Raw genomic sequence first — 55,696 nt, forward strand, 5'->3', positions numbered from 1 at the left:
AACCGCCTGTACAGATCCCCCTCGGCCCGATCTTCGACTGAATTGCCTCAAGATCCTGCCTGGCCCGCCCGGGTCCCGCACAACAGAGCATGACTGCCGCCGCCATCTGCCCGGATGTGCGGCGGTTTTTTCATTGGTGCGGGGCATAGAAAGCCAAAGCCCTGCAAGAATGCAGGGCAGTCTGGTGCTCCTTGCTGTGAGCGTTTTGTGCCGCGGACCTAGTGCCTCAGGCGCATTGCTCCTTGGCAGCGGTCTGCATCGCTTCCAGAGTTGCCTCCAGCGCCAGCATGATCGAGGCGTGGCGGTTCTTGAATTCCTTTGCAGGCTGCAGAACTTCCAGCCCGTCAAACGGCGCATCAGGGACCGGTCCGTCCTGGGTCAGCATGGCCTTGAGCTGATTGCGGGCGGTTTCAACCTCTTCCTGCGAGCGGCCAATGACATTGGCGCCTACCACCGCGGCAGAGGCCTGACCCAGGGCACAGGCCTTCACGTCCTGACCGAAATCCGTGATCCGGCCATCCTCAACCTTGACGTCGACGGTCACGGCAGAGCCGCACAAGGGCGATCGTTTCTTGACCGTGGCGTCCGGCGCCTGCAACCGGTCGAGGTGCGGAATGTCGGCTGCCAGCGCCAGAATGCGCGAGGAATACAGCTTGATCAGATCACTATCGCCAGACATTGCTTTCCCGGTCTTTCCCATTTTGCAGGTTCCCCATACATAGGGAGCCGAACAGCAGATGCAAAAGGTTTTTAGACATGTCCTTTGATCCCGCCAGCCTGACCTACAACGATGCTGGGCTGATCCCTTGCATTGCGCAGGACGACGCCTCCGGCGAGGTGCTGATGATGGCTTGGATGAATGCCGATGCGGTGGCGAAGACGCTTGAGACCGGCAAAGTCACCTATTGGTCGCGCTCGCGGCAAGCGTTCTGGATCAAGGGTGAGACTTCCGGCCACGTGCAGGAACTGGTGGACCTGAGGATTGACTGCGACCGCGACTGCCTGCTGGCGCTGGTGCGCCAGACCGGGGCAGCCTGCCACACCAACCGGCGGACCTGTTTCTATACCGCGGTGCGGGACGGGGAAGAGGTTGAGCTGATGAAGCCGATGGAATAACGGCCCTGGCGGGCCGTGCCTCCGGCGGGGATATTTTCAGCCAGAAAGAAGCGGCAGGCCCACCATTTCGCGGATGTCTTGCGGGGTGGCCCCTTCGGCGCGGTATTTGGCGATGGCGCGGGCGTCGTCGCGTTTGGCGAGGCGTTTGCCGTTCTCATCGCGGATCAGATGGTGGTGGTGGTAAATGGGTGTGGGCAGGTCCAGCAGGCATTGAAGCAGGACGTGGATTTGGGTTGCCTCGAAAAGGTCTGCACCGCGCACCGCCTGTGTGATGCCCTGGTCCGCGTCATCCATCACCACCGACAGGTGGTAGGAACTGCCCATGTTGCGGCGCACCAGAATGATGTCGCCAACACCTGAGATCAGCGCGTCAGGGTCCAAAGCATGCGCGCCCTGGAACTCCGGCCCGGTCTCCGCGAAGCTTCGCAAACCGGCGGCGCGGACCGCTTTCTCCATATTCAGGCGGATCACGTCCCGGTCCGCGGTCTCCGATGGCAGGCGGCTGCGGCAGGTGCCAGGGTAGATGCGTCCGTCCGGGCCGAACTGAGGCACCCCTTCCTGCGGCGCGCCGGCAGCCGCCTCGATATCAGCACGGTTGCAGCGGCAGGGATAGGTGAGGCCCATCGCAGTCAGCTGTTTGAGTGCTGCCCGGTAACGGGGTAACCGCTCCGACTGGCGCATCACCGGTTTCGGCCACCTGAGGCCAAGCCAGTGAAGGTCCTCATAGATTTGCGCCTCCCACTCGGCACGCGCGCGCGACTGGTCGATGTCTTCGATGCGCAGCAGGAAGGTGCCGCCATTGGCCACGGCCATATCATGCGCCAGAAGCGCCGAATAGGCATGGCCCAGGTGCAGCGGCCCGGTTGGCGACGGCGCGAAACGTGTGGTGAATGTCACGCTTTCTCAATTACATAAACGGTGGACTTCAGGTTGATGCCGGGGAGGTGATCCCCGTGTTCCCGGAATAGCAGCCGTGCTGCTGAACAGTCCAGCCATTCATTGAGCTTGCCGGTGTAGGCATGGTCCGCCAGCGCGTGATCGTTGTAGGAAAAGGCGAACAATCCGCCGCGCGGCAGGGCGTGCATGATCGTGTCGAACACCGCGGGCGGCGCTGCGCCTGTGCCCAGAACGCCGCAGCCGGTGATCAGGCGGTAGGCGCCGTGCGGGATCGGCTGTTTCGCCGCGGGATCGATCCGCGTCAGCGTGCGGTAGGCGTCCTTGCTGCGGGCCTGTTCCAGCATTTCTTCCGACGGCTCCATGCCGTCCACGGTTTCAAACCCCTGCAGCCGCAAGGCCAGACCAGCCAAACCGGTTCCGCAGCCGAAATCCAGCACGGGCTCGCTCATGTCGGTTTGGTATTTTGCCAAAGCCTGGGCAATCCGCCCCGGTGTTGCGTAACCGTTTTCGGCAATCTCTGCGTCGTAGGAAGCGGCCCATTGGTCATAGTGCTCCAGGGTCGCTTCCGGTGTTTCAAGGCCGTACGCCTTGTCCAGAAACTTTTCGCTCATGGGAAAAGTTTAGGCGCGGGCAGGGCTTTTCGTCTAGGAAAAGTTTTTCAGCCACTCCTGCCAGACATCCTTGGCGCGGTCGGTATAGGCCTTGTAACGGTCCTTGCGGCCGCGGCGGCCGCCCTTGAGGCCGTCCACCGGGCGGAACAGGCCGAAGTTCACGTTCATTGGCTGGAAGGTTTTGGCCTCGGCACCGCCGGTGATGTGGTGGATCAGCGCGCCCATGGCGCTGTCCTGCGGCACTTCCGGCAGCTCCTGGCCCAGAACCTCAGCCGCTGCCAGGCGGCCTGCCAGCAGGCCCATGGCAGCACTTTCTACATAGCCCTCAACACCGGTGATCTGGCCGGCAAAGCGGATGTTGGGCTTTGACTTCAGCCGCATTTGCGCATCCAACAGGGTGGGCGAGTTGATGAAAGTATTACGGTGGATGCCGCCGAGCCGGGCAAAACTTGCGTTCTCCAGCCCGGGGATCATCTTGAAGACTTCCGTCTGGGCGCCGTATTTCATCTTGGTCTGGAAGCCGACGATATTGAACAGCGTCCCCAGCGCGTTATCGCGGCGCAGCTGCACCACCGCATGCGCCTTGACCTCCGGCTGGTGCGGGTTGGTCAGGCCAACCGGCTTCATCGGCCCGTGGCGCAGGGTTTCACGGCCGCGTTCGGCCATCACCTCGATCGGCAGGCAGCCGTCGAAATAGCCTGCTGTCTCACCCTCGTGGAACTCGGTCTTGTCGGCGGCCAGCAGCGCGTCGATGAAGGCCTCGTACTGGTCCTTGTCCATCGGACAGTTGAGGTAGGCGGTGCGCTCTTCCTCGGTCTCGCCCTTGTCATAGCGCGACTGCATCCAGGCCTGGGACATGTCGATGCTTTCTGCATAGACAATCGGCGCGATGGCATCAAAGAAGGCCAGTGCCTCAGCACCGGTTTCGGCCTGGATCGCCTTGCCCAGTTCCGGCGAGGTCAGCGGGCCGGTGGCAAAGATCCAGTGGCCATCGGTGGGCAGTTCGGTGATTTCTTCATAAGAAACAGTGACATTCGGGTGCGCCTTCAGCTTGGCGGTCACCGTTTCGGCAAAGGGGTCGCGGTCGACCGCCAGGGCGCCGCCGGCAGGCAGGCGGTGCTCATCCGCGGTGGTCATGATCAGCCCGTTTGCGGCGCGCATTTCCCAATGCAGCAGGCCCACGGCGTTCTGCTCGTCGTCATCGGAGCGGAAGGAGTTGGAACACACCATTTCGCCCAGGTTGCCGGTCTGGTGGGCAAAGGTTTCCACCTTGGGGCGCATCTCGTGGATAACCACCTGAACGCCCATGTTTGCCGCCTGCCAGGCCGCTTCCGAGCCGGCCATGCCGCCGCCCACGATATGCAGTGTTTTTGCCGAATGATCTGTCATGCCCGCCACATAGGGCAGGGGGCGGGATCGTGCAACAGGCTTGGCAGTTGCGCAGGCGGATGGCCGGGCGCGGATTGTCTGGGCTGGTTGGGGAAATTTGGGGCCGCCGCTGCGGGGATGGATCGCCGGGTGAGAGACCGGTTGGAGGGACCCTTCCGCAGCAGCAGCCCAAATTGTGCGGGCCGGTGACTGCTCAGCGGCCGTGCCCAATCTTTGCCATCTTTCCGCCCGAATTGAAAGGCGGTCATTTGGCCTATTACGGAAACATTACGTTCCTATTGGTAAACAAAGACTAAAGCTTTCCGTAAATTTTCGGAAAAACTCATTCCTGCCAGTCAGGGGCACGTTTTTCGATGAACGCGGCCATACCTTCGATGGTGTCACGGTGCATCAGGTTTTCAACAATCACGCCGCTGGTATAGGCATAGGCCTGGTCCAGCGGCATCTGCAGCTGCTCGTAAAACGCCTGTTTGCCGATTTTCACCGCAGCACCAAGCTTGGAGGCGATGGTCTCGGCCAGCCGGTTGGTTTCAGCTTCCAACTGCTCCAGCGGCACGGCGCGGTTGGCGAGGCCTAGGTCGACAGCGCGGGCGGCATCGACGAATTCGCCAGTTGTCAGCAGCTCAAACGCCTGTTTGCGCGGGATGTTCCGCGACAGCGCCACCATTGGGGTGGAGCAGAACAAGCCGATGTTCACGCCGTTGACGCCGAATCTGGTGCCCTCAGCCGCCACCGCCAGATCGCAGGAGGCAACCAGCTGGCAGCCCGCCGCGGTGGCGATGCCGTGAACCTGGGCAATCACCGGCTGGGGCAGGGACTGCAGCCCCGTCATTACGCTGGTGCAGCGGGCAAACAGATCCTGGAAATAAGCCTTGCCGCCGTCCTCAGACGCGCGGCCCGCGGTCATCTGCTTGATGTCATGGCCTGCGCAGAACGCCTTGCCCGCTCCTGACAGAATCACAACCTTGATGCGGCTGTCCTCGCGCAAGGCATCGATCTGTTCCTGCAGTGCAGCCAGCATCTCGTCCGACAGCGCGTTCAGCTTTTCCGGTGTGTTCATGGTGAGCCGGGCAATTGCGCCCGTGTCGTGACGTTCCAGAATTGCCATCTTGCCCTCCTCGCAAATCCGGGGGCAACTCTAGGCGGGGCGAACAGAAAGGGAAAGCATGGCGCTGGCATTTGATGTCGCAGGTCTGACGGAATACCTGCATGAGATTTTTCCGCAGGTGCGGGATGACTTTGCCATCGACGCGATGGAGGAAAACCGTCTGAGGATGCGGCTGTTGACGGCGGAGCGGCACCTGCGCCCCGGCGGCACGGTGTCCGGCCCGTCGATGTTTGCGCTGGCCGATTGCGCGGTCTACGCGCTGATCCTGGCGCATCTGGGGCAGGAGGCGCTGGCAGTGACCACCAACTGCTCGCTCGACTTCATGCGCAAACCTGCGGCTGGGGCAGACCTGATCGGGGAGGCGCGGCTGCTGAAGCTGGGCCGGGTGCTGGCGGTAGCGGATGTGCTGATCTATTCCGAGGGCATGGCAGAGCCGGTGGCGCGTGCCTCGATGACCTATTCAATCCCGCCCAAGCGTTAGGGGGCAGCTTTCACAGGGCGGTGGCGAAAGGCTGGCCCACCTTGACCAGTGTTTCGCGGCCCTTGGCACTGTTTGCCACCAGATCATCGGCGAACCGCACTTTGCCCGGCTCGAACACCACCACCACGGTGGAGCCGCCGAACTTGAAATAGCCTTTCTCGTCCATCTTCTGCACCGCGCCCGAGGTGCGGGTGTTGACGATGGAGCCGACACCGAAGGCGCCGACCTCGACGAAGCAATAGCTGCCCAGCGTCTCGGTTTCGATCAGGGTCCAGGTCCGCTTGTTTTCGCCGAACACATCCGGCCCCGCGCCAAGTGCAATCGGGTTCACCGAATGCAGCGCGCCGGGAATGTCCTGTGCTGCGGTGATGCGGCCCGCGGCGGGGAAGTGGTAGCGGTGGTAGTCCGCCGGGCACAGCCGCACAATTGCCAGCGCGCCGCCAATGAACCGCTCCGCAATGCCGGGCAGCATGGTGCGCACCGACATCGGATAGCCCTTGACCGGCACAAACACGTCCTCTGCCAATTCGGGGAACGCAAGCACCCGGCCATCGGCGGGCGATACAATGTCCTTCGGGTCCGCGCTGAAGGGGCGGGCCTCCGGTTTCAGGTGCCGTACAAAGAAGTCGTTGAAGCAGCCATAGCTATCTGCCGGGGCGGTGGCCTCGCTCATGTCGATGGACAGTTCGTCAACCACTGCCGCGATCTTACCTTTGGAGAACCGCGAGTCGAACCAGGCGCCCATCAGCCGGCTGATCAGGGAGGAGCGGAACAGCAGCTTTTCCACCGGCCTGGCGCTGGCGTTCTGATAAGCCCAGCGGATCCATTTCTCGCCCAGCACTGCCTCTTCAAAGGTCTCGCCGGTCTCGCGGTCAACTACAAGAATGGGGTCGCGCTGCATCAAATCTGCCAAATCAGGTTTCGTCCCGCTGCGCCTAGCAAAGCGCGGGGGCGGGGCCAAGAGCGGATGTTCGATGCGGCGGCAGCAAGGCTCACCTTTGCGGACGCCAAGGCGCAAACAAAAAAGGCCGGGGCGAACCCCGGCCGTCAGGTTGTTCCTTTGCCCAGGGGATCACGGGCGCCAGAACGGAAGAGTGGCTTCATAATGGGCGTCCTCACGGCTCAGCCCGATGTCCTTCAGCTGCGTCTCGCTCAGGTGTTTCAAATGGGTTCGGGTGCGATGGCGCAGGCTCCACTTGGTCACCAGCACGGCAAAGGAGACGGCCAACTGCGCCAGCACCGGCAGGGCCGGGCGGCTGTTCAGAAAGGACATGTTCGATTGTGCCATTTGCGTGTGCTGTGCCATGGGAGGCTTCCTTCGTATTGTGTTGATACAATCCTGTTGATTTGTCGTAGTGTTTTGATACAAAGGGGGTGAGATGTTGTCCAAGGATGGATTGTAATGGGTACAATTTGGCCGCAAGCCCTGGGTGAGACAAAAGGTCCCAAGTACAAAAAGGTCGCAGATACAATCCGCTCTGCTGTTGAAGCGGGGAGCCTGAAAATTGGTACAAAGCTGCCGCCGGTCCGCGATCTCGCGTATCAGTTGAGCATAACACCCGGCACTGTCGCCCGCGCCTACAGCATCCTGACCGATGAGGGCGTGCTGGAGGCCGAAGTCGGGCGTGGCACTTTTGTAGCCGAGAAGAAGAAGCCGGTGCCCGATGACGTATGGTCGCGGGAATTGCATCTGCTGGAGGCGCGCGATCCCGGCCATGTCAGCCTGTTCAGCCCGCGGATTGCCGACATGGGGCAGGTGGCTGCCGTCCGCGAGGCGCTGCACAAAGTTGCGGAAGGCGAGGCGCGGAATTTCCTGAACTACCCGACCCGCGATGCATATAAACCGGTACGCCAGGCCGCTGCAGAATGGATTGCCAAGGCGCCGGTCGGCCCAGTCAGCGAAAAGGACGTGGTGCTGACCCATGGCGGCCAAAACGGGCTGATGGTGGTGCTGCAGGCGATTCTGGAAGGCCCCCAGCCAGTGATACTTGTCGAGGACCTGACCTATGCAGGATTCCGCCGTGCGGCTGAGCTTCTGCGGGCGCAGGTGGTCGAGGTGGCGATGGATGAACACGGCATCCGCCCGGATGCGATGGAACTGGCCATCCGCAAATCCGGCGCCTCTGTGATCTGCACCAGCCCCGAAGTGCACAATCCCACCGGACTGTTCACCCCGCTGGAGCGCCGCAAGGAGATTGTCCGCATCGCCCGCCGCCACGGGGTGCAGATTGTCGAGGATGACTGCTACCGCCTGGGCGAGGCGCGTGCCCCCAGCTACCGGGCGCTGGCGCCGGAACTGGCCTGGCACGTGTCCTCGATCTCCAAGATTCTGACGCCGGCCCTGCGCGTCGGTTTTGCCCTTGCGCCGGAGGGGCGGGCGGCGGACCTGCGCCGGGTGGCGGAGTATGGTTATTTCGGCCTCGCCCAGCCGCTTGCGGAACTGGTGCGGATCCTGCTCAGTGACCCGCGCCTGCCCGGGCTGGTGCAATCCGTGCGCAGTGAGATGGCCCGCTATGTGCGGGTGGCTGTCAACGCGCTTGGCGGCTTTGACCTGACCTGGAACCCGGAGGTTCCGTTCCTCTGGCTGAAACTGCCGTCCGGCTGGCGCGCCGCCGCCTTTACCCGCGCGGCAGAGGCCAACGGGGTGCAGATCCGCTCGGCGGATGAGTTCGCCCTGCGCGACGGCCGCGCGCCCCATGCGGTGCGCATTGCTATCAACGCGCATGTGCCGCTGAAACAGTTTGAGGAGGCAATGCTGCGCCTGCGCGCCCTGCTGGACAACCCGCCGGAGCAGATCAGCGTGTGAATTCGTTCAAAAGTGTTCGTTCAAAAAAGAAGGGGTCCAGCGATTGCGGACCCCTTCTTAGATTGGTTTGGTCTGGCGTTACTCAATCGGGATTGAAACACCGGAGGCATGATTGGCATTGAACGACCAGACATCGCGGCCTGCCGCAATACCGGCGGTTACCGCCGCGGCCAAAAGGCCTGCGGCGGATGCGCCGCCGACGACGGTGCCGTTTAGGATCGGTGCCAAAGTCTTTTCACCCGACTGGCTGCCTGCAGCGCACTTTACATAGGCATCCGTCGGCCGCCGTTTCAGCGTCGGTACGTTGACCTTGGCGGGTGTTATGAAGGTCGCTTTGAATTCGGCGCTTTCGATAGTGCACTTGGCACCGGTGACTTCTTGCATGTTGTCGCTGCTCGGATAGCCGCCTGTGGCTTCCAGCTTTTCCTTGTCGAGGATCACATGCGTCCGGAAGGTAAGTTCTTTGTAGCCTTGCACGCGGGGAGCCGTGATCCCTTCGTTCTTGAGTGCAGCGGTAACCGCGGGGGTCGTGACTTCGGCGCTTTGCATGCAGGCGCCGAGCATTACGGGAAGCGTGCAAGTAAATGCAATTTTGCGAAACATGAGTGGCTGTTCTCTTTTTGGTTGATCTTCTCTGCCGGGACTTAATGTTCAACTTCTGTCGAGAGCAACCGCGGTATTCTGGATGGGGGAACCGGCGGCAGTGGTGTGTATTATCGACAACATTGCCGCCCGGGAGAGGGGCGATGTTTGGGGTATTATTATACCAATTTTTTAACACGTTGTTTTCAAATGATTTATTCTTGTTTGGTGGTGTTGACTGGGGCTTGGGATGCCCGTAAACCCCGTCCATCGAATTCAGGCCGATGACCCATGGGATTCTGCCTTTCACGACAAACAGGATTGACCTGCCATGAAAACCTTCTCTGCTACTCCGGCAGATATCGAGAAGAAGTGGATCATCATCGACGCCGAGGGCGTGGTGCTGGGCCGTCTTGCCTCGATCGTTGCCATGCGCCTGCGCGGCAAGCACAAAGCGTCCTTCACTCCGCATATGGACATGGGCGACAACGTCATCATCATCAACGCCGAAAAGGTGCAGATGACCGGCAAGAAGCGCGATGAGCACTTCTACTGGCACACTGGCCACCCGGGCGGCATCAAGTCGCGCACCAAGCAGGAAATCCTGGAAGGTGCACACCCGGAGCGCGTTGTGACCCAAGCGGTCAAGCGTATGCTGCCGGGCAACCGCCTGTCGCGTCAGCAAATGACCAACCTGCGCGTTTACGCTGGTGCCGAGCACCCGCATGAAGCCCAGGCACCTGAAGTTCTGGACGTCAAATCCATGAACAAGAAAAACACCCGGAGCTGATATTGATGTCTGATCAGATCAACACTCTCGAAGAGCTCGCAGCTGCAACCGGTGTGGAAGCAGTGGCTGAAGAAACCATCGCGCGTGAGCCGGTTCGTGACGAACTGGGCCGCTCCTATGCCACCGGCAAGCGTAAAGACGCTGTTGCCCGCGTCTGGATCAAGCCGGGCTCCGGCAAGGTCGAGGTGAACGGCAAGGAAATCAACAAGTACTTCGCCCGTCCGGTGCTGCAGATGATCCTGCGCCAGCCGTTCCAGGTTGCCGGCGTCGAAGGCGAGTTTGACGTTTACGCCACCGTCAAGGGCGGCGGCCTGTCCGGTCAGGCCGGTGCGGTCAAGCACGGCATCTCCAAAGCGCTGCAGCTGTACGATCCGTCGCTGCGCGGCGCTCTGAAAGCGGCCGGCTTCCTGACCCGCGACAGCCGCGTTGTGGAACGTAAGAAATACGGTAAGGCCAAAGCCCGCCGTTCGTTCCAGTTCTCCAAGCGTTAAGCTGGAAACATATGCTTTTGGAAGGGCTCGCCGCTGGCGGGCCCTTTTTCGTTCCAGTGCCCGCCTGCTTCCGGATGCTTTCAGGGTTCCTTTAGAAAGATTTCCTAGGGTGGCACGGAAATCCTAGGACGGGAAACGGAAGGCAGAACAGCATGACATCACCAGACCAATTCAAGACTGCCCCGATCGGCGACGGCAAACTGGAAATCGGCCGCTTCACTCATGGCTATGAAGATATGGAAATCGAAGGGCAGGGCGGCGGTGCCAATGTGGCAGTCGGCTCCTTCTGCTCGATCGGCCGCCGTGTCCGGATCATGCTGGATCAGTCTCCGGCGCTGGACCGGATCTCCGCCTTTCCGTTTGGCGAAGCCTTCACGGAACATCTGGGCGGAGCGGAGACTCATGCGCCGCACTCCGGCAGCCGCGATGTGGTGATCGGAAATGACGTTTGGATTGGCGCCAATGCCACCCTGTTGGGGGGTGTCAAAATCGGCGACGGCGCTGTCATCAGCCCCAATGCCACCGTAACCGGCAATGTGGGCGCTTATGAGGTTTGGGCCGGTAACCCGGCGCAGCTTGTGCGCAAACGCTTTGATGACGCGGTGTGCCAGAAACTGCTGGAACTGCGCTGGTGGGACCTGCCGCTGCCGCTGATCCAGGAAATGGCACCGCTGCTGTCGACGCAGCCGACCGTGGATCTTATCGAAGGTTTGCAGTGTATCGTCAGCGATCTGGTGACCTTCACGGATGAAAGCGCGGCCTGACTCGGGAGGCCGGGATTTTGGCCTTGTTTTGAGCTGTTTCCCGGCCCGGGCGCCCCGAGCGGCCCCCGGGCGTTAACTTTTTCGCAAAATTAGCGTAACATGGGCGGACCGCTTCCTGATGGGGGGACAGCTGTTATGCCGCAAACAATCTATGAGAAATACGGCGGGTTCAGCGCCATTAGCCGGGTTGTGATGACCTTCTACGAGCTGGCGCTCGATTCTGACCAGATCGGCGACTACTTCGCTGATGTCGACATGGCGCGTCTCATTGATCACCAGACCAAGTTCATTTCCTCGCTCCTGGGCGGGCCTGCGTCCTTCAGCGACGACCGGCTGGAGGCAGTGCACAGGGCCCTCGGCATAACCCACGAAGACTTCGACGAGATGGGCGCATTGCTGAAAGAAGCGCTGGAACAGCACGGGCTGTCAGAACCGGACATCCGCACCACGCTCAGCGCCATCGAGGGCAAACGCAGCATCATCGTCACCCGGGACGCGGCATGAGCATTGCCGCCATCAATGAACAGCTGTTGCGTGCCATTGGTGTCGGCGTAGCCGTAGTGCGGGCATCAGACCTTGGATTTGTCTTTCACAATCAGCCCTTTGCAGAATGGTTCGGAACCCCGGGCGAGGGTGCTTCGCTGACCGATGCCATAGACGGCCTGCAGCCGGAGGACCTGGGGCCGCTCTGCGACGAGGGCCTGCGCTATTCAGCGGAGCTGAAGATCAAGCGCAAGCGCCGCACACTGGTGTTTGCCATCAACATTTCCCAGGCCAGCCACCTGAACGAGGCGCTGCTGGTGGTAGAATGCCAGAACATCACCCGCATCCGCGAGCTGGAGAGCATGATCGACAGCTATTCCACCATGGTGGAGCGCAACACCCGCGAGCTGGAACGCGAGAAGGAGCGGGTGGAGCGGCTGCTGCTGAACCTGATGCCACGCTCCGTCTATGAGGAATTCAAGACCTTCGGCGTGGTCACCCCGCAGCTCTATCCCAAGGTGTCGGTGGTGATGCTGGACTTCGTGAATTTCACCGACTTTGCCTCCCGCACCGATCCGACGGTCACGCTGGGAGAGCTGAACGACATCTTCACTGCGTTTGACCGCATCGTCGAGCAATACGGCTGCGAGCGGATCAAGACCATCGGCGACGCCTATCTGGCGGTTGCCGGAATGCCGGAACCGACGCCGGACCACGCCACCGCCGTGGCCCATTGCGCCACCCGTTTCCTGCGCTATCTGGACCGGCGCAACCAGAGCCATCAGCACAAATGGCAGGCGCGGATCGGCCTTGGCACCGGCTCAGCCGTGGGGTCTGTGGTGGGCATCCAAAAGTACGTCTATGACGTCTTCGGCCCGGCGGTGAACCTGGCCTCCCGTCTGCAAGTCTTTGCCAACCCGATGAAAATCGTCGCGCCAGAGGACATGAAGGACGCATTGTCAGAGGAATTCCACGTAACCGACATAGGCCCTGAAGACATCAAGGGCATCGGCGAGGTGAACCTGGTGAACGTCGGCGATGAGCTGAGCGCACCGCAGCCCAGCGGCCGGTTCTAGCAGCCGGGCCTAATTGTCCGGCCCGATCAGCCCCAAACCGCGCAGGTAGATGCCGATGCCGCTTTCCAGCAGATCCTCCGGCGGAAAGGGTGAGGCAGCCCCGGGCGAGTTGCGCGCATAAAGCTCCACCACCCCGTGGCTCATCGCCAGCACATGCGCCGAGAACATCGAGGCCGGCGGGCGTTTCTCTGCAGGGATATGCTGGCTGAGGTCCGCCGCTGCACGTTCCAGAATCGCGCGCGCGCGTGCCGCGGCATCTGCCAGTTCCGGCGTGCGGTTCACCGAAATACCGCTTTCGAACATCGCGATATAGTGGCCGGGATGCTTGCGGGCAAAGGCCAGATAGGCCCGCCCCGTCGCCTCAAACGCCGCCAGCGCCGAGGGCTGATACTTGTCATAGGCATGCTGCATCAGATCGGCAAACATCACATAGCCCTGGCGCGAGGCCTCCGCGATCAGATCCTCGCGCCCCTCGAAATGGCGGTAGACTGCAGCCGGGGTAACCCCCGCCTGCTTGGCCGCCTCCGACAGGGTGAAACCGGTCGGCCCCTTGGCCTCGATCAGCTGCAGGGCGGCCTCGACCAGCGCCTGGCGCAGGTTGCCGTGATGATAACCGCGTTTAGGCATCCCAGATTTCCGGGCCTCCGCAAATTTCTTGGTCCAGGGCGCCAATCGCCTTGGCGTCCTTCTGAGCGTAGTCAATCGCATGCAGCACGCAGCGCATCGCCGCCAGCCGAGCCCGCCGTTTGTCATCGGAGCGGATGATTGTCCAGGGGGCCTCCGCGCTGTGGCTGCGCGCGAAAGTTTCTGAAATGGCGGCGCTGTAGTCGTCCCATTTCTCCAGCCCCTTCACGTCGATCGGGCTGAGTTTCCACTGTTTCAGCGGGTCGGATTCGCGTGCCAGAATGCGGCGCAGCTGCTCGGCCCGGCCCACATTCAGCCAGAACTTGAACAGGTGGATGCCGTCTTCGGCCAGGGCCTCTTCAAACCCCGGAACCTGATCAAAGAACCGTTCCCGCTGCGCATCGGTGCAGAAACCGAACACCTTTTCGACAACACCACGATTGTACCAGCTGCGGTCGAAGAACACGATCTCGCCGCCCGACGGCAGCTGCTGCACATAGCGCTGAAAATACCACTGGCTCTGCTCCGCTTCGGTGGGCTTGGACAGCGCCACGATCCGCGCGCCGCGTGGGTTCAGATTCTCGCGGAACCGCTTGATGGTGCCGCCCTTGCCAGCCGCATCGCGGCCCTCAAAGACGATGGCGATCCGCTGGCCCGTGGCCTTGACCCAGGACTGCAGCTTGACCAGTTCAATCTGCAGCGCCTCAAGCTCTTTGTCATAGGCCTTGCGCTTCATCAGCTTCCTGTGCGGATAGCTGGGGCTGAGGATTTCATCTTTGTCCGCGCCCTTGATGGCCTCGCGGATCTCCTCCGGTGCGCCGCTCTGGAAAAAGCGGCTGATGGCCCCGTCAAACGGCAGCGGCATGTGCAAAACCCTTCTGTCCTCAACCTCTTATATGGGAAGGAAGTATGGAATGTGAATCGCTTTAACGCAAATGCGCGCGTTCCGCCGCGCGGCGCACCGCATCGGCGACATCTTCTGTTGCGACGTGCTGCGGCATATGGCCAATCCCCTCCAGCCGAGTCAGCCGCGCACTGTCGACATCCCGTGCCAGCCCTTCGGCGTGCAGCTTGAGGTTCACCAGGTCGTCCTCAGTGCCGTGGATCACCTCCAGCGGCAACGTGATGCGGCCGTAATGCTGCGAAAGTTCTGTCACTTCCTCCAGCAGGTTCGCCCGCTGCCGGGCGTTGGCCCGCAGCGACCCGCGCCGCAACGACAGGCTGGTGCCAAAATGCTCTGCATATCCTTCCGGCACTGCCTGCGGGGCAAAAATCTCCTGCAGGGAGCGGCTGACCACCAAGTCCGGGACATAGGCCGCCAGCGTCGGCACCGCCACAGCGCTGCCAAAACGAGAGGAGGTGAGACGGTAGAGCGGGTCCAGCGGCGTTGTCCAAGGGTAAGCCACCCCGGACACCGAAACCAGCGCAGAGACGCTTTCGGGGTGATCCACCGCCCAGGCCAGCGCCACTGCACCGCCATAGCTTTGGCCCAGCACAATTGGCTTCACTGCCCCCATCTGCGCCGCGGCCTGGCGCAGCACCTCCGCCTGCTGGCGGATGGTCGCGCCCGTACCGTTGAGCGGGCTGGAATAGCCCAGGCCCGGGCGGTCGAAGATCAGAATCCGGAACTCGTCAGCGAGTGCTGGCGCCAGCCGGAACGTCATGTCGCGGGTGTTTCCGCTGGAGCCATGCAGCAGCACCAGATCCGGCGCGCTGCCCTTGGGCCGTCCCATCTCCACCACATGCACCCGGTGGCTGCCCACCACCAGAACCTGGCCTTGCGGCGGATGGCGGGCCTCAGCTGCGGCCTCGCGCCGGCCCGCCTGCCAAAGCGTGAGGGCAGTCCCCGCTGCCACAGCAAGGCCTGCCCAGACCAGCATTCTAGCGGCCGATCTCATCCATGTCATAAGGCGTTGTCTGGTAAATCTCATTGATCCAGTTGCCATAGAGAAGATGCGCGTGGCTGCGCCAGCGGTTCTGCGGCTGGCGGCTGGGATCATTGTCCGGATAGTAGTTGCCCGGCACGTTGATCGGGGTGCCATTGGCCACGTCGCGGTCGTATTCCTGCTTCAGCGTATCGCTGTCGTACTCAAAATGGTTGAAGATATAGAGCGCCCGGTGCGCCTTGTCCTCAATCAGGCAGGGGCCGACCTCGTCGCTGCCCAGCAGTGTCGTCAGCCCCTCGGCGGCATCGACCTCAGGCTGTTTCATCTCTGTCCAGCGGCTGACCGGGATCACGAAATCATCCGAGAACCCGCGCAAGTAAGGCGAGGCCGGCGCCAGGTTTTGATGCCGGAAGCAGCCGAACGCCTTGTGGTCCAGCATGTGTTTCTTCACGCCATGGAAATGATTGATCATCGCCATGCCGCCCCAACAGACGCCAAAGGTCGAATGCACGTTGGTCTGGGTCCACTCGAACACCTCGCGCATCTCTTCCCAGTAGGTAACTTCAGGAAAGTCGAGATGCTCAATCGGTGCGCCGGTGATGATCAGCCCGTCGAACTTCTCGTGCTTCACCTCCTGGAAGGAGTGATAGAACTCCTCCATATGCGCCGCGGCGGTGTTCTTGGTCTGATGCTCGGTCATCCGGATCAGGCTCAGCTCGATCTGCAAGGGCGTCGCCCCGATCAGCCGGGCAAACTGGTTCTCCGTCTGGATCTTCTTGGGCATCAGATTGAGCAGCCCAATGCGCAGCGCCCGGATGTCCTGACGTGCCGCCTGATCCGGCGACATGACCATCACGCCTTCGTTCGTCAGAACGTCATAGGCAGGCAGGTCAGCGGGGATCTTGATGGGCATGTCAGTATCCTGATTTGCGGAAAGTTGTACGATATAGCGGAGGTTGTCAGATAGTCGGCTTAGCCGCGGTCCTCAAGGGCTTCGGCGATCAAATCCACGAAACCAGCCTCATCCTTGACGGCGGAAATCTGGCTGGCAGTCACCGTGACGCCCCAATTGTCCGCCATCGCCTGATAGCGCGGCTGGCGGTGGGCCAGTGCCTGGGAGTAGGTCCAGCGGATAAATGCATCGGGGTCCACATCCGCCTCAGGTATCTTGTTTTCCTTAAGGTATTCCTGCCAGACGCGGTTCAGGAACTCCGGCTGGTAAGACATCGGCTTGGGCGCCCGGTCAAAGCGCCGGACCAGCTCGGCAGTGTGCTCCTCGCTGCCCTTGATCCAGACCATCAGCGTGTGCTTGCTCAGCTCGGACAGGATCTGGTCGTTCGGGTCATTGGCGTCGACCCATTCGCAGATCGAGCCGCCGGTGTCGCAGATGAAATTCGGGTAGCCGTACAGCTGCTGTGCCCGGTCCGCGAAATACTCGGTGTCCAGCAGAGCGCGGATCTCGGCGACGCGGAACTGCTCCTGCCGGCGCTTGTATTCGGCAATCGGCAAACCGCCCTTGGCGGTGTCGCCGGGCTTGCCCAGATAGGCCGAGACCGGGCGCAGGTTTTCGAAGGTGATGTTGGAGCCGATAAAGATCGAATCCGTCAGCAGCAGTTCGCGCAGAAACGGCACTTTCATCGCCTCGGCCTTGGCATTATCGGCGATGTATTCGCCCATGTAACGGGTGCCGATGCGGTAATCGATCGAGTAGTGGAACCAGCTGCCGGCCCCGCGCAGAACGTTGCTGACATAGGTTTTGCCAAGCCCGGACATGCCAAAGAACAGCACCCGTTTGCTGGGGGCGTCGCGCCAGTCCTGTGCGGAAGAGTAGAGCATGAAAGTCCAAGTCCCTGAAGGTGTCACGCCTTGCTAGCCACCCGCGGGGGCCGGGTCAATTCCATGCGCGCATGCGCCGCGGCAAAAGAAAACCCCGCCCCCAAACGGGAGCGGGGCAAACTGCCCGGCAGGTGCCCGGATCAGAAGTGGAAGCCGACCTTCAGGCCAAAGCTGACTGCGTCGTTGTCCTGAAAGTTGGTGACCGGGTTGCCGCCAGGGGAGGCAACCGCATCGCCCAGCTGGGTATAGCGGACACCGGCAGAGACGGTCATGTTGTCCTGCTTGTACTGCACGCCGACGCGGATTGCCTCATACCCGTGGGTCGGCGCCAGCGGCGAGACCAGGTTGTCGCCGTCCGAATCCGAATAGATCAGCGCCACAGAACCGGACCAGTTCTCGTTGAAGGCGCGGCCGACACCCAGTGTGTAGGTGATCGAGTCGTCCAGGTCGATCAGATCAACGGAGCGGCCGGCCAAGGTGCTCAGGCCCGGAACCACCAAATCAGTTACGCTGTGCTCAGCCCAACGGATGCCGCCGAACAGCAGCGTGTCCTGGGCGACGCCGGTCTGGAAGTCCAGGTTCACCGATTGCGGCGTTTTGGTTTTTGTCGTGGTGCTGGCGGTGGCGGTGGTGGCAAAGGTTTCGTTCAGGTTGAAATCATGTTCGATTTCAGAGCTGTAGGTGAGTGCCACGCGCAGGGCGATATCGGGGATCTCATAGGCGACGCCGGCCACCCAGCCAAACGCGCCATCTTTGTCCACTTTCACGTTGTATCTGCCACCGATGGAGCTGTAAGCGCCGCCCTGCAGATTGATCTCGCCGTCAAGCTCCTGGTAGCGGATGCCGCCGTGGACGCTGAAGCGGTCATTGAACTTGTAGCGCAGCATCGCAGTGAGCGAGTTCGAATCCGCCTGTGCAGTCGTGCCGCCAAGCAGCAGCGAACCACTGGTGGGATATGCGACATCCACACCCCACGGCTGGTCGAAGATCAGCGCAAAGGACAGCTGCTCGTTGATGTCGCGCTTGTAGCCCGCGCCGAACATGTTGAACCGTTCGCCGACATCGCCGGTTGCAGACCCCAGCGGGTTCAGCGAAGTGCGGTCGTTGCCCGACAGGTCCACCGAAGTTGTAGCAAACGAGAACTCGGCGTAGTTGCCTTCTTCGAAGATGATGCCGATCGGCTGGCCGGTGCGGTCCAGACCGCTCGCCATGGCAGAGCCAGATACCAGCGCCAAAGCCGCCGAGGTTGCAAGATAGCGTTTCATTGTTCCTCCCTGAGTTGCGGCCAGTGGAAGCCGCTTTACGCGAACGTAATCGGGCGGATTTCGGCAAATCAACATTAACCGCGCGGCAACTAGCCGGATTCGGTCAGCTTTGAGGGGTTCTGCGCGGCTGGCCTGCAACTATATTAAGATAATTTGCAATGCAGATGATGGCGGCTCCCCCCAGCACCCAGGCGTCCAGCGCCTCTCCGTAGATCACCATGCCAAGGATGGCGATGGCGGGCAGGCGGGCAAAATCCACCGGCACCACCACGCTGGCCGGCGCCAGCGACAAGGCTGTGGTCAGGCAGAAATGCGCAGTCAGCCCGGCAATGCCGATCAGCACCAGCCAGGGCAGGGTGGTTGCGTCCGGCAGCGCCATGTCGCCGTCCCATCCTGCCGCCAGCAGCCCCATCACCAGCTGCATCGAGGTCAACCAGAACAGGATTGAGGCGGTATGCTCGTGCCGGGTCAGCCGTTTGGTCAGGATCGCGGTGAGGGCAAAGAAGATGGCGCAGCTCGCCGCTGCCGCCAGGCCAAGGTTCAGTGTCTCGGGGCTGGGGCGGGCCACGACCAGAATGCCGGCAAAGCCAAGCGCCGCCGCCAGCATCCGCCGCCGGGTCAGCGCCTCGCCCAGCAACAGCGGCGACAGGATGATCACCCACAGGGGCGAGGTGAACTCCAGCGCAAAGACCTGGGCCAGCGGAATCAGCGTCACCGCCAGAAACCACAGGTTCTGGCCAGTGAAGTGGAACAGGTTGCGCAGCAGATGCACCCCCAGCCGCTGCCGCCGCACCTGATGCCAGCGGCCTGCCGCTGTCAGGACGGCCACCACGATCAGCACCCCCACCAGGCTGCGGTAGGCCATGATTTCAAAGGTATCCAGCGTCAACCCGGCCTCACGCCCGGCAATCGCCATGGCGGAGAAGGACACAATCGCCCCCACCATCCACAGCGCCGCCAGCCCTGCGCGTGTCTCGCCCTCTGCCATGCCTGCCCCCTTGTTCAGCTGGGGAGAGGAAAGGCGGAATTTTCACCCGAGGTCAAGCGCATGGCGGCGCGGCAGCTGCGATTACAGGCCTGCCAGTTGACAGCGCGGCGCAAGCGAAGGAGGCCGCGCGCCAGTTTCAGGCCGCCGCGCGGTGCGCTTCTTGCGCATCCAGTGAGCGGCCTGACTTGATATAGGCAGAGGCCGCCTCCACCGGGTCGAAGTTCAGCCGGTCCAGCAGAGTGCGGATTTCCGCGGTCAGCTGCTCTGTCACTCCGGAGGAGTCGCGGGTGGCGTTTTTCTTTTCCGGCAGCAAGACCCGGCCGCGGTGGTCCAGGGCCGCCAGCAGTTTGGGGGCACCTGCCGGCTTGGTGGCCTCTTCCAGCATGGCCCCGACAAACTTAATTTGCCCGCCGTATTTCAGCAGGTAGTACGCATAGCGCGCCTCCATCTCCAGCGCGTACCAGATGGCGCAGCCGACCTGACCCAGCGGCAGGAAACGGGCAGGGTCAACGATCAAATTGCTGTAGCCCATGTCCAGGTACCACTGCCACCGGATGGTGATATTCATGAAGTCATTGCGGCCGACATAGCTGGCGCATTGCTTGGCCAGGTCGCGGCGCAGGAGGATCACGGTGGTGCGGCTGCGGATGGGGCTTTCTGCCAGCGCTTCGATCAGCCCGCATTTGCCCAAAGTATGGTTGGACTCGGCATAGGGTGCTTCCAGCGACGCCAGCTTGTCCTTCCAGAACTTCTGCATCCGGGTATTCATGCCAAAAGTGTTGAAAGTCCGCATGTGCTTGATTTCCGGCATTTGTGTGCCGAAGTCTTCAATGTTCAGCGGCTCGTGGATGGATTTGATCCGAAGATTGTCACCCAGGAACTGCGCCAGCCAGGCGGTACCGGTGCGCCCGGCCGAAAGAGTGAAGAAAAAGTCGCTTTTGGCGGGCTGTTCGTGCTTGGGCGTGGCTGGTGCCGCGCCTGGGCGCTTGTAGCCGAACTTGCGTATTTCGTCGGCGCATTGTTCTGCAACGACATCCGCGGCCCCCGGATAGCGGGCATAGAGCGTTGCGGCATCAGTGCCGGTGCGCGGGCGGACACCTTCCTTGGCACGCAGGCTTGAAAACCGCTCCCACAGGCCTTCGACGCCAAGCGCCGCGATGTCCTCTTCCAGATGCTCGTATCGTAAAAAGACATCGGGTGCAGCCGACCCTTCCAGCGGTGCGATTTGGACGTTTTCAGTTAGCATGCCGTAGAACTTGTGCACAAACAGCCCGAAGTTCAGGCTCTCAGTCTCGGCCATCTCCCAGTAGTAGCGGGAAATGACCGCGTCATACGGATCGCGCCAGATGGTGACCTTTGTGTAGCTGTCCCAGATGTCCTGCGGGATGAGGGCCTTGGCTTCTGCGGCGGGGATGTGATTGTAGAAATCCCCCTCCGTTTCAGTGCCGTCGGGCCAGGTTTGGCGCTGGTGATTTTGTGCCCCGGGATAGCCCAGGCCTGCGCGGGTTTCTTCGTCCTCGGGAGACACCGGGGTGATCACACTGGTGTCGTCGCAAAAGCTGGACAAGGCGATTTCAAATGACGTGCCGCCTACCTTTTTGGTTTTGATAAAGATGAGTTTCAGCGGGTGGCAAATAATCATTGGGTTCTCCAAGCCGTCGGCGTCCTGGAGACTATTTCAAAAACACCTGACAAATTGGTTAACCGCAGGCTGCCGGTAACCCATCTGCAAGCCGGGTGAAAACTTGTAAATGCCGGCCGCAGCAACACAAAGCGGCCCGGTTTGCCAATCCGGGCTGCCATAATATGTTTTTGATTTCATTGAGAAAGGGTGGTGAGATCAAGCTAAGGTGCTAAGTCTTGCAGAACCCTGCGCGGCCTGCAGAAGCAGTGGGATTTTCAGCCGCTAGAGTATCTCGCGCAGCAAATGCGCCTGGGGATACCGAGCAATCGTCTCGTTGCCTTTTTTGCCAATCCGTTCCAGCTTTGCTTCATCTTGCAGCACTTCAGCTATGCCCTCGGCAAGCCCGTCATAAGGCAGGCCCAGGATGCCGTCACGGTAGCATTCGTCGATCATTGTTCCACTATTGAGTTCGCTTGCCAGAGGGATGCCGTTGGTCATCAGGTAAAAGGCGCGGACGATCTCAAAAATCTGAGAGTCGTAGAAATGGAGATTCAGCACCATACGGGATCGGGAAATCCAATCATCACGGCTCTTTCCGTAAGTACCTTCCAGCTGTTTGACCGTCAAACCACACGCGCGAAGGTCATCAAGGATTTTCTTGCGTCGCGGACTCACGCTGCCGTAGAACAGAACGTCGATGTCTTTCTTTTGCCGGGGCGTGATCCGGCAGAGTTCCTTTTGATATCCGATTTGAAGCTTCTCAACCCGCTTTACACCAAAGTCATTCAGATAGCTGACATTGGCATCGCTGTAATCCCACAAGGTGAAGTCATGTGAAAACCACTCAACGATGTTTTTGTTCCAATGCGAGAGGGTGCTGCCTAACTGCTCGGTGTTCAGGATGATAGTGTCCGCTGGAACGACCTTGGCCATGGCGCAGGTCATCAAGTGAATGCCGATAAGGATATTCCGGGCTGACGGGTCGATCTTGTTTTTGTGTATTGCCGCTTCATAGCCAAGATCCCGCAGTGCGAATTGAATCAGGTCAGCAATCTCAGAAAAGGCGCCGGTGTGCGGGTAGTTATCCGGTTGCGCCAAACAAATATTGTATTTTTGTGTCATGGGATGCCGATCAGACCTCAGCCAGCAGCCGCTTCGGGCAGCTGCCGGGCGGCTGAGCGCCGCTGATACTGGAAATTTTCGAAGTCCATGCCGTAGATCTTCTCGGCAACGGCCAAGCCTTCGTCGCTCAAAACCAGGTCGCCGGGGTTGAAACCTTCGGGAACGCGCAGGTGGTTGCTGTGCGTCATCTGCTGGCTGGCCGGGTTGCCGAACAGGGCTGCATCAATGAACGCCTTGGCTTTCTCGGCGCCGTTCTCTTCCAGCTTGAAAACCTGGTAGTTGGCGCCGGGATAGAAGAAGCCAGACTGCGGGTAGAAATGACCGTCCATCCAGCCCTTGGTCAGCACATTCTCCAGCAGGCGGGTCTTGACGAACTGGTCCAGGGTTTCATCGCTGCCGATCCGGCGTTCCACCAGCCGCTGGAACTTGTAGGCGCTTTCAAGCCTGGCAATCGGATCGCGCACGATGGTGAAAAAGCCGGTGAAAAATTCCTTGGGAAACAGCCGCGCAATCGATTCCCCGTCGATGTGCTGCGGGGAGGATATGTTCCAGTGCTGCTGGGGCGGATTGGCGACATACTGCTCGTCCACAAACGCCAGGCTGACGCCGTTCAGGCCCTGAATGTAACGCTCAATGGATGTGCCGCCGCACTTGGGAATGTGCGCGAAGTGCAGCAGCACGTCTTTGTATTTGATCAAGGGCATTTTGCGCCTCCATTTGCCTCCAAGCAGTTGGCCGCCGTGGTTAAACCGGCGGCCAAGCGTTTGGCTCAAGATGGCGCAAATTGTTTAAACGTTCTTTAAAACAGGCGTGGTTTCCACCGCGGTTTCAAAGCCCGTGAACTGCAGGGATCATTCCCACTCGATGGTTCCCGGAGGTTTCGAGGTGATGTCGTAGGTGCAGCGGTTGATGCCCTTCACTTCGTTGATGATCCTTGTGGCGGTTTCGCCCAGGAACTCGTGGCTGAACGGATAGTAATCCGCGGTCATGCCATCGACAGATGTCACCGCGCGCAGGGCGCAGGCGTAGTCATAGGTGCGGCCGTCGCCCATCACGCCAACGGTGCGGACCGGCAGAATCGCCACAAAGGCCTGCCAGATGTCATCGTACAGACCGTGCTTGCGGATCTGGTCGATATAGATCGCATCCGCTTCGCGCAGGATCTCCAGCTTCTCGCGGGTGATCTCGCCGGGGCAGCGGATTGCCAGGCCCGGTCCGGGGAAGGGGTGGCGGCCGATGAAGCTCTGCGGCAGACCCAGTTCGCGGCCCAGCGCGCGGACCTCGTCCTTGAACAGCTCGCGCAGCGGTTCCACCAGCTTGAGGCCCATCTTCTCCGGCAGGCCGCCGACGTTGTGGTGCGATTTGATGGTGACCGAAGGCCCGCCCGAGAAGGAGACCGATTCAATCACGTCCGGGTACAGTGTACCCTGTGCCAGGAACTCTGCGCCGTCGATGGTGTCGGCGTGTTTCTGGAACACGTCGATGAAAAGCTTGCCGATGATCTTGCGCTTGGTTTCCGGGTCGGACTGGCCGTCCAGCTCGCCCAGGAACAGATCGCTCTCATCCGCATGGATCAGCTGGATGTTGTAGTTGTCGCGGAACATCGCGACGACTTCTTCCGCTTCGTTCTTGCGCAGCAGGCCGTGGTCCACAAACACGCAGGTCAGCTGATCGCCGATCGCCTCGTGGATCAGGATCGCCGCAACCGAGCTGTCGACGCCGCCGGACAATCCGCAGATCACCTGTTTGTCGCCGACCTGCTCGCGGATCTTCTCGATCATCTGCTCGCGGTAGGCGCCCATGGTCCAGTCGCCGGAGAAACCCGCCAGTTTGACAAAGTTCTCATAAAGCTTGGCGCCGTTCGGGGTGTGGTGCACCTCGGGGTGGAACTGCACCGCATAGAAATTGCGGCTGACATCGGCGGTGATGGCAAAAGGCGCGTTGGGGGAGGTGCCATAGACCTCGAACCCCGGGGCGATCTTGCTGACGTGGTCGCCGTGCGACATCCAGACCTGCTCGCGGTCGTTGTCGTTTGCGAACCAGCCCTCCAGCAGCGGCGGCGTTTCAACCGTGGGGGTCACAAAGGCGCGGCCGAATTCCGCAGTGCCATGGCCGCTTTCCACCTTGCCGCCCAGCTCATGCATCATCACCTGCTGGCCATAGCAGATGCCCAGGATCGGCACGCCGTAGTCGAAAATCTCCTGCGGCGCCCGCGGGCTGCCCTCGCGGGTCACGCTGTCAGGCCCGCCCGAGAAGATCACCGCCTTGGGCGCCAGTTCGCGCACAAAGTCCATGGTGACATTCTGATAGGGGTGGATTTCGCAATAGACATTCAGCTCGCGCAGGCGGCGCGCAATCAGCTGCGTGACCTGGCTGCCGAAGTCGATGATGAGAAGGCGGTCATGGGTGTCTTGGGTCATGCACGCGCCATAGGCCAAGGAGGTTTTTTTCGCAAGGGCTTTGGTGCTTGCAGTGGCACAGGGTGCCGGGCAAACAGCTCGCCCGGCTCTGAAAACCCTCCGGCTGGGTGCGGTGCAGTAAAACTCGGTGCAGAGGCTTGCCTTGCAGGTAAAGCTTCTGCTCTGCTGAACTTCCGGTACAGGGGAGGCATGCACAGTGGTTATCAGGGAAATGCGGACAGGCGACCGCGCGGCTGTTGCGCAATTGCAGATTGCCAGCTGGCGCAGTGTTTATGCCGGTGTCCTGCCGTCGGCGTATCTGCAGGAGCAGGTCGTGTCCGACCTCGCCCGGCACTGGCAAAAGCTGCAGTTTTCGGACCGTGACGTCGTGCTTGTTGCAGAGGGTGCGGGGATACAGGGCTTTATAACCGTCTGGACCGGTGATGAACCCTACATCGACAACCTGCATGTGTCGGAAACCGCCCGGTCACAAGGTCTTGGCCGCCGCCTGATGAAGGAGGCCGCCCGCCGTTTGCAGGCCCAGGGTGCAAATTCGGCTTATCTGTGGGTCGCAGAGAGTAATTCCCGCGCACTGGCGTTCTATTTCCGGATCGGCGGCAGTGCCGGCGAGCGCAAGGAGATTGACGTTTTCGGATACGCCATGCCCGCGATCCGGGTGCATTGGGACAGTCTTGATCCGCTGCTGAAAGCGTAAAACCGGCTTGGCGGGTGCGAGTTCCGGCGAACTCTGTGCTGCGAATGTCGCTTTTCAACTTGAATGGCCGCAATCCTGCGGCGGCGGCGCGCGCGAGGGCTATAATACCCATCGCAATGAAATGCCTGTGGTGAGGATAAACCATGACAGAAGCAGCCCCGCGCCGTCGTGCCCGCGGTTCCGGCGGCGGCGCCGCCCGCCGCGCCGAGCGCACCAGCGTCAAGATCGAGACCGCCAAGTACATCGAGCGCAACATTCCGAACTTCGAGATCCTGAACGAGGAAGCGCTGGAGATCATCGAGTACAACGCGGACACGATCCTGGAAGAGGTCGGCGTCAATTTCGTTGACAACCCGGCGGCGCTGCAGCGCTGGCGCGATGCCGGTGCCGATGTCCAGGGCGAGCGCGTGCGCATCCCCCGCGGCCTGGCCCGCAAGCTGTGCGAAACCGCACCTGCGGAATTCACCCAGCACGCCCGCAACCCCGAGAAATCGGTGGTCATCGGCGGCCGCAACCTGGTTCTGGCCCCGGTCTATGGCCCGCCCTTCGTGCGCACCCGCAGCGGCGGCCGCCGCTATGCGACCATGGACGACTTCAACAAGTTCGTGAAGCTGGCCTATATGTCCAAGTGGCTGCACCACTCCGGCGGCACCGTCTGCGAACCCACCGACATCCCGGTGAACAAGCGCCACCTGGACATGCTGATGGCGCATATGACCCTCAGCGACAAACCGTTCATGGGCTCCGTCACCGAACCCAGCCGCGCCCAGGACTCTGTCGACATGGCCGGCATCCTGTTCGGCAAGGAGTTCGTGCAGAACAACACCGTGATGACCTCGCTGACCAACATCAACTCGCCGATGACCTTCGACGACGTGATGATGGGTTCGCTGGAAGTCTACGCCCAGAACAACCAGGCCTGCATCATCTCGCCGTTCATCGTCGGCGGTGCCATGGCGCCGGTGTCGGTGGCAGGCACCCTGACCCAGGTGCTGGCAGAGGTTCTGGCCGGTATCGCCTACAACCAGCTGTGCCGCCCCGGCGCGCCCGCGATCTTCGGCGCCTTTGTGTCCTCGATCGACATGAACTCCGGCGCTCCGACCTTCGGCACCCCCGAAGCGTCGCTGGTCACCTATGGCGCAGGCCAGCTGGCCCGCCGCCTGGGCGTGCCGTTCCGTTCGGCCGGCTCCTTCTGCGGCTCCAAGCTGCCGGATGCGCAGGCGGCTTATGAAACCGCCAACTCGCTCAACATGGGCCTGATGTCCGGTGTGAACTTTATGCTGCACTCCTGCGGCTGGCTCGAGGGCGGCCTGGTTGCCGACTTCGAGAAGTTCGTGATGGACGCGGACCAGCTGGGCACGCTGCACGGCCTCGCCAAGGGCGTCCCGGTGGACGAGAACGGCCAGGCGATGGAAGCCATCCGCGAAGTCGGCCCCGGCGGCCATTACCTCGGCTGCGCCCACACCCAGGCCAACTTCAAATCGGCCTTCTGGAAGTCCGAAGTGCTTGACTACAAGCCGTTCGAACAGTGGGAAGAAGAAGGCGCGCGCGACACCTACGCGCTGGCCGAAAGCCGGGTTGAGAAGCTGCTGGCAACTTACGAGCAGCCCGCGCTGGATCCGTCCATCAAGATGGCACTGGACGAGTATGTGGCCGAGAAGAAGGCCTCCATGCCCGACGCCTTCATGTAAGCGCGAGCCTGAAGATCAGGGGCAGGGGGGCGCACCCTCTGCCGCAGCAAAACGGCGGTCCCGCGGGGCCGCCGTTCTTGTTTTCGCACGAGCCTTCAAACAGGCAGCCTCACCGGCCAGTGCGATCAGCACATCCACGTGGCGGATCATCGAATAGCCGGCCTCGCCTGCCTTGCGTTCTGCGTTCAGCGCCTCCTCCAGCTCCAGCAGCCGCATCACGGCGGCAGCAGGCTTGGGCACATCTCCATAGCCCAGTATGCGGCGCAGGTCGCGCTTGCGGCAATAATTCCGGGCGCCTAACCGGGCGGCCCGTGCCAGGATCCTCGGGCGCCGGAGCAACGAAACGCGGCTGAAAACATCCTGCATGATCGTCTCCTTTCCTATCTCTGATCTGGCTCTGCTATAACACAACTCTAGGTGGTGTTGCGGAAAGGGGGCGACCGGCGAACGGTCCGTTTTGTGATGATTATGGTTTTTCTGGAAACAATGATGTCCGATCCGCGCTTTTGTCCAAATCCAGCCGGGCGAAATGGGACATGCCGCAGGCACCTTTGAGTGCGGCTGGCCCGGCAGCCTGGCTCACGACCGGGGGTTACGAATGCAAAACATGACACAGGCACCCTTTCCTGGCTGGGTGCCGCTGGAAACTTGCCGCTACCTTCAGCACACCGAGGCTGGCCGCCCGATCCGCCAGCTGGCCCGCAAGGCGGGCTGCCATCCATCCACCATCCTGCGCCAGGTCCGCCGGGTAGAGATCCTGCGGGACGATCCGCTGATTGACGAGGTGCTGACCTATCTGGCCGGGCGCTACCGGTCCGAAGCAGCGAAACCGCGGCAGGAGGAAAAGCCCTCCGCCGCAAGCCGCAGCCTGCGGTCGGGGTTTGAGCGGGAAGCGGCCAGCGTGCTGACCCTGCTCAGCCGCGGCGGCGCAGTTCTGGCCGCAGCCGAAGGCATGGAAATGGCCGTTGTGGTGCGCGAAGGCCAGGAGGCCGACGGGCATAAGGTGGCGGTGTCGCGGCCCTTGGCAGGGGCGCTGGCGCTGACCGGCTGGATTGCCTGCTCGCGCAAGGGCCGGATCAGCCGCTATTCCATCACCGCGGGCGGGCGCACCGCATTGAACCGGATCATCGCCGATCAGGAAAACCGCGCCCGCGCCCGGTTGGAGGGCGGCTTTGCCGAAGCGCAGACACCGTTTGGGGCGCCGGACGCGGGCGAGGGCGGCGGACTGGGCCGCAAATCCCGTTACAGCGGCGCCGAAACCCCGCTGGAAATGCTGTCCCGGCTGTCGGACAAGGACGGCAAGTCCTTCCTGACCCAGCCGATGGTGCGGGCCGGGCGGCGTCTGCGCGAGGATTTCGAACTGGCGCAGATCAGCAGCCACCTGATGCAGGAGGAGCTGTACTTCGCCCAAGCCAGCCACCCGATGCGCAGCACCAGCCACCAGGCGGCGGCAGAAGCCCACCAGCGGATGACTGGGGCGCTGCAGAAGCTCGGGGCCGGCCTCAGCGACATCGCCCTGCGCTGCTGTTGCCACCTTGAGGGGCTGGAAACCGCAGAGCGCAATCTGGGCTGGCCTGCGCGGTCAGGCAAGGTGGTGCTGCGCATCGCCCTGCAGCACCTGGCCGATTACTACGGCGAGGCCAGCCCGCAGCAAGAAGAGATGATCGGTTGACGCGCACGATGCCTCAAACGAAAACGGGCCCGCAGCGCGGACCCGTTCGAATGCCAGATCGGGCAGTGCAGCTTAGGCTGCGACTTCTGCCTTGGCGTCTTTCAGGTGCTTCAGCACGGTCTCCGGGGAGGACACGCCATAGGGGTCTTCGCCGTGGTTGTCGGACAGGCCCGGCTCTTCGAACCATGCCTCAACAACACCGTTGTTCACGATGGCCGCATAGCGCCAGGAGCGGTTGCCGAAGCCCAGGTTGTCCTTGGCGACCAGCATGCCCATCTTGCGGGTGAACTCACCGGAGCCGTCTGGGATCACTTCCACGTTTTCCAGCTCCTGCGCGCGTGCCCAGGCGTTCATCACGAAGCTGTCGTTCACCGACATGCAGTAGATCGCGTCGATGCCTTCGGCCTGGAAGTCACCAAAGCCTTTTTCAAAGCCCGGCAGCTGGTAGGTCGAGCAGGTCGGGGTGAAGGCGCCCGGCAGCGAGAACAGCACAACACGCTTGCCTGCAAAGTAGTCAGCGGTGGTCTTGTCTTCCCAGCGGAACGGGTTCGGGCCCTCGATCGCTTCGTCGCGGACACGGGTGTGGAAGGTCACGTCGGGCAGCTTAACGCCAGCTTTCATCTCAGCTTGCTCCTGATTGCGGATTTCATTCGGCGGGCAGGCTTAAAATGATTCTAAGCTGGCTTCAACACGTCCCGGTGATTTGCGCGCAGGTTTCCGGCGCCAGTCCGCGAACACGGCAGTCCGGCGCCGGAAAATCTCGCAAATACGGCATCTTCGCCCCTGGCAGGGACGTTACGCCGCAGCCTTCTTGATGGTGACCGTGGTGCCGCGGATCTTGCGTTCGGCAGCGGCGGTCAGGTCGTTGAACTTCTTGAGCGTCGCCAGAAGCTTCTTCTTGTCCTTGGAATCCTCGATGGCGCCCGGGAACTTCTTCTTGGCAGTCTGGTACTGGTCGTTGATCTTCTTCAGATCCTTGTATTTCGCCGCGGCCTCTTTCAGCTCGGGTGCTGCGGCCTTCAGGTCCTCTCCGGCCTTGTCGATGGCGGTTACGCAATGGGCATTGATCGCCTTGACCAGCGCGCCGACCCGGTTGGTGTATTTCTTCAGGTTGCGGTCCACCAGCAGCTGCGGCAGCTCGGTTGCGTCCTTCTTCTTGTCATGGCCTTCCGCCTTTTCCTTCAGGATCTTGTCGACCGTCTTCTGGAAATTCGCGCCGTACAGCTTTTGCGCGGCATTCAGCTTGCCCTCATACTCGGACGCCTTCTTGACCGCGGCAATCTCCTTTTCCAAATCGCCCTGCAGCGCCTCGATATCCTTCTTCGAGGCTGAGGACTTACCGCGTTTCTTCAGGTCCTTCTCGATGTCCTTCAAGAGCGCCTGCTGCTTGGCCATATGCGCCTTGGCATCAGCGCAGAACCCCTTCATCGCGCCGACTTCCTCCTGGTGGATGTCCACCGCCTTGTTCCAGGTGACCAGCCCGTCCTTGAAATGCTTGTTCTTCTGGAAATCGGCCAGCTTTTCCGATTTCACCCCGTCCTTGCGCGCCTTGGCCAGGCTCTCGCGGAAATAATCCTCGCCCTCCCAGGCGTTGCCCAGCGAAATCCCGATCCGCTTCTTCAGCTTGTCGCCCTCTGCGGTGGTGAATTTCTTGGTGCCGGCAGCCAGCTTCTTATGCTCTGCCTTGAATTTCTCCAGTTCCTTGGCCATGCGTCCCTCCCTGAATGATCTGCAGCGAAATCCTGATGCTTGGTGGAATTATGTGTCCCGCTGCGCCGCTTTGGCAAAGAAAAACGGCACATTTTCGGAGTTTGAGCCATGACAAGGCGGCAAGGCAGGGTTGACGATATGACCGTGCCAAGCCAGATCAGCTGTGTTAAACCGCTCACAAAGCCAAAGGCCGGAAGGGAAACCCACGTGAGAGACCTCAAGATCCCGGAGCAGCGCCACCCCGAAAAGGCGCATCGTCCCGACAATGCTCAGCCCAAAAAGCCAAGCTGGATCCGGGTCAAGGCGCCGGGCGGCAAAGGTTATGCCGAAACCCACAAGATCATGCGCGACAACAAGCTGACCACGGTCTGCGAGGAAGCGGGTTGCCCCAATGTCGGCGAATGCTGGAGCCAGGGCCACGCCACCATGATGATCATGGGCGAGGTCTGCACCCGCGCCTGTTCCTTCTGCAACATCGCCACCGGCAAGCCGCCTGAGGCGCTGGATGCGTTTGAGCCGGGCCGCGTCGCCCATGCGGTCGAAAAACTGGGTCTCAACCACGTGGTGATCACCTCCGTGGACCGCGACGATATCGAGGACGGCGGGGCAGAGCATTTTGCCCAGACCATCCGCGCGGTGCGCCACCGCAGCCCGAACACCACCATTGAAATCCTCACCCCGGATTTCCTGAAATGCGATCCCTCGGTGCTGGAAACGGTCGTCGAGGCGCGGCCCGACGTTTTCAACCACAATCTGGAGACCGTGCCGGGCCTCTACCCTGAGGTCCGCGCCGGCGCGCGCTATTTCCACTCGCTGCGGCTCTTGCAGCGGGTGAAGGAACTGGACCCCTCCATGTTCACCAAATCCGGCATCATGGTCGGCTTGGGCGAGGACGCACAGGCGGTAAAACAGGTGATGGACGACATGCGCGCCGCCGACATCGATTTCCTGACCATCGGCCAGTATCTGCAGCCGACGCCGAAACACCACGCGGTGGACCGTTTCGTGACGCCCGAGGAATTCAAATCCTACGAGAAAGCCGCCTATGGCAAGGGCTTCCTGATGGTCTCGGCCACCCCGCTGACCCGCTCCTCCTACCACGCAGGCGATGATTTCGCCCGCCTGCGCGAGGCCCGCAACAAGAAGCTGGGCCTGGCATGACGCCTGAGCGTCTGGCGCAGCTGACGACGCTGCGCCATGCTCTGCATCAGATCCCCGAGGTTTCCGGCACCGAGGAAAAGACCGCCGTCATGGTGGCGGACTACCTGGGTCAGCATCAGCCCGACCAGCTGCTGACCGGGCTTGGCGGCCACGGTGTTGCGGCGGTCTATGAGGGCAGGGCGGATGGTCCCACGGTCCTGATCCGCTGCGAGCTGGACGGCTTGCCGATCGAGGAGCTGTCGGATCAACCCTACCGCTCCACCCACGCAGGCCGCGGCCATCTCTGCGGCCATGACGGCCATATGACGATGGTGGCGGCGCTGGCCGAGGATCTCGCGGTACAGCGCCCGTCGAAGGGCCGCGCCGTCCTGCTGTTCCAGCCCGCCGAGGAAACCGGCAAGGGCGCAGCGGCGGTGATTGCCGATCCGGGTTTCGCGCAGATCGCGCCCGACTACGCCTTCTCCCTGCACAACCTGCCGGGCTTGCCGGTGGGTCAGGTGGCCTTGTGTTCGGGCGCTGCCAACTGCGCGTCGCGCGGAATGCGGATCAAACTGACCGGTAAAACCTCCCACGCTGCCGCGCCGCAGGACGGGGTGTCGCCCGTCGGTGCCATTTCCCAATTGCTGCCGGGCCTTGTTTCCCTGGGGCAAGGTGGCGATCTGGGGCCGGAGTTCGCTCTGGTCACGCTGACCCATGCCCGGCTGGGCGAAGCCACCTTTGGCATCGCCCCTGGCGAGGGCGAGGTTTGGGCCACTCTGCGCACCGTTACAAACATCCGAATGGATCAGCTGATTGCAGAGGCCACGGCACTGGCGGAACAGGTCTGCGCGGCGGAGCGGCTGGGGTTCTCAATAGAATTCGACGATGTGTTCGACGCCTGCACCAACCACCCGGAGGCGGTGGAGCTGCTGCAGGCCGCCTGTGCCGCGGCAGGCTATCCGGCGCATATGCGGGATTATCCCCAGCGCTGGTCCGAGGACTTCGGCCAGTTCGGCAAGCAGGCAAAGGCCGCGATGTTCTGGCTGGGCTCCGGCGAGGCGCAGCCTCAGCTGCACAACCCCGATTTCGACTTCCCGGACGCCGCAATCCCGGCCGGGGCCGGGATCTTTCTGCACACGCTCAGAAACCTGCTGGGCTGATCCTTACTGGGTCAGCGCATTGACGACGGCCACCGCGCCGATGATCGCAAGCGTGTCCTTGACGACCTCAAAGATCTTGTCGCCCTGACGCACATAGCGGTGCCCCTCACGCGGCGGGTTCAGCCCCCAGCGGCCGTAGTCGTCAATATAGACCCAGTCGTCACCGCGGATGCGGCCATCGTACCGGTCGTGATCATGGTCATGATCGTGATCGTGGCTGTGCTTGCGGTGGTGCCGTTTCTTGACCTGGCCCGGCGCATAATGGGCTGCGCTCTTGCTGTGGCCGGGCGCCCATTTCGGCGGCCCCGCGTGGGTGGCTGCGGGGACAAGGGACAGGGTCATTGCGGCTGCCGCTGCTGCGGTCAAAAACTTCTGCATGGCGGATCTCCTGTGATCGCTGCGTTTGGAAATCACATGAGGCAGGTTGCGGCGAAAGGCAAATCCGCTGCGCCGGAAAGCGCCACCCGCTTGGCCGGAACCGGCGGAGGGCCGCCGGTTCCCGATTGCGCTGTGTTTATCGTGGTTTGTGGCAGTTTTGCACAAGCGCCGCCGCAGGCTGCACCAGGGGGTGCACAGGCGGTGTACAGGGGGTGCACGCACGTCACCCCCGGGTATTGGCTGATTCAGCCCTCGTCGGTGAACCGCACTTTGCCGATATGCGGCAGATTCCGGTTGCGCTGCGCATAGTCGATGCCATAGCCGACAACAAATTCGTCGGGGATTTCAAAGCCAACCCAATCAGAGCGGAAATCCACCTCGCGCCGCGACGGCTTGTCCAAGAGCGCAATGGACTTCAGCCGTGCCGGATTGCGGCTTTGCAGCAGGTGGGTGACATGGTTCAGCGTGTGGCCGGTGTCGACGATATCTTCCACGACCAGCACGTCGCGCCCTTCAATGGCACCGCGCAAGTCCTTGAGAATGCGCACTTCCCGGCTGCTTTCCATCGAGTCGCCGTAAGAGGACGCCTCCAGGAAATCGACCTCGATCGGCAGATCCAGCTCCCGCACCAGATCGGCGATGAATACGAAACTGCCGCGCAGCAGGCCAACCACGACCAGCTTGTCGGTATTGCCGAATTCCTTCTGGATTTCCTCGCAAAGCTCCTCGATCCGCGCGGCAATTGCCTTGGCCGAGATCATCACATCAATGACATATGGACGCTGTGTCATGGCTGCCCCCTTGAATTTCCCGCGCGTACATAGGACATCACGCCCGGTAATTGTAGCAGAAAATCAGCGGACAGATGCCCACACACTCGGAAACCCGCCAGATGCCCTATTCGGCACAGCAGATGTACGATCTGGTGGCCGATGTCGCGCAGTACCCGAAATTCCTGCCCTGGTGCGCCGCCGCCCGTATCCGCAGCCGGGCGCCGATGGGTGAGGCAGAAGTGATGGAGGCGGATCTGGTGATCTCCTTCAAGGTTTTCCGCGAGCGGTTCGGCAGCCGGGTAACCCTTTATCCGGGCGAGAGAAAAATCGATACCGAGTATCTGGATGGCCCGTTCCGCTACATGAAGTCCCACTGGATTTTCACCCCGCGCGAGGATGGCAGCTGCGACGTCGACTTCTTCGTCGATTTCGAATTCAAGAATGCGGTTCTGCAGGGCATCATCGGCGTGGTTTTCAACGAGGCGATGCAGCGGATCGTGCGTGCGTTCGAACGCCGCGCTGCGGAGCTGTACAGCTGAGGCATTGCCGCGCGAGATAGCTGTTGACCTTAAGCGCGCTTCAAGTCGTATCACCTATTGGAAATGATACTTCCAGCTGAAAGGGAAGCTGCAATGGAACAGGAATTCTGGCAGGCGCGCTGGCGCGAGAACCGCATCGGCTTTCACGAAGCGGCGCCGAACTCATTGCTGATCAAGCATTTTTCCCGGCTCGGGATTTCGGCCGGCCAAAGCGTGTTCCTCCCTCTTTGCGGCAAGGCGCTGGACCTGGACTGGCTGCTGTCACTGGGACTGCGTGTGACCGGTGTGGAGTTCAATCAAGGCGCGGTGGAGGAGGTCTTTGCCCGGCTGGGGCTGACACCGGACGTCTCCCAAGCAGAAGGGCTAATCCGCTATCAGTCAGGCGAGCTGGCCCTTTACGCAGGTGATTTCTTTGCCCTTGCCCCGGCACATCTTGGCGCGGTTGACGTGGTCTATGACCGGGCGGCGCTGGTCGCGGTGAAACCAGAGGACCGGCAGGCCTATGCGGCGCATTTGAACCGGATCACCGGCACCGCGAAACAACTGCTGATCGGGTTCGACTACGATCAATCCCTGATGGACGGGCCGCCGTTTTCGGTGCCGGGATCAGTGGTAGAGGCGCTCTATCAGGGCAGCCATGAAATCAGTCTGATCGAGGAACGCGCCGCGGACGGCCGGATCGGCGAACGCTGCAATGCGCTGGAACAGGCCTGGCTGCTAACTCCCTTCTCCTGAAACAGAAAACGGGTCCCCCAAGGGGACCCGTCCGGTGCGAAATGGCACCGTCTGCCGTGAGTGGTGGCATCCGTCATAGCCGGGGTCAGCTGTTCATGTCGTATGCGCGCTCACCGTGTACAGAAAGATCGAGGCCATTGGTCTCGCTTTCAAGATCCACGCGCAGGGATGTGATCAAAGCGGAGATCTTCACCAGCGCGATGGTTACCACCACGGTGAAGATGCCGACGATCACCAGCGCACCCAGCTGCGCGGCCCAGGCGCCAGCGCCGAAGACGGCGATCATAAGGGTGCCGAAGATGCCGCCGACGCCGTGCACGGCAAAGACATCCAGGGTGTCGTCGATCTGCATTTTGTTGCGCACCAGGTTGACCATCTCCTGGCACAGCACGCCGGCAATGGCACCGATGATCAGCGCTTCCATCGGGCCGACAAAGCCTGACGCCGGGGTGATCGAGGCGAGGCCTGCAATGGTGCCAGTGACCAGGCCCACAAGGGAGGCCTTGCCGTATTTGATCTTTTCCCACAGCGCCCAGCTGAGCGACGCGGTGGCAGCGGAGATATGGGTCACGGTCAGTGCCATTGCCGCGCCGCCGTCTGCGGCCAGCTGGGAGCCGCCGTTGAAGCCGAACCAGCCGACCCACAGCATTGCGGCACCGATCATCACATAGCCGGGGTTATGCGGCGGGATGGTGCGGTTTTTGCGCGGGCCCAGGAAGAAGGCGATGATCAAGGCTGCGAGGCCTGCGGTCTCATGCACCACGATGCCGCCGGCAAAGTCCTTGACGCCCACGTCGCCAAAGATGCCGCCATCCGCTAGGAAACCGCCGCCCCAAATCCAGTGCACCACCGGCGCATAGCACAAGAGCATCCAGAGGCCGGAGAACACCAGCACAAAGCCAAATCCCACACGCTCCACATAGGCGCCGACTATCAGAGCAGGCGTGATGATGGCGAATGTCATCTGGAAGGCAAAGAACAGAACCTCGGGCAGGGTGCCGGACAGGCTGTCGGCGGTGACGCCGTTCAGGAACATCTTGTCCAGCCCGCCCCACAGGCCGCTGGTGCCGCTTCCGAAGGCAATGGTGTAGCCGAAGGCCAGCCACAGAACGCTCATCAAACAGGCAATGGCGTAGCAATGCATGAAGACGCTGAGCACATTGCGGGCACGCACAAGGCCGCCGTAAAACAGGGCCAGCCCTGGCAGTGTCATGAAGAGGACCAGGGCCGTGGCCACAATGATCCATGCGGTATCCGCTCCGTTCATCCGATTGTTCCTTCCCCTCAAAAACCGGTGAGGTCAGGAGAAAGCGCAGGTTGCGCGCAGAAAAAAGCGGCAGGGATGCGGGAGGCGCACAAAAACGGGGCTTTTTTGCAAGTGCTGAAAAATTGAGCGCCGCGGCGGGTCAGCTGCCCGTTTCGCGTTCGATTTGGGAAATGGCCTGCGCCAGCAGCTCCAGCGCGTGGTCACGGGTGGCGGCGCGGACTTTGGCGCGGCCGATGGCGCCGAATTCCACGGTTTCTGTTGTGGCAGTCAGGCCTGCGCGGGCCAGGCCAAAGCAGACGCGGCCCTCGGGCTTGAATTCTGAGCCGCCGGGGCCTGCGATGCCGGTGACGGAGACGGCCAGGGTGACGCCTGCGTTCCGCACCGCGCCTGCCGCCATTTCCGCGGCGACCTCCTCGCTGACTGCGCCGACGGAGGCCAGCGTCTCCGCCTTGACGCCCAGCATCTGCATCTTGGCGGCGTTGGAATAGGTGACAAAGCCGCGGTCGACCACGGCGGAGGAGCCCGGGATATCCGTCAGCGCCGCGGCAATCATGCCGCCGGTGCAGCTTTCGGCCGTGGCGATGGTGATGCCTGCGGCGGTTGCGCGTCTGATCAGCTCATCCGCGTCCATGGTCACATCCCCAAGACGCCGTGCGACAGGAAGGCGAGCGCAGCCACGCAGATGGCGGCCAGGATGCCCGCGATGATGTCGTCCATCATCACACCGGTTGCGCCCTTCTGCCGGTCGGCCCAGCCGACGGGGCCGGGTTTCAGGATGTCGAACAGGCGGAACAGCACAAAGGCGGCGATCCAGCCCGGCCACAGCGCGGTGATCTCGATATCATGCGCCCAGGCCGGGTAGGACACGGCCCAGAGCGCGGTGAACTGGCCCGCGACCTCGTCCAGGACAAATTCCGAGGGGTCCATGTTCTCGCGGTTGCGGGTCATCGCTTCCGCCGCCCAGACGCCCACCACCATGCAGATCACGGTCGCCAGCGCCAGCAGCAGGAACCCGCCAAGCTGATGCAGCACATAAGCCATGGGCAGGGCGGCAAGCGAGCCCCAGGTGCCGGGGGCCGGACGCAGGTAGCCGATGCCGCCGACAGTGCCGATCAGGAAGGCCAGGCGTTGTCTCTTCATGATTTCACCAGCGCTGCGGTGGCGATAGCTGCAATGCCCTCGCCGCGGCCGGTGAAGCCCAGGCGTTCCGACGTGGTGGCCTTGATCGACACACGGTCTGCGCCGATGCCCAGGATTTCAGCCATCACCGCGCGCATCTTGGCGGCGTGGGGGCCAACCTTGGGGTATTCGCAGACCAGGGTGCAATCGACGTTCGACAGGGTGAAGCCCATCTCGCGCGCCAGATTGGCGGCGTGGCGCAGGAAAATCTCGCTGGCCGCGCCTTTCCACTGCGGGTCCGAGGGCGGGAAGTGCTGGCCGATGTCGCCCTGCGCCAGCGCGCCATAGATGGCGTCAGTGACGGCGTGCATACCAACATCGGCGTCGGAATGACCCTGCAGGGTTTTTTCATGTGGAATTTCCACCCCGCACAGGATCACGCTGTCACCGGGGCCAAAGCGGTGCACGTCGTAGCCGTTGCCAAGCCTGATATCCATGTCTGCTCCCAGAATGCGCTCCGCCCGGGTGAAATCCTCGGGGCGTGTGATTTTGATATTGTCCGGCTCGCCCGGAATGATGCGGACGTTAAGGCCTGCGGCGCGCGCAACCTCGACATCATCGGCGGCCCCGCCGGGATGGGCAAGATGCGCCGCCAGAATGTCCTGAAACCGGAAACCCTGGGGCGTCTGTGCGGCAAACAGGCCATTGCGGTCCTGGGTGCCGGTGACGCTGCCGTATGCGCCGGTCCACAGCGCGTCCGTCACCGCCAGCGCCGGGGCTGCGGCAGGTCCGGCGTCCAAGGCATTGAGAATGCTGTGGATCAGGGCAGGGCTGACGCAGGGCCGGGCGGCGTCGTGGATCAGCACCTTGTCTACGCCGTGCAGCTCCAGCGCCTTGAGACCGTTCAGGACGGAGGCAGCCCGTTCTGCGCCGCCTTCAGCGAGGATCAGACCGGGGCTGCCGGAGAATTCTCCCCAGGCGGCGGCGTCATCCGGTGACAGCACCAGAACCGTGAGGTCCACACCTGCATTCGCAAAGGCTTCGAGGGTCCAGTCGATCATCCGGCGGCCCTTGAGCGGGCGCCATTGTTTGGGCGTGCCGCCGCCTGCGCGGGTGCCGCGGCCGGCGGCGACGATCAGGGCGGCTGTGGTCATGCGGTCCTCGTCCGATAGGTCCCGCATTGTTTATGAGGTGGCGCGGGAAGTGGCAATCACCCGGCGGAATGTGATTAAAAAATAGGCAAATGAAGTGCGGGAGCGGCTTGCAGAGGCGCAATTCATTGCTGCATAGCAGAAGCTTCGGGTAAAAACCTCTCAGTTGCACAAGGATTAGGCAATTGTCCTTCACGCTTGGAACCACCTCCATGTCCCCGCCCATCGCCTTGGCGCCGATGGCGGGAATCACCGACCGGCCGTTCCGGGATCTTGTCCGCTCCTTCGGCGTTGGGCTGATGGTGAGCGAGATGGTGGCAAGCCAGGAGATGGTTCAGGCCAAGCCCGGCGTGCGCGAGCGGGCTGAGCTGAGCGCGGATGTGGAGAACACCGCGGTGCAGTTGGCCGGGCGGGACGAGTACTGGATTGCCGAGGCGGCGAAACAGGTCGCCGGGCAGGGCGCGCGGATCATCGACATCAACATGGGCTGCCCGGCCAAGAAGGTGACCAACGGCTATTCCGGCTCTGCCCTGCTGAAGACGCCGGACCATGCGCTGAAGCTGATCGAGGCGGTGGTCGGCGCCGTCGACGTGCCGGTGACGCTGAAGACCCGGCTGGGTTGGGACGACAACTGCCTGAACGCGCCGGATGTGGCGCGCCGCGCCTGCGAGGCGGGGGTGCAGATGGTGACGATCCACGGCCGCACCCGCTGCCAGTTCTACAAGGGCTCTGCCGATTGGGCGGCGATCCGGGGCGTCAAGGACGCGGTGACTGTGCCGCTGCTGGCAAATGGCGACATCGTTGATACCGCCTCTGCCCGGCAGGCGCTGGAGCTTTCTGGCGCAGATGGCGTGATGATCGGGCGCGGGGCCGAAGGAAAGCCTTGGCTGCTGGCAGACGTGGCGCATCACCTGTGGGGCACACCGGCGCCGGAGATTCCGCAAGGAGATGCGTTTATTCAAATGGTTTCAGAGCATTACCGGGCAATGCTGGATTTCTACGGGCAGGATCTTGGCGTCCGTGTCGCACGCAAGCACCTGGGCTGGTACATGGATGAGGCCGGAACCACCCCCGCCATGCGCAGGGCGGTGCTGACGGAGAAGAATCCGGAAGAAGTGCTGGCGCTGCTGCCGGAGGCGCTGAGCGCCGAAAGACCGGAGGCCGCCGCATGATGGACAGCGCAGCTCTCTGGGCCTCTTTGCCGGTGCCGGCGTTTCTGATCGACGCCTGGGACAAGATTGCTGATGTGAATGCCGCCGGTGAGGGGTTCCTCAACACCTCGCGCAAGGCACTGCTGGGGCAGCCGGTGTGGGATACGCTGGCGATCGACGCGCCGATCGAGGAGGCCTTTGCCCGGGCCCGGGTGCAGAGCACACCGCTGTTTGTGAACGATATCGACGTCGGCTCCGGCAGCCGGGCGCCGCTGCAATGCGGGGTGCAGATCGCGCCGTTGCAGGGGCAGGAGGGGGTGATGCTGCTGATGGTCACCCCGCGGGAGCTGGCCGGGCGGATGACCCAGACCCATTCCGCAAAATCCGCCGCCGCCTCTGCCATCGGTATGGCAGAAATGCTGGCGCATGAGATCAAGAACCCGCTGGCGGGTATCACCGGCGCGGCGCAGCTTCTGAGCATGGGGCTGGGACCGGAGGACCTGGAGCTGACCGACCTGATCGTCAGCGAAAGCCGCCGCATCGTGAAACTGCTGGAGCAGGTGGAGCAGTTTGGCAACCTGACTGAACCGGCGTTCCAGCCGGTGAACCTGCATGATGTTCTGGACCGCGCGCGGCGGTCGGCGCTCTTGGGTTTTGGTGCCCATATGACCATCACCGAGAGCTACGATCCCTCGCTTCCGATGGCCTGGGGCGATGCGGACCAGCTGCTGCAGGTGGTGCTGAATTTGTTGAGGAACGCCTCGGAAGCATCTGATCCAAAAGGCGGACATATTCAGATCCGTACTTTCTATGAACATTCCTTCCGGCTGCGCCGCAGTGACGGAACCGGCAAGCTGCTGCCCCTTCAGATCGAAATTACCGATGACGGGCCGGGGCTGCCGGACAAGATCAAGGACGATATTTTCGACCCGTTTGTGTCGGGCCGGGAGAACGGCACCGGGCTGGGCCTTGCTTTGGTGAGCAAGATCGTCTCGGAGCATAATGGCTGGATTTCCGTAAGCTCGGTTCCCGGGCGTACGGTGTTCCGGCTGTCGCTGTCGCGCGTGCCGCGTGACGCCAAACCGCAGGAGAGCTGATCCATGGACGGCACCGTTCTGGTCGCTGATGACGACCGCACCATCCGCACCGTTCTGACCCAGGCGCTGACGCGCGCGGGCTGCAAGGTACATGCGACCTCTTCACTGACGACGCTGATGCGCTGGGTGGGAGAGGGCAAGGGCGATGTCGTCATCTCCGATGTGATGATGCCGGACGGGAACGGGCTGGAGATGCTTCCCAAGATCCAGGCGGACAGGCCCGGGCTGCCGGTGATCGTGATCTCGGCGCAGAACACCATCATGACGGCGATCAAGGCGGAGGAGGCGGAGGCCTATGATTACCTGCCCAAGCCCTTTGACCTGCCGGAACTGATGAAGCGCACCGCCAAGGCGCTGGCGGCCAAGCGGGTGGCGCCTGCTGCGCGTCCGGATACAGCGGAACGCCCCGAGGAGCTGCCGCTGATTGGCCGCAGCGAGGTGATGCAGGCGCTGTACCGGCTCATTGCACGGGTGATGAACACCGATCTGCCGCTCTTGATCACCGGTGAAAGCGGCACCGGCAAGTCGCTGATTGCGCAGGCAATTCATGATTTTTCGGACCGCCGCACCTTGCCCTTTGTGCATGCGGACGCGGCGGATCTGATTGCGCTGGAAGGCCCGTCTCGGCTGCTGGCGCAAGTGAAGGGCGGCACCCTGGTGATCGATGAGCTGGCTGACCTGCCGGAGGAGGCACAGGCGCGGCTGGTGCGGATGATGGATGTGCCGGGCGATCACGCGCCGCGGTTCATTGCCTCCAGTCAGAAGGATCTGGGCGCGGCGATGGAAGGCGGCGGGTTGCGTCAGGATCTCTACTACCGGATCTGCGGCTCGGAACTGCATGTGCCGGCGCTGCGGGAACGGGTCGAGGATATTCCGCTGCTGGCGGAGCATTTCCTGATCAAGGCCGAAAACGAAGGCGCGCCGCACCGGGTGCTGAGCGAAGCTGCGCGCGAGGTGCTGCGCCGGTTCTCCTGGCCCGGCAATGTGCGGCAGCTTGAAAACACTGTCCGCCGTCTGGCACTGACTTCGCGCAGCGAAGAAATCACCAAGGCGGATGCCGAGGCGGTGCTGGGGCCGCAAGCCGGACCGCAGCCGGAAGCGGCAGGGTTTACAAATGAGAAGCTGTCGGAAGCAGTGGGCCGCCATTTGCAGAGGTATTTTGACCTGCATGGAGATATGCTGCCGCCGCCGGGATTGTATATGCGGCTGCTGCGCGAGGTGGAGACGCCGCTGATCGAAATTGCCCTGGCGGCGACTGGCGGAAACCAGGCAAAATGCGCGGATTTGCTGGGGATCAACCGGAATACCCTGCGTAAGAAGATTACCGATCTGGATATTGAGGTGACACGCCGCCGCAAACTGATGTAATATCGCCACAGAAATGTGGCCCTGTTGTAAATTTCCTAGGCAGGACCACGAGATATGGCGGTGACTCGCAAAGAGTCGCACATCAGGATGAGGGCAGTAAGTGGCGCATAAGTCACATCTGAGGGCGGCATACGGGCCGTTTGCGGCCTTGGACCGGTGGCGGAGAACCCGCCGGGCGCGCAATATCGGCACCATCGGACTGGTTCTGCTGGGTCCGGTGCTGGCCTTGGCGACGTTTCTTATCATCGGCCCGCTGGGGCAGGGGGCCTCGTCCAGGTCGCTGCGGCTGATTCTGCTGGCCGACCTCGTTTACATCCTGACCATTGCAGCGCTGGTGATGGCGCAGATCGTGCGCCTGTTTGCAGCGCGGCGGTCGAAATCGGCGGGCTCCCGGCTGCACCTGCGGCTGATCGGGGCCTTTGGGTTCCTGGCGCTGATCCCCACTGTGATCGTCGCGGTCTTTGCGGTGCTGACCGTGAATGTCGGGCTTGAGGGCTGGTTCTCGCAGCGGGTGCGGCAGGTGATTGGCAGCTCGCTGGAGGCTGCAGAAGCCTATCAGTCGCAGCAGAAAGGTGATCTGACCGAGGATGCCCGAGCGCTGGCACGCTACCTCGACAGCAGCCGGTCGCGCAGTTTTTTCATCAACGATGCCGAACTGCGGCTGGTGCTGGCCCAAGGCCAGTTGCAGGTTCAGAGGGGACTGCGCGAGGCCTATATTGTTGACAGCGCAGGGCTGATCCGTGCGCGCGGCGAGCGGTCTTATGAGTTCGATTTCGAAAAGCCCAGCGAGCGGCAGCTTGGGGCTGCCCGCGAAGACGGTCTGCTGCTGATCGAGGACTGGGACAACAGCGAGTTCCGCGCACTGGTGCGGCTGGACGCTTTTGTCGACCGGTTCCTGTATATCAGCCGGGACGTGGACGGCGAGCTGCTGAACCTGCTGGATGACACCCAGGAAACTGCGCATCTGTACCAGCAGCTGGAAAGCGAGCGGGGAAGGGTGCTGTTTGAATTTGCGCTCTTGTATATTGGGTTTGCGGTGATCCTGATCCTGGCCGCGATGTGGCTGGGCATGTGGTTTGCAGAACGGCTGTCGCGCCCGGTCGGGCGGCTGACAGTGGCGGCGCAGCGGGTCGGGGCCGGCAATCTGGATGTGCAGGTGCCGATTGAGGACGGCGGTGACGAGATTTCCCAACTCGGCCAGTACTTCAACCAGATGACCCGGGAGTTGAAGGCCCAGCACGGCAGGCTCTTGGACAACACCCGCCAGATTGAACGGCGGCGGCGGCTGTTCGACTCGGTTTTGTCCTCCGTGACCTCAGGCGTGGTTGGACTGGATGCGGATGGGCGGGTGACCTTCGTGAACCGCTCTGCCGAACGGCTGCTGGACTGGCAGGAGGATCAGCAATCGCTGGCGCTGGCCGTTGCGGTGCCTGAGTTCGGACCGCTGTTTGCAGAGCTGATCGAGACCGGTGCCGAGGTGGTACAGGAAGAGATCAAGGTGACCCGCCAGGGCCAGCTGGAGAACCTGCTGGTCAGGATGTCGCCGCGCCGCTCCGGCGAGGGCAGGCTGGAAGGTTATGTGGTGGCCTTTGATGATGTGACCGATCTGGTCAGCGCCCAGCGGATGGCGGCCTGGGGTGATGTGGCCCGCCGCATTGCCCATGAGATCAAGAACCCGCTGACCCCGATCCAGCTGAGCGCCGAACGCATCAAGCGCAAGTTTGCCCCCAAGCTGGGCGAGGAGAACAGCGATCAGCTCCAATCCATGACTGACGTGATCGTGCGCCAGACCAATGATCTGCGCAGGATCGTAGATGAGTTTTCGAAATTCGCCCGCATGCCGGAACCGGAACGGCGCGAGGAGGATCTGGTGAAACTGGTGCGGGACGCGGTGATCCTGCAGCAGCAGGGCCAGCCGGATGTCCGGATCAAGGCGGATCTGCCCAAGGCGGAGATGCCCTCGGATCTGGATGCAACCATGATTGGCCAGGCGCTGACCAATCTGATCAAGAACGCAGGTGAAGCCATTGAAAGCCTGCAGCAAAAAGGCGCTCCGGAGGGGCTGCTGCCGGAAATCCGGGTGTCGGTCCAACAGGCAGGCACTGCCTATGAGGTCCGGATTGCGGACAATGGCATCGGTCTGCCAGAAGACCGGGCGCGGCTGTTCGAGCCTTATGTGACCACGCGGGATGCTGGCACCGGGCTGGGGCTGCCGATCGTCAAGAAAATCATCGAAGAGCACGGGGGCACGCTGACGCTGGAAGATGCCCCGGTGTTCGAGGGACACGCGCATAACGGCGCAATGGCGGTGATCCGCCTGCCCGCCGCAGCCCAGAAAGCGGCGGCGCCTAACAAGAGCACAGTGAAAGCAGGTCTGACATGAGTGACATTCTGATTGTTGATGACGAGCGCGACATCCGCGAACTGGTCTCGGACATTCTTGAGGACGAAGGCTATGCCACCCGCAAGGCGGGCAGTTCCGACGAATGCATGGCGCGGCTGGAAGAGGCCCAGCCGGCCCTGATGATCCTGGATATCTGGCTGAAGGACAGCCAGATGGACGGGATCGACATCCTGAAGGCGGTGAAGCGGGACACGCCGGATATTCCGGTGGTGATCATTTCCGGCCATGGCAACATTGAAATCGCGGTCGCGGCGATCAAGCAGGGCGCCTATGACTTCATCGAGAAGCCCTTCAACATCGACCAGCTGATGGTGGTGATCCGGCGTGCGATGGAAACCTCGCGCCTGCGCCGGGAGAATACCGATCTGAAGCGCAAGGACACCGGGCCGGCAGAGATGATCGGTACCTCTGCGGCGTTCCGCACCCTGACCAGCCAGCTCGACAAGGTGACGAAATCCAATGGCCGGGTGATGCTGACCGGCCCGGCGGGCAGCGGCAAGGAGATTGCAGCGCGCTATATCCACGCCAATTCAAACCGCGCCTCTGCGCCCTTTGTCACCGTGAACTGCGCCAGCATTGAACCGGACCGGATGGAAGAGGTTCTGTTCGGCCGCGAATCCTCGGAGCGCGGTGTGGAGCCGGGGCTGCTGGAGCAGGCGCATGGCGGCGTGATGTTCTTTGACGAGGTTGCTGACATGCCGCTGGGCACCCAGTCCAAGATCCTGCGGGTGCTGGTGGACCAGCAGTTCCAGCGGGTCGGCGGTTCGGACAAGATCAAAGTCGACCTTCGGGTGGTGTCCTCCACCAACAAGGATCTGGATGCCGAGATCGAGGCCGGCACGTTCCGCCAGGAGCTGTATCACCGGCTGAACGTGGTGCCGGTGGCGGTGCCCTCACTGGCGGACCGGCGCGAGGATATCCCGTTGCTGGCGGGCCATTTCATCGCCCAGTTCAACGAGGCCCAGGGCCTGCCGTTGCGCGAGCTGACAGATGAGGCCGTGGCGCTGATGCAGACCATGCTGTGGCCGGGCAATGTGCGCCAGCTGAAAAACCTGGTGGAGCGGGTGCTGATCCTGGGCGACGGCAGCGGCCCGATTGAGGCCAAGGATCTGCCGCGCGAGGAAGAAAAGCCGCAGGAGGAGGGCCGGGTGGTGCTGTCCGGCGCGCTGGCGACCCTGCCGCTGCGCGAGGCGCGGGAGGCGTTTGAACGCGAATACCTGCTGACCCAGATCAACCGCTTTGGCGGCAACATCAGCCGCACGGCGTCTTTTGTCGGCATGGAACGCTCAGCACTGCACCGCAAGCTGAAGTCGCTGGGGGTGGTCACTTCCAACAAGGCGGGCGCCCGGGTGGCGCATGTGGAAGCCGAAGAAGAACAGGCCTGAGAATGGCCCCCGCGCGCCCGGAAAGCTCCGGGCGCGCTTTGGTATCAGAACAGGTCCTGGCGGATCGGGTTCAGTGCGAAATGGACCTGTGCTGCCAGTTGAAGCTGGCTGATGGCGTCCTCCGGAACCGTTGCGGGCAGACCAGCCTGGCGGGCCCAATCGGCGAGCTCCCGGCGTGAGGCCGGGCCGAACTGGCCGTCAACGGCAATGCTGGAGCCGAGCCCGCGCAGGACGGACTGGGTAGCGGCGGCGATGTCAGCCGCGCTCATACCCGCCAGCAGCTCCCGTGCGGCGGCACGTGCATCCGGGTCGTTCAGCGCCATTGCTTTGCCGGCCCGCGCCGCAGCGGCATGGGCTGGAATGCGGTCTCCCAGCCGGTTCAGCGCAACCCAAGCACCGTTGGCGCCGCCCCAAGCGTCGCCGCGGGCAAGCCCCATGTCATACCATTCCAGCGCCTCGGCGGCATCGCTGCCGGGCAGATCGCCGTTCATGATCATCCGGCCGATCTCACCCGGGGCATGCGGATGGCCCAGCTGGGCGGCCTCGGCAAAAAGCGCGCGGGCTTTTTCTTTGTCCACCGCCTTGCCAGCGCCGCCATCCCGGTAGACATAGCCCAGGTTGGCCGTGCCGTAGATGTCGCCGCGCCCGGCGGAGGCTTCCAGATAGGTCAGCCCGCGCTCCGGCTGTGCCAGTTCATCGCCGCTCCACAGGAAGAACACCCCCAGTTCGTTCAGCGCATAGGTATGGCCCAGTTCAACCGCGCGGCTGAGCAGGTCAAAGCCGCGCTGTTTCTCCTCCGCCGTTCCGTTCTTGCGCAGGAGCCGCTTGCCGCGGGCATGCATCGAAAACGGGTCGCCGGCCTCGATCCCCTTGTCCCACAGGGAAAATGCCTTGTCAGGATTGTAGGGGATCGGCACGGTTTCGCGGTCGACATTCGGCGTGACATGCAGGTAGGCGACCGCGTTATAGGCGCGGACATGGCCCAGTTCCGCTGCCTTCTCAAAGGCTTCGTAGGCCTCCATCAGGCGGCCCTGGCCCTGCAGGGCGCGGCCCAGCTGATAATGCAGCCGTCCGAGGTCTGGCGCCGCCTCGACGGCCTCGCGGCAGGCGGTTTCCGCTGCCTTGAGGTCGATTTCATTGGGAAAGCGGAACAGGCCGACGCCTTGCGGATCCAGCAAGTCGCCTGCTTCGAGATCGCATTGGCGGGCAATCATCTCCAGGTTGACGGTGACGTCGCGTACCGTGTCCGCCTGCGCCAGCCGCAGCACCATCCGGTCCTTGCGGACCTGGCCGCCGTCCTTGCGGGCGGGCAGCTCAGTCAGCTTGGGCGCATAGCTGAGGCTGAGGGCACTGCCGTCGCCGGACCGCAGTGAGGTGACACCGGCGGACGGGGTCTCAACAATCGACACCTTGGTGCCGACCTGGACATAGGGGCTGATTTCCGGCGCCAGTTCCAAGGCCCGGCCAAGCGGCACTTTCAAAGACAGCTCTGCCGGGATCTGGTCGAGGCTGGCAGGAGCAGGTTCCGTGGTGGCCTCCGGCTCCGCTGCGGCGACATTCAGCGACCGTTCGGCGGGGCGCAGATATATCTTTTGCATCAAGGTGGAGCTTTCCCAGGGCACCTGGGTGTTGCCGGTGGCGCTGTAGACATCGCTGCGGATGGCCGCCAGCACGGTCATGGCGTCCTCATTGGGGTTGTCGGGAAAATGCCGCACGACAGAGGCGGTGTAGGGGCTGTTGCTGCCGGGCTCCCCATCCAGTGCGGTGGCACCGGGGGAGGTGGAAAACGCCACCAGTGTGTTCAGCGGCGGGCGGAACACGTCAAAACCTTCGCGCGCCTCATAGAGCTGGGCGCCGACCTCGGCGTTGAGCTTGGCCTGCGGCACCGGATTGTCGCGGCAGGAATCCAGCATCAGGATCTGGCTCCCGGCCTTGCCGCCCAGAATGGCGGACACGCGGTCCAGCGTCACCGACTGGAACGGCAGATCGTGAATGCCCGAAAGCTCCGCATCGCTGGTCAGCAGATAGTTACGCCGCCCCAGCTGGATGCCGTGGCCTGCGTAATAGAAAAACACCTGGCTGCCATCGCGGATGTTGAGCGCGGCCTGACGCAGCAGCGCCTCAAAGCCGCGTTTGTCCAGGTCGTAGCCCTCGTAGACGGTATACCCGAAGGACTTGAGCATCCCGGCCATCGCCTCAGCGTCCTTGCGGGTATTGGTCAGATCGCTGACGTGGTCGTATTCCTGGATGCCGATGACGATGGCGGTTTCCGGGGCGGCACCCTGTTCGCTGGTTTCGTAGGCCGCCTGCGCTGCCGCTGGCGGCAGCGCAAAGGCCAGCAATGCGGCTGCAATCGCTGGATGAAGGGGGGGGAGGGCTGTCATGGCGAGGACAGGGGGTTAACCCCAGCCTCCGCCACCGCCGGAGCCGCCACCACCGCCGCCGGAGCCGCCACCACCGCCGCCGCCGCCGGCACCAGCGCCGCCACCGCCCGGCGGGCCAACGGGTTCAATGGCTGGCGCCGCCGGTGCTGGAGCCGGTACAGGAGCAGTTGAAGTCGCGGACGCAGGCCGCGTGGCAGGCGCACTGTAGGTTGCGGGAGCAGGGGCCGGTGCGGCTGAAGGCGGCGGCGCTATCGGAGCCGTTGGTTCACAGGCCGCAGTGACGGCTGCCAAGGGCAGCGCTGCAAACAGGAAATGAATCCGCATCGGGTACCTTTCTCTATTGAGAATACTGGTTGCAAATAAAACAATCGGTGTTCAGCCTACTTGATCTTAGGCCGCAAATCAAAACTGTCCTGCCGCAAATTTGCCGCTCAGGTCCGCGGGGAGACTGGATTTCCTAGCCGCCGGTGCGGATGACAATGCTGCCATCCCGGTTCCGCTGCGCGCAGGAGGCTTCGCTCAAGGGGGGCAGCCGCGGCCCTGCGGGGATTGCCGCGTTGCGCTGGGTGCAGCGTTTCAGCGCAATTTGCTGATACCCTTTCGAGGCCATGCAGGATTTTTCCAGCCGTTTGCGCAGGGGCTTGTTCACATCGACAGTGTAAATGCCGCCGTCCACCCAGTATCCAGGCCGGTAGTAACACTTGCCGCCGTGGCAGACCTGCCTGCCCGGGTAGAAGACAGGGGGATGCTGCCGGATTTCATTTGCGACAGGGGCGTCTTTCAGTGCCTGGGTGGCGCAGGTCAGCTCATCACTTTGCAGGCGGGAAACCTCTGCCCCCTGCTTGTAGTAGACCGGCAGCGGTCCGCAGGCCGTTGCGAAGGCCAGCAAAACAGCGGCTGCCGTGACTGTCAAACTCCGTCGCATGGTGAAAGAATGGCCGCAAACTGAGGAAGTTACAATTAATTTGACCGTGAAAGCGGCATCTGTCATTCACATCGGGCAAATCTCTGCCCGAAACTCCGCCAAGGGACATGTAAATGAAGGTCATTATCTGCGGCGCGGGCCAGGTCGGCTGGCAGATCGCCCGGCACCTGTCCGGTGAGCACAATGATGTCACGGTGGTTGACAGCAATGCGGAGCTGGTGCGGCGGGCGACCGACACTTTGGACGTGCAGGGCATTCACGGCTTTGCCTCTTATCCGGACGTATTGGACCGGGCCGGGGCACGGGATGCGGACATGATCATCGCCGCCACCCACTCGGATGAGGTCAACATGGTGACCTGCCAAGTGGCGCATTCCGTTTTCAAGGTTCAGCGCAAGATCGCGCGGCTGCGGGCCAAGAGCTATCTGACCGCGATCTATTCCGACCTTTACCAGCGCGAGCATTTGCCGATCGACGTGGTGATCAGCCCGGAGCGGGAGGTTGCCGCGGCGGCGATGCAGCGGCTGTCGGCGCCAGCTGCCTTTGATACCGAGACCTTCATGGGCGGCCAGGCGCAGCTTTTGGGCATCCAGATTGATGCCGAATGCCCGGTGGTAAACACGCCGCTGCGCCAGTTGACGGACCTGTTTTCTACGCTGCGTGCAATTGTGGTGGGGGTCCGCCGTGATGGCACACTGTTTGCGCCGGAGCCGGGCGACCAGCTGTTCGTGGGCGACAGCTGCTATGTGTTCTCGCATGTGGACGACGTGCCGCGCACCATCGAGGTGTTCGGCAAGAAAGAGAAACGCCAGGACCGGGTGGTTGTAGTCGGCGGCGGCAACGTCGGGCTGGAAGTGGCGAAAGCGCTGGAAAGCAGCACCTCGCGGATCCGGGCCAAGGTGATCGAGCGGGACCGCAAATGCGCCGAACGCGCCGCCGAGGCGCTGGAGCGCACAATCGTGCTGAACGGAGACGGTCTGGACCGCTCGCTGATGATCGAGGCGGGCATCGACAAGGCCGACGCGCTGCTGGCGGTGACCGACGACGACAAGGTCAACATGCTGGCGGCAGTGCGTGCCAAGGCCGAGGGCTGCCCGCTGGCAATTGCGCTGATCAATGACCCGACTCTGGTGCCGCTGCTGCCGCACCTCGGGATTGACGCCTATATCAACCCGCGCTCCACCACTGTCAGTTCGATCCTGCGCCACATCCGCTATGGCCGGGTGCGGCAGGTCTACTCACTGGGCGATGCCGAGGCAGAGATGATCGAGGCCGAGGTGCTGTCGACCTCGCCGATTGCCGGGCAGATGATCCGCGAGACCGACTTTCCCGAGGGCGTGCTGGTTGGCGGCATTCTGAAGGGCGGCGATATGCTGCGCCCGTCGGGTGAAACCCGGATCGAGGAAGGCGACGTGATCGCGCTGTTTGCAATGGCGGACGACGTGCCCGAGGTGGAGCGGCTCCTGCAGGTGTCGATCGACTACTTCTAGCATGCGCCGCGTGGTCCAAGCCCCCATTGGCGTCCTGCGCCTGCCGCTGTTCCTGCTGATCTGGGGCATCGCTTCCTTGGCGATGTGGCTGCCGGCCATTCATGCGCTGGTGCTGGACGACCATCACACATCGCAGAGCTTTTTCTACTCCGGCCTGGCCGGGCTGATCCTAGTGGTGCTGATTGCCCTGTCGATGGGCAACCGGGTGCCGCGCTACGGGATGCCGGGGCAGCTTTTGTCACTGCTGGCGACCTTCACGGTTCTGCCGCTGTTCCTGGCAGTGCCGGTGCAGGATGCGCTGGTCAGCACCCGCTATGTGAATGCCTATTTCGACATGGTCAGCGCCATCACCACCACCGGCGCCGATATCTGGGCCGATCCCGGCCGCCTGCCGCCCAGCGTGCACCTGTGGCGGGCCATGGTCGGCTGGATGGGCGGGCTATTGATGTGGGTAGCAGCCTCAGCCGTGCTGGCACCAATGTCGCTGGGCGGGTTCGAGGTCACCGCCAAGGGGGAGCCGGGCGGCGGCACTGCGGGGCCTGGCCATATGGAGCGGGCGGACCCGCGGCGCCAGCTGGTGCTTGTCACCCGCACGCTTGCGCCGGTCTATGCCGGGCTGACGATGGTTCTGTGGCTGCTCCTGATGATCACAGGCGAGCAAGCGCTTGCAGGCCTTAGCCATGCGATGTCGGTGATGGCGACCTCGGGCATTTCCGCAACTGGCGGGGTCGAGAACGCAGGCAGCGGCATTGCCGGCGAGATGGTTATGTTCCTGTTTATGTTCTTCGCGCTGTCACGGCTGACTTTCTCCAGCGACACGGTGACATCCGGGCAGGGGCGGCTGGACAAGGACCCGGAATTCCGAACCGGTCTGCTGATCGTCTTTGGTGTGCCGCTGCTTTTGTTCCTGCGCCATTGGGTGGCGGCTTATGAAGTGGACGCGGGCGAGGATCTGCTGCAGGCGCTGAGGGCACTGTGGGGGACGGTGTTCACGGTGATGTCTTTCCTGTCCACCACCGGCTTCGAGAGCCTTCATTGGGAAGCGGCCCGCACCTGGTCCGGGCTGGAAACGCCGGGCATGATCCTGCTTGGGCTGGCGGTGTTCGGCGGCGGCGTGGCGACAACGGCCGGCGGGGTCAAACTGCTGAGGGTTTACGCACTCTACCTCAACGGGCTGCGCGAAATGGAGCGGCTGGTGCACCCGAGCTCAGTGAGCGGCGAGGGCGACCGCACCAAGCGGCTGCAGAAAAACGGGGCCTTTGTTGCCTGGATCTTTTTCATGCTGTTTGCCCTGTCGCTGGCATTGGTCAGCACCGCGCTGGCCGCCGTCGGCTCCAGCTTCGAGCAGTCCCTTGTGCTGGCAATCGCCGCGCTGTCGACCACTGGCCCGCTGACCGAAAGCGCCAGCAGCGCGCCGATTGTGCTGAACTTGCTGACCGACCCGGCCAAGCTGATCCTGTGTGTCGCCATGGTGCTGGGGCGGCTGGAAACCCTGGCCTTTATCGCGCTGCTGTCCCCGAACCTCTGGCGCAGCTGACCGCCTTGGCAGTGAAAAGTGTTTTTCGGGTGGAAACTTATATTTTCTTTGTTCATACTGAATTTTAACGTGCGTGCTGGTCCGCAGCGCGTGGCAAGAACAAAGGCGAGATAATAAAAAATGGCTTCGGACAGACAGAATCTTCAGGATGCCTTCCTGAATCACGTTCGCAAAACCAAGGTTCCGGTTACAATCTTTCTGATCAACGGGGTCAAACTGCAGGGTGTGATCACCTGGTTCGATAACTTCTGCGTGCTGCTGCGCCGCGACGGACAGTCGCAGCTGGTCTATAAACACGCGATCTCGACCATCATGCCAGCCCAGCCGATCAGTCTCTATGAGGGTGAAGACTCCAATTGATGGAGCATGACAGGAAGCAGACCCGCGCCTGGGTCCTGCATCCGGAAATCAAATCAGACAGCGGGCGCCGCGAGGCTGCTCCCGCGCTTGAGGAGGCCGTTGCGCTGGCAGCGGCCTTGCCCGATCTTGACGTGATCGGATCAAACGTGGTGCGCCTGCCCAAGGCGCATCCAGGAATGCTGTTCGGCTCCGGCAAGATCGAAGAGCTGGCAGGTATCCTGAAGGCGAATGAAATTGAACTGGTCCTGATCGACGGGCCGGTTTCCCCCGTGCAGCAGCGCAACCTGGAGAAGGCCTGGAAGGTCAAGATCCTCGACCGGACCGGGCTGATCCTGGAGATCTTCTCCGACCGAGCAGCGACGCGTGAAGGCGTTCTGCAGGTCGAAATGGCGGCGCTCAGCTACCAGCGGACGCGGCTGGTGCGGGCCTGGACCCACCTGGAGCGCCAGCGCGGCGGCCTGGGGTTTGTCGGCGGACCCGGCGAAACCCAGATCGAGGCTGACCGGCGTGCCATCGACGACCAGCTGGTGCGGCTGCGCCGGCAGCTCGACAAGGTGGTGAAGACCCGGACGCTGCACCGCGCCTCGCGCGCCAAGGTCCCCTATCCGATTGTGGCGCTGGTGGGCTACACCAACGCTGGCAAGTCGACGCTGTTCAACCGGCTGACGGGCGCTGAGGTGATGGCCAAGGACATGCTCTTTGCCACCCTGGACCCGACCATGCGCCGGGTGCAGATCCCCGATGGGCCGGAAGTGATCCTGTCCGACACCGTGGGCTTCATCTCGGACCTGCCGACAGAGCTGGTCGCTGCTTTCCGCGCCACGCTGGAAGAGGTGCTGGCCGCCGATGTGATCCTGCATGTGCGCGACATCAGCCACGACCAGAGCGAGGAGCAGGCAGAGGATGTGGAGGCGATCCTGACGTCGCTGGGCGTGGACGAAAACCGCGCCCGGATCGAGGTCTGGAACAAGCTGGACCAGCTGTCTGAGGAAGAGGCGGACGCGCGCCGTCAGCGTGCTGAGCGCGAGGAAGGCATCCATGCAATCTCAGCTTTGACAGGTGAGGGGCTGGACGGCCTGCTGGCCGACATTGCGGAGAAGCTGCAGGGCGTCCGGCACGAGGAGCTGCTGCAGCTTACCTTCGCGCAGGGCAAGCAGCGGGCCTGGCTGTTCAAGGAGGATCTGGTGCAGCGCGAGGAGCAAACCGAGACCGGGTTTGACATCACCGTGCTGTGGACCGACCGGCAGAAGGCCAAGTTCGAAAGGCTGTGAAGCTTGCACCATTCAGACAGAAAAACGGGCGCCGCAGTGCCCGTTTTTTTTGCCCCGTTATTATTGGCGGGGGGTGATCCGGGTTATGCCGACAGCCGCGGCGCGGGCCAGTTCTTCGTCCAGCGACATCGGGATGTACTCGCCCCGGCGCCACAGCTGGGCCATGTCGTCATAGTAACGCGACAGCGGATGGCCGGACTGGCCGGTGGCGGTGATGAAGACGGAACTGTCCGGATCGGCAAAATCATAGACCCCGCGGTAGCCGGCAGCGTGGATATTCTGGAACGGGTCGGGATCCTTGCCGGAGCTTTTACCGCGCTGCAGCGTGTTGTCGCCGCCGCTGGTGGACTGGCGGATGTTCACGAAATAGCGCAGCAGCGGCACATCGCCCAGCACCGCATGGTCCTGCACCGCCTGATGCGCATCCCCCCAGCGCAGCGATTCCAGCGCATCGCCATAACGCTCCTCGATCCAGATCAGCGCGTCATCCAGTGCGAGGCGGGCCATGTCGGTGCAGCTCTCCTCCGGCGCGCTCTGGCGCACGTCGCACCAGGCCGAGGCGCCCTCGACATTGCGGAAGACACGCTCGATGAACAGCGGCTCCACATGGCGGTAGGATTTGGCGACCGGTCCCAGCTCATCGGTGATCAGACGGGCCTGCAGCGCGCGCAGCCAGGCGGCGTAGATCAGCGGCTCCGGCAGATGCTCGTTCATCTCGCCGTTCCACTCCGACAGCAGGGTCAGGGCGATCTGGCGCTGGCGTTCGCGGGTGCCTGCGGGGGCGGCCTCGCCTGTAAACCACAGGTTTGCGCCGATCAGCGGCAGCAGGGTGCGCGCGGTGTAGGACACGGTGTCCAGCTGCGCCTCGATAAAGCTGTCGCGGGTATGCACCTCGCGGTTCTGCATCAGCTTTTCCCAGCGGTGGATGCGCTGGGTATCACCCCAGTCAAAGGAGACATGTTTGGGGAACGGGCGGTCGAGGATCTTGTTGTTGGTGTTGCCCAGGATGCCGCCGGCAGGGGCAACAAACTCCGGGTTTTCCGCGTAAGGCGCCTGGCCCTGCCAGCGGTTCTCCGGGCGCCAGCCCTGGCTGGGCATCCGCCCTTTGCTTTGGTGGTCTGCGTGGCGCAGCGGGAAGGCGCCAACGGTTTTCAACGCGACTGTGTCCTTGTCCGCCAGCGTCAGGTTCTGCGCCGGGGCAACAAAATCTTCGCCTGCGATGATCGCCTCCTGCACAGAGGCGCTGCGCATCAGACCGATGGTCGCGCTCATCGAGGTGTCCCTGGGGCTGAGCACAGTCCAGCCGAGCGACACCACGTGGCCGGGCGGAGTGATTTCCGCCAGGTTGAACATGGAACCGGGCAGCACCGGGCCGTTGTCGGTCCAGCGCAGGGTCAGAGTGACGGGGGCCTCGTCCTTGATCTTGATGATTGAGGGGCGGGTGACGAATTTCTTGTAGCCGTCAACGCTCAGGTATTCCTGCGGATTTTCGGGGTTCAGTTTTTCGATGAACAGGTCCTGATCGTCCATGTAGGAGGAGGTGACCCCCCAGCCCAAGGCGTCGGAGCGGCCGGTGATCACCGCCGGAATGCCGGGGATGGTGCCGCCGATCACACCACCTGTGCCCAGCTCCAGCCGCGCCAGATACCAAACACCCGGAGCGCTGAGGCCGAGGTGCGGATCGTTTGCCAATAGCGTTCCGCCCGCTGCCGAGCGGCTGGGCGCGGCGGCCCAGGCGTTGGAGGCGCCAGCGAGGCCGCGCGGGGCAACCGGGAACAGAAGACTATCATCCCCTGAGGGCTGCGAAGCCGCAAATTGCCGGGCGCCCGGTACCAATTCGGCGTATTCGGGCAGGGCGGTCACGCCTTTGCCGGGGGCGTCCGGCAGGATGTCCCGGATCCGGTCCGCATCATTCAGCGCCAGCGAGGTGCGGGCG

Annotated in this window: 56 protein-coding genes (1 of these 56 running past the window's edge); 24 read left to right on the forward strand and 32 right to left on the reverse strand. The window is 62.5% G+C overall.

The window, feature by feature from the left end; all coding sequences use genetic code 11:
• Nucleotides 1-226: 226 nt before the first annotated feature.
• Entirely contained in the window at nt 227-679 is a 453-nt protein-coding gene (locus tag RA21_RS01890) for an iron-sulfur cluster assembly scaffold protein (RefSeq protein WP_019296174.1), read from the reverse strand.
• 77 nt (nt 680-756) lie between these two features.
• On the opposite strand from RA21_RS01890, the gene hisI reads away from it, so the two are divergent.
• Nucleotides 757-1,116 (forward strand): phosphoribosyl-AMP cyclohydrolase, encoded by a 360-nt coding sequence (hisI, locus tag RA21_RS01895; RefSeq protein ID WP_039145754.1) that lies wholly within the window; start codon nt 757-759, stop codon nt 1,114-1,116.
• A gap of 36 nt (nt 1,117-1,152) precedes the next feature.
• Here the strand turns inward: hisI and gluQRS are convergent, their stop codons facing one another.
• The 4 genes from gluQRS to RA21_RS01915 all read right to left on the reverse strand — a co-directional run bounded on the left by gluQRS (nt 1,153) and on the right by RA21_RS01915 (nt 5,121).
• Nucleotides 1,153-2,013 (reverse strand): tRNA glutamyl-Q(34) synthetase GluQRS, encoded by an 861-nt coding sequence (gene gluQRS, locus RA21_RS01900; protein WP_039145755.1) that lies wholly within the window; start codon nt 2,011-2,013, stop codon nt 1,153-1,155.
• The gene (locus RA21_RS01905) at nt 2,010-2,624 is read right to left on the reverse strand and encodes a class I SAM-dependent DNA methyltransferase (protein ID WP_039145756.1); all 615 of its coding nucleotides are present in this window, start codon (nt 2,622-2,624) and stop codon (nt 2,010-2,012) included. Before RA21_RS01905 ends, gluQRS begins: the two co-directional genes overlap by 4 nt.
• Before the next feature lie 33 nt (nt 2,625-2,657).
• Nucleotides 2,658-4,013 carry a methylenetetrahydrofolate--tRNA-(uracil(54)-C(5))-methyltransferase (FADH(2)-oxidizing) TrmFO gene (gene trmFO, locus RA21_RS01910; RefSeq protein ID WP_039145757.1) on the reverse strand — a complete coding sequence of 452 codons (1,356 nt, stop codon included), beginning with the start codon at nt 4,011-4,013 and terminating at the stop codon, nt 2,658-2,660.
• A 322-nt stretch (nt 4,014-4,335) separates the two neighbouring features.
• Nucleotides 4,336-5,121 carry an enoyl-CoA hydratase gene (locus tag RA21_RS01915; RefSeq protein WP_039145758.1) on the reverse strand — a complete coding sequence of 262 codons (786 nt, stop codon included), beginning with the start codon at nt 5,119-5,121 and terminating at the stop codon, nt 4,336-4,338.
• A 58-nt stretch (nt 5,122-5,179) separates the two neighbouring features.
• On the opposite strand from RA21_RS01915, the gene RA21_RS01920 reads away from it, so the two are divergent.
• On the forward strand, nt 5,180-5,602 hold the full coding sequence (locus RA21_RS01920; protein WP_039145759.1) for a PaaI family thioesterase: 423 nt from the start codon (nt 5,180-5,182) through the stop codon (nt 5,600-5,602).
• A 10-nt stretch (nt 5,603-5,612) separates the two neighbouring features.
• Here RA21_RS01920 and asd read toward each other — a convergent pair whose 3' ends face one another.
• Both asd and RA21_RS01930 read right to left on the reverse strand, forming a co-directional pair.
• Nucleotides 5,613-6,503, reverse strand: coding sequence for an archaetidylserine decarboxylase (gene asd / locus RA21_RS01925; protein WP_039146478.1), 891 nt, complete (start codon nt 6,501-6,503; stop codon nt 5,613-5,615).
• Between the two features lie 171 nt (nt 6,504-6,674).
• On the reverse strand, nt 6,675-6,908 hold the full coding sequence (locus tag RA21_RS01930) for a DUF1127 domain-containing protein (RefSeq protein WP_039145766.1): 234 nt from the start codon (nt 6,906-6,908) through the stop codon (nt 6,675-6,677).
• A gap of 96 nt (nt 6,909-7,004) precedes the next feature.
• Here RA21_RS01930 and RA21_RS01935 point away from each other — a divergent pair, with 96 nt between their 5' ends.
• Nucleotides 7,005-8,408 carry an aminotransferase-like domain-containing protein gene (locus RA21_RS01935; RefSeq protein ID WP_039145773.1) on the forward strand — a complete coding sequence of 468 codons (1,404 nt, stop codon included), beginning with the start codon at nt 7,005-7,007 and terminating at the stop codon, nt 8,406-8,408.
• 78 nt (nt 8,409-8,486) lie between these two features.
• Here RA21_RS01935 and RA21_RS01940 read toward each other — a convergent pair whose 3' ends face one another.
• Complete coding sequence (locus RA21_RS01940; RefSeq protein ID WP_039145775.1) at nt 8,487-8,972, reverse strand: hypothetical protein; 486 nt, start codon at nt 8,970-8,972, stop codon at nt 8,487-8,489.
• A gap of 349 nt (nt 8,973-9,321) precedes the next feature.
• On the opposite strand from RA21_RS01940, the gene rplM reads away from it, so the two are divergent.
• The 5 genes from rplM to RA21_RS01965 all read left to right on the forward strand — a co-directional run bounded on the left by rplM (nt 9,322) and on the right by RA21_RS01965 (nt 12,594).
• Entirely contained in the window at nt 9,322-9,780 is a 459-nt protein-coding gene (gene rplM, locus RA21_RS01945) for a 50S ribosomal protein L13 (protein ID WP_019296185.1), read from the forward strand.
• Nucleotides 9,781-9,785: 5 nt separating this feature from the next.
• Nucleotides 9,786-10,271, forward strand: a complete 486-nt coding sequence (gene rpsI, locus RA21_RS01950) for a 30S ribosomal protein S9 (RefSeq protein WP_019296186.1) — start codon at nt 9,786-9,788, stop codon at nt 10,269-10,271.
• A 152-nt stretch (nt 10,272-10,423) separates the two neighbouring features.
• Entirely contained in the window at nt 10,424-11,035 is a 612-nt protein-coding gene (locus RA21_RS01955) for a CatB-related O-acetyltransferase (protein WP_052254187.1), read from the forward strand.
• Between the two features lie 135 nt (nt 11,036-11,170).
• Nucleotides 11,171-11,539, forward strand: coding sequence for a group I truncated hemoglobin (locus RA21_RS01960; protein WP_019296188.1), 369 nt, complete (start codon nt 11,171-11,173; stop codon nt 11,537-11,539).
• Nucleotides 11,536-12,594, forward strand: coding sequence for an adenylate/guanylate cyclase domain-containing protein (locus RA21_RS01965; RefSeq protein WP_019296189.1), 1,059 nt, complete (start codon nt 11,536-11,538; stop codon nt 12,592-12,594). Before RA21_RS01960 ends, RA21_RS01965 begins: the two co-directional genes overlap by 4 nt.
• 9 nt (nt 12,595-12,603) lie before the next feature.
• On the opposite strand, the gene RA21_RS01970 is transcribed toward RA21_RS01965, so the two are convergent.
• The 11 genes from RA21_RS01970 to guaA all read right to left on the reverse strand — a co-directional run bounded on the left by RA21_RS01970 (nt 12,604) and on the right by guaA (nt 24,359).
• Nucleotides 12,604-13,221, reverse strand: a complete 618-nt coding sequence (locus RA21_RS01970; protein ID WP_019296190.1) for a TetR/AcrR family transcriptional regulator — start codon at nt 13,219-13,221, stop codon at nt 12,604-12,606.
• Nucleotides 13,214-14,083, reverse strand: a complete 870-nt coding sequence (gene ppk2, locus RA21_RS01975; RefSeq protein ID WP_039145777.1) for a polyphosphate kinase 2 — start codon at nt 14,081-14,083, stop codon at nt 13,214-13,216. The genes RA21_RS01970 and ppk2 overlap by 8 nt, the downstream gene beginning before the upstream one ends.
• A gap of 61 nt (nt 14,084-14,144) precedes the next feature.
• Nucleotides 14,145-15,098 (reverse strand): alpha/beta fold hydrolase, encoded by a 954-nt coding sequence (locus tag RA21_RS01980; protein ID WP_039145779.1) that lies wholly within the window; start codon nt 15,096-15,098, stop codon nt 14,145-14,147.
• Between the two features lies 1 nt (nt 15,099).
• Entirely contained in the window at nt 15,100-16,017 is a 918-nt protein-coding gene (metA, locus tag RA21_RS01985) for a homoserine O-acetyltransferase MetA (protein WP_019296193.1), read from the reverse strand.
• 59 nt (nt 16,018-16,076) lie between these two features.
• The gene (locus RA21_RS01990; protein ID WP_019296194.1) at nt 16,077-16,940 is read right to left on the reverse strand and encodes a hypothetical protein; all 864 of its coding nucleotides are present in this window, start codon (nt 16,938-16,940) and stop codon (nt 16,077-16,079) included.
• Between the two features lie 140 nt (nt 16,941-17,080).
• On the reverse strand, nt 17,081-18,205 hold the full coding sequence (locus RA21_RS01995; protein ID WP_019296195.1) for an OmpP1/FadL family transporter: 1,125 nt from the start codon (nt 18,203-18,205) through the stop codon (nt 17,081-17,083).
• 103 nt (nt 18,206-18,308) lie between these two features.
• On the reverse strand, nt 18,309-19,193 hold the full coding sequence (locus tag RA21_RS02000; RefSeq protein WP_019296196.1) for a DMT family transporter: 885 nt from the start codon (nt 19,191-19,193) through the stop codon (nt 18,309-18,311).
• A gap of 136 nt (nt 19,194-19,329) precedes the next feature.
• Complete coding sequence (locus RA21_RS02005) at nt 19,330-20,835, reverse strand: hypothetical protein (protein WP_039145780.1); 1,506 nt, start codon at nt 20,833-20,835, stop codon at nt 19,330-19,332.
• 264 nt (nt 20,836-21,099) lie between these two features.
• On the reverse strand, nt 21,100-21,939 hold the full coding sequence (locus RA21_RS02010) for a glycosyltransferase family 1 protein (protein WP_039145782.1): 840 nt from the start codon (nt 21,937-21,939) through the stop codon (nt 21,100-21,102).
• Between the two features lie 17 nt (nt 21,940-21,956).
• Nucleotides 21,957-22,643 (reverse strand): sulfotransferase family 2 domain-containing protein, encoded by a 687-nt coding sequence (locus RA21_RS02015; protein WP_039145783.1) that lies wholly within the window; start codon nt 22,641-22,643, stop codon nt 21,957-21,959.
• A gap of 147 nt (nt 22,644-22,790) precedes the next feature.
• A complete protein-coding gene (guaA, locus tag RA21_RS02020) occupies nt 22,791-24,359 on the reverse strand; it encodes a glutamine-hydrolyzing GMP synthase (RefSeq protein WP_039145784.1) in 1,569 nt (522 codons plus the stop codon).
• 196 nt (nt 24,360-24,555) lie between these two features.
• Here guaA and RA21_RS21915 point away from each other — a divergent pair, with 196 nt between their 5' ends.
• Both RA21_RS21915 and RA21_RS02030 read left to right on the forward strand, forming a co-directional pair.
• A complete protein-coding gene (locus RA21_RS21915; protein ID WP_152610460.1) occupies nt 24,556-25,053 on the forward strand; it encodes a GNAT family N-acetyltransferase in 498 nt (165 codons plus the stop codon).
• Between the two features lie 143 nt (nt 25,054-25,196).
• Entirely contained in the window at nt 25,197-26,744 is a 1,548-nt protein-coding gene (locus tag RA21_RS02030; RefSeq protein ID WP_019296202.1) for a trimethylamine methyltransferase family protein, read from the forward strand.
• 15 nt (nt 26,745-26,759) lie between these two features.
• Here the strand turns inward: RA21_RS02030 and RA21_RS02035 are convergent, their stop codons facing one another.
• A complete protein-coding gene (locus tag RA21_RS02035) occupies nt 26,760-27,110 on the reverse strand; it encodes a DUF6477 family protein (RefSeq protein ID WP_039145785.1) in 351 nt (116 codons plus the stop codon).
• A gap of 232 nt (nt 27,111-27,342) precedes the next feature.
• Here RA21_RS02035 and RA21_RS02040 point away from each other — a divergent pair, with 232 nt between their 5' ends.
• A complete protein-coding gene (locus tag RA21_RS02040) occupies nt 27,343-28,416 on the forward strand; it encodes a DUF6456 domain-containing protein (RefSeq protein WP_039145786.1) in 1,074 nt (357 codons plus the stop codon).
• Nucleotides 28,417-28,488: 72 nt separating this feature from the next.
• Here RA21_RS02040 and RA21_RS02045 read toward each other — a convergent pair whose 3' ends face one another.
• Nucleotides 28,489-29,037 carry a peroxiredoxin gene (locus RA21_RS02045; protein ID WP_039145788.1) on the reverse strand — a complete coding sequence of 183 codons (549 nt, stop codon included), beginning with the start codon at nt 29,035-29,037 and terminating at the stop codon, nt 28,489-28,491.
• 174 nt (nt 29,038-29,211) lie between these two features.
• The gene (locus RA21_RS02050) at nt 29,212-30,126 is read right to left on the reverse strand and encodes a hypothetical protein (RefSeq protein ID WP_039145790.1); all 915 of its coding nucleotides are present in this window, start codon (nt 30,124-30,126) and stop codon (nt 29,212-29,214) included.
• A gap of 207 nt (nt 30,127-30,333) precedes the next feature.
• Here RA21_RS02050 and lipA point away from each other — a divergent pair, with 207 nt between their 5' ends.
• Nucleotides 30,334-31,287 carry a lipoyl synthase gene (gene lipA / locus RA21_RS02055; RefSeq protein ID WP_039146484.1) on the forward strand — a complete coding sequence of 318 codons (954 nt, stop codon included), beginning with the start codon at nt 30,334-30,336 and terminating at the stop codon, nt 31,285-31,287.
• Nucleotides 31,284-32,426, forward strand: a complete 1,143-nt coding sequence (locus RA21_RS02060) for an amidohydrolase (RefSeq protein ID WP_039145791.1) — start codon at nt 31,284-31,286, stop codon at nt 32,424-32,426. The genes lipA and RA21_RS02060 overlap by 4 nt, the downstream gene beginning before the upstream one ends.
• Before the next feature lie 3 nt (nt 32,427-32,429).
• Here RA21_RS02060 and RA21_RS02065 read toward each other — a convergent pair whose 3' ends face one another.
• Both RA21_RS02065 and hpt read right to left on the reverse strand, forming a co-directional pair.
• Nucleotides 32,430-32,804 (reverse strand): hypothetical protein, encoded by a 375-nt coding sequence (locus RA21_RS02065; protein ID WP_019296209.1) that lies wholly within the window; start codon nt 32,802-32,804, stop codon nt 32,430-32,432.
• 245 nt (nt 32,805-33,049) lie between these two features.
• The gene (gene hpt, locus RA21_RS02070) at nt 33,050-33,595 is read right to left on the reverse strand and encodes a hypoxanthine phosphoribosyltransferase (RefSeq protein WP_019296210.1); all 546 of its coding nucleotides are present in this window, start codon (nt 33,593-33,595) and stop codon (nt 33,050-33,052) included.
• Nucleotides 33,596-33,669: 74 nt separating this feature from the next.
• Between hpt and RA21_RS02075 the strand changes: the two genes are divergently transcribed.
• Both RA21_RS02075 and RA21_RS02080 read left to right on the forward strand, forming a co-directional pair.
• On the forward strand, nt 33,670-34,116 hold the full coding sequence (locus RA21_RS02075) for a type II toxin-antitoxin system RatA family toxin (RefSeq protein WP_019296211.1): 447 nt from the start codon (nt 33,670-33,672) through the stop codon (nt 34,114-34,116).
• Between the two features lie 93 nt (nt 34,117-34,209).
• Nucleotides 34,210-34,851, forward strand: a complete 642-nt coding sequence (locus tag RA21_RS02080; protein WP_039145793.1) for a thiopurine S-methyltransferase — start codon at nt 34,210-34,212, stop codon at nt 34,849-34,851.
• 85 nt (nt 34,852-34,936) lie between these two features.
• Here the strand turns inward: RA21_RS02080 and RA21_RS02085 are convergent, their stop codons facing one another.
• From RA21_RS02085 to RA21_RS02100, 4 genes are all read right to left on the reverse strand, one after another.
• Nucleotides 34,937-36,118 (reverse strand): ammonium transporter, encoded by a 1,182-nt coding sequence (locus RA21_RS02085; protein ID WP_039145795.1) that lies wholly within the window; start codon nt 36,116-36,118, stop codon nt 34,937-34,939.
• A gap of 139 nt (nt 36,119-36,257) precedes the next feature.
• Nucleotides 36,258-36,749 carry a CinA family protein gene (locus tag RA21_RS02090; protein ID WP_039145796.1) on the reverse strand — a complete coding sequence of 164 codons (492 nt, stop codon included), beginning with the start codon at nt 36,747-36,749 and terminating at the stop codon, nt 36,258-36,260.
• 2 nt (nt 36,750-36,751) lie between these two features.
• A complete protein-coding gene (locus RA21_RS02095; RefSeq protein WP_039145803.1) occupies nt 36,752-37,258 on the reverse strand; it encodes a phosphatidylglycerophosphatase A family protein in 507 nt (168 codons plus the stop codon).
• Nucleotides 37,255-38,391: a bifunctional 2-C-methyl-D-erythritol 4-phosphate cytidylyltransferase/2-C-methyl-D-erythritol 2,4-cyclodiphosphate synthase gene (locus RA21_RS02100; RefSeq protein ID WP_039146487.1), complete on the reverse strand. Its 1,137-nt coding sequence runs from the start codon at nt 38,389-38,391 to the stop codon at nt 37,255-37,257. Before RA21_RS02100 ends, RA21_RS02095 begins: the two co-directional genes overlap by 4 nt.
• 182 nt (nt 38,392-38,573) lie before the next feature.
• Between RA21_RS02100 and dusB the strand changes: the two genes are divergently transcribed.
• The 5 genes from dusB to ntrX all read left to right on the forward strand — a co-directional run bounded on the left by dusB (nt 38,574) and on the right by ntrX (nt 45,793).
• The gene (gene dusB, locus RA21_RS02105) at nt 38,574-39,560 is read left to right on the forward strand and encodes a tRNA dihydrouridine synthase DusB (protein ID WP_039145804.1); all 987 of its coding nucleotides are present in this window, start codon (nt 38,574-38,576) and stop codon (nt 39,558-39,560) included.
• Entirely contained in the window at nt 39,557-40,636 is a 1,080-nt protein-coding gene (locus RA21_RS02110; protein WP_039145806.1) for a two-component system sensor histidine kinase NtrB, read from the forward strand. The genes dusB and RA21_RS02110 overlap by 4 nt, the downstream gene beginning before the upstream one ends.
• Before the next feature lie 3 nt (nt 40,637-40,639).
• Nucleotides 40,640-42,004, forward strand: a complete 1,365-nt coding sequence (locus tag RA21_RS02115; RefSeq protein WP_039145809.1) for a sigma-54-dependent Fis family transcriptional regulator — start codon at nt 40,640-40,642, stop codon at nt 42,002-42,004.
• A gap of 100 nt (nt 42,005-42,104) precedes the next feature.
• Entirely contained in the window at nt 42,105-44,387 is a 2,283-nt protein-coding gene (locus tag RA21_RS02120) for a sensor histidine kinase NtrY-like (protein WP_039145810.1), read from the forward strand.
• Nucleotides 44,384-45,793: a nitrogen assimilation response regulator NtrX gene (ntrX, locus tag RA21_RS02125; protein WP_019296221.1), complete on the forward strand. Its 1,410-nt coding sequence runs from the start codon at nt 44,384-44,386 to the stop codon at nt 45,791-45,793. Before RA21_RS02120 ends, ntrX begins: the two co-directional genes overlap by 4 nt.
• 44 nt (nt 45,794-45,837) lie before the next feature.
• Here ntrX and RA21_RS02130 read toward each other — a convergent pair whose 3' ends face one another.
• The 3 genes from RA21_RS02130 to RA21_RS02135 all read right to left on the reverse strand — a co-directional run bounded on the left by RA21_RS02130 (nt 45,838) and on the right by RA21_RS02135 (nt 49,102).
• The gene (locus RA21_RS02130; protein ID WP_052257568.1) at nt 45,838-48,177 is read right to left on the reverse strand and encodes a caspase family protein; all 2,340 of its coding nucleotides are present in this window, start codon (nt 48,175-48,177) and stop codon (nt 45,838-45,840) included.
• On the reverse strand, nt 48,174-48,305 hold the full coding sequence (locus tag RA21_RS23400; protein ID WP_275041401.1) for a hypothetical protein: 132 nt from the start codon (nt 48,303-48,305) through the stop codon (nt 48,174-48,176). Before RA21_RS23400 ends, RA21_RS02130 begins: the two co-directional genes overlap by 4 nt.
• Before the next feature lie 329 nt (nt 48,306-48,634).
• The gene (locus RA21_RS02135; protein ID WP_082008875.1) at nt 48,635-49,102 is read right to left on the reverse strand and encodes a hypothetical protein; all 468 of its coding nucleotides are present in this window, start codon (nt 49,100-49,102) and stop codon (nt 48,635-48,637) included.
• Between the two features lie 113 nt (nt 49,103-49,215).
• On the opposite strand from RA21_RS02135, the gene trkA reads away from it, so the two are divergent.
• The 4 genes from trkA (at nt 49,216) to hflX (ending at nt 53,760) form a co-directional block, all read left to right on the forward strand.
• Nucleotides 49,216-50,592: a Trk system potassium transporter TrkA gene (gene trkA, locus RA21_RS02140; protein ID WP_019296225.1), complete on the forward strand. Its 1,377-nt coding sequence runs from the start codon at nt 49,216-49,218 to the stop codon at nt 50,590-50,592.
• 1 nt (nt 50,593) lies between these two features.
• Complete coding sequence (locus tag RA21_RS02145) at nt 50,594-52,129, forward strand: TrkH family potassium uptake protein (protein ID WP_039145814.1); 1,536 nt, start codon at nt 50,594-50,596, stop codon at nt 52,127-52,129.
• Nucleotides 52,130-52,249: 120 nt separating this feature from the next.
• Nucleotides 52,250-52,489, forward strand: a complete 240-nt coding sequence (gene hfq, locus RA21_RS02150; protein ID WP_005611588.1) for an RNA chaperone Hfq — start codon at nt 52,250-52,252, stop codon at nt 52,487-52,489.
• Nucleotides 52,489-53,760, forward strand: a complete 1,272-nt coding sequence (hflX, locus tag RA21_RS02155) for a GTPase HflX (protein ID WP_039145816.1) — start codon at nt 52,489-52,491, stop codon at nt 53,758-53,760. Before hfq ends, hflX begins: the two co-directional genes overlap by 1 nt.
• A gap of 60 nt (nt 53,761-53,820) precedes the next feature.
• Here the strand turns inward: hflX and RA21_RS02160 are convergent, their stop codons facing one another.
• Nucleotides 53,821-55,696 carry the 3' portion of a penicillin acylase family protein gene (locus RA21_RS02160; RefSeq protein ID WP_039145818.1) on the reverse strand. The gene runs 602 nt beyond the window's last position, so 1,876 of the gene's 2,478 nt are visible here — the last part of the coding sequence; its start codon lies off the right edge, out of view; its stop codon occupies nt 53,821-53,823.

The organism is Leisingera sp. ANG-DT (assembly GCF_000813785.1).
Lineage (GTDB): Bacteria > Pseudomonadota > Alphaproteobacteria > Rhodobacterales > Rhodobacteraceae > Leisingera.

Coding starts and splice junctions, on each gene's coding strand:
- RA21_RS02015 (WP_039145783.1), bottom strand. CDS start 22,643: ATGCCCTTGATCAAATACAAAGACGTGCTGCTGCACTTCGCGCACATT.
- guaA (WP_039145784.1), bottom strand. CDS start 24,359: ATGACCCAAGACACCCATGACCGCCTTCTCATCATCGACTTCGGCAGC.
- RA21_RS02040 (WP_039145786.1), top strand. CDS start 27,343: ATGCAAAACATGACACAGGCACCCTTTCCTGGCTGGGTGCCGCTGGAA.
- RA21_RS01970 (WP_019296190.1), bottom strand. CDS start 13,221: ATGCCTAAACGCGGTTATCATCACGGCAACCTGCGCCAGGCGCTGGTC.
- RA21_RS02065 (WP_019296209.1), bottom strand. CDS start 32,804: ATGCAGAAGTTTTTGACCGCAGCAGCGGCAGCCGCAATGACCCTGTCC.
- RA21_RS02045 (WP_039145788.1), bottom strand. CDS start 29,037: ATGAAAGCTGGCGTTAAGCTGCCCGACGTGACCTTCCACACCCGTGTC.
- RA21_RS02035 (WP_039145785.1), bottom strand. CDS start 27,110: ATGCAGGATGTTTTCAGCCGCGTTTCGTTGCTCCGGCGCCCGAGGATC.
- RA21_RS02075 (WP_019296211.1), top strand. CDS start 33,670: ATGCCCACACACTCGGAAACCCGCCAGATGCCCTATTCGGCACAGCAG.
- trmFO (WP_039145757.1), bottom strand. CDS start 4,013: ATGACAGATCATTCGGCAAAAACACTGCATATCGTGGGCGGCGGCATG.
- RA21_RS02080 (WP_039145793.1), top strand. CDS start 34,210: ATGGAACAGGAATTCTGGCAGGCGCGCTGGCGCGAGAACCGCATCGGC.
- ntrX (WP_019296221.1), top strand. CDS start 44,384: ATGAGTGACATTCTGATTGTTGATGACGAGCGCGACATCCGCGAACTG.
- hfq (WP_005611588.1), top strand. CDS start 52,250: ATGGCTTCGGACAGACAGAATCTTCAGGATGCCTTCCTGAATCACGTT.
- RA21_RS01905 (WP_039145756.1), bottom strand. CDS start 2,624: ATGAGCGAAAAGTTTCTGGACAAGGCGTACGGCCTTGAAACACCGGAA.
- RA21_RS01930 (WP_039145766.1), bottom strand. CDS start 6,908: ATGGCACAGCACACGCAAATGGCACAATCGAACATGTCCTTTCTGAAC.
- hpt (WP_019296210.1), bottom strand. CDS start 33,595: ATGACACAGCGTCCATATGTCATTGATGTGATGATCTCGGCCAAGGCA.
- RA21_RS02090 (WP_039145796.1), bottom strand. CDS start 36,749: ATGGACGCGGATGAGCTGATCAGACGCGCAACCGCCGCAGGCATCACC.
- RA21_RS01980 (WP_039145779.1), bottom strand. CDS start 15,098: ATGCTGGTCTGGGCAGGCCTTGCTGTGGCAGCGGGGACTGCCCTCACG.
- RA21_RS01990 (WP_019296194.1), bottom strand. CDS start 16,940: ATGCTCTACTCTTCCGCACAGGACTGGCGCGACGCCCCCAGCAAACGG.
- RA21_RS02145 (WP_039145814.1), top strand. CDS start 50,594: ATGCGCCGCGTGGTCCAAGCCCCCATTGGCGTCCTGCGCCTGCCGCTG.
- RA21_RS01995 (WP_019296195.1), bottom strand. CDS start 18,205: ATGAAACGCTATCTTGCAACCTCGGCGGCTTTGGCGCTGGTATCTGGC.
- trkA (WP_019296225.1), top strand. CDS start 49,216: ATGAAGGTCATTATCTGCGGCGCGGGCCAGGTCGGCTGGCAGATCGCC.
- RA21_RS02085 (WP_039145795.1), bottom strand. CDS start 36,118: ATGAACGGAGCGGATACCGCATGGATCATTGTGGCCACGGCCCTGGTC.
- RA21_RS02135 (WP_082008875.1), bottom strand. CDS start 49,102: ATGCGACGGAGTTTGACAGTCACGGCAGCCGCTGTTTTGCTGGCCTTC.
- RA21_RS02115 (WP_039145809.1), top strand. CDS start 40,640: ATGGACGGCACCGTTCTGGTCGCTGATGACGACCGCACCATCCGCACC.
- RA21_RS02100 (WP_039146487.1), bottom strand. CDS start 38,391: ATGACCACAGCCGCCCTGATCGTCGCCGCCGGCCGCGGCACCCGCGCA.
- RA21_RS01915 (WP_039145758.1), bottom strand. CDS start 5,121: ATGGCAATTCTGGAACGTCACGACACGGGCGCAATTGCCCGGCTCACC.
- RA21_RS02095 (WP_039145803.1), bottom strand. CDS start 37,258: ATGAAGAGACAACGCCTGGCCTTCCTGATCGGCACTGTCGGCGGCATC.
- RA21_RS02030 (WP_019296202.1), top strand. CDS start 25,197: ATGACAGAAGCAGCCCCGCGCCGTCGTGCCCGCGGTTCCGGCGGCGGC.
- RA21_RS02110 (WP_039145806.1), top strand. CDS start 39,557: ATGATGGACAGCGCAGCTCTCTGGGCCTCTTTGCCGGTGCCGGCGTTT.
- RA21_RS01890 (WP_019296174.1), bottom strand. CDS start 679: ATGTCTGGCGATAGTGATCTGATCAAGCTGTATTCCTCGCGCATTCTG.
- hisI (WP_039145754.1), top strand. CDS start 757: ATGTCCTTTGATCCCGCCAGCCTGACCTACAACGATGCTGGGCTGATC.
- hflX (WP_039145816.1), top strand. CDS start 52,489: ATGGAGCATGACAGGAAGCAGACCCGCGCCTGGGTCCTGCATCCGGAA.
- RA21_RS01960 (WP_019296188.1), top strand. CDS start 11,171: ATGCCGCAAACAATCTATGAGAAATACGGCGGGTTCAGCGCCATTAGC.
- metA (WP_019296193.1), bottom strand. CDS start 16,017: ATGCCCATCAAGATCCCCGCTGACCTGCCTGCCTATGACGTTCTGACG.
- RA21_RS02000 (WP_019296196.1), bottom strand. CDS start 19,193: ATGGCAGAGGGCGAGACACGCGCAGGGCTGGCGGCGCTGTGGATGGTG.
- RA21_RS01935 (WP_039145773.1), top strand. CDS start 7,005: ATGGGTACAATTTGGCCGCAAGCCCTGGGTGAGACAAAAGGTCCCAAG.
- ppk2 (WP_039145777.1), bottom strand. CDS start 14,083: ATGCCGCTGCCGTTTGACGGGGCCATCAGCCGCTTTTTCCAGAGCGGC.
- rpsI (WP_019296186.1), top strand. CDS start 9,786: ATGTCTGATCAGATCAACACTCTCGAAGAGCTCGCAGCTGCAACCGGT.
- rplM (WP_019296185.1), top strand. CDS start 9,322: ATGAAAACCTTCTCTGCTACTCCGGCAGATATCGAGAAGAAGTGGATC.
- RA21_RS01920 (WP_039145759.1), top strand. CDS start 5,180: ATGGCGCTGGCATTTGATGTCGCAGGTCTGACGGAATACCTGCATGAG.
- asd (WP_039146478.1), bottom strand. CDS start 6,503: ATGCAGCGCGACCCCATTCTTGTAGTTGACCGCGAGACCGGCGAGACC.
- RA21_RS01955 (WP_052254187.1), top strand. CDS start 10,424: ATGACATCACCAGACCAATTCAAGACTGCCCCGATCGGCGACGGCAAA.
- RA21_RS01965 (WP_019296189.1), top strand. CDS start 11,536: ATGAGCATTGCCGCCATCAATGAACAGCTGTTGCGTGCCATTGGTGTC.
- RA21_RS02010 (WP_039145782.1), bottom strand. CDS start 21,939: ATGACACAAAAATACAATATTTGTTTGGCGCAACCGGATAACTACCCG.
- RA21_RS02005 (WP_039145780.1), bottom strand. CDS start 20,835: ATGATTATTTGCCACCCGCTGAAACTCATCTTTATCAAAACCAAAAAG.
- RA21_RS02130 (WP_052257568.1), bottom strand. CDS start 48,177: ATGACAGCCCTCCCCCCCCTTCATCCAGCGATTGCAGCCGCATTGCTG.
- RA21_RS01940 (WP_039145775.1), bottom strand. CDS start 8,972: ATGCTCGGCGCCTGCATGCAAAGCGCCGAAGTCACGACCCCCGCGGTT.
- RA21_RS02060 (WP_039145791.1), top strand. CDS start 31,284: ATGACGCCTGAGCGTCTGGCGCAGCTGACGACGCTGCGCCATGCTCTG.
- RA21_RS02050 (WP_039145790.1), bottom strand. CDS start 30,126: ATGGCCAAGGAACTGGAGAAATTCAAGGCAGAGCATAAGAAGCTGGCT.